57 protein-coding genes (2 of these 57 cut by a window edge) are annotated in these 57671 nt (G+C 40.3%); all 57 read left to right on the forward strand.

Annotation, left to right across the window (positions count from 1 at the left end; translation table 11 throughout):
* On the forward strand, positions 1-771 hold the 3' portion of the coding sequence (locus tag A0128_RS07425) for an N-acetylneuraminate synthase family protein (protein ID WP_069606924.1). 264 nt of this gene lie to the left of the window's left edge; the window shows 771 of its 1035 coding nt (coding positions 265-1035); its start codon lies off the left edge, out of view; its stop codon occupies positions 769-771.
* A 15-nt stretch (positions 772-786) separates the two neighbouring features.
* Complete coding sequence (locus A0128_RS07430; RefSeq protein WP_162274100.1) at positions 787-1977, forward strand: ATP-grasp domain-containing protein; 1191 nt, start codon at positions 787-789, stop codon at positions 1975-1977.
* A 27-nt stretch (positions 1978-2004) separates the two neighbouring features.
* On the forward strand, positions 2005-2667 hold the full coding sequence (locus A0128_RS07435) for a class I SAM-dependent methyltransferase (protein ID WP_069606926.1): 663 nt from the start codon (positions 2005-2007) through the stop codon (positions 2665-2667).
* Positions 2664-3458 (forward strand): amidohydrolase family protein, encoded by a 795-nt coding sequence (locus A0128_RS07440; RefSeq protein WP_069606927.1) that lies wholly within the window; start codon positions 2664-2666, stop codon positions 3456-3458. Before A0128_RS07435 ends, A0128_RS07440 begins: the two co-directional genes overlap by 4 nt.
* Positions 3455-4486, forward strand: a complete 1032-nt coding sequence (locus A0128_RS07445) for a beta/alpha barrel domain-containing protein (protein ID WP_069606928.1) — start codon at positions 3455-3457, stop codon at positions 4484-4486. The genes A0128_RS07440 and A0128_RS07445 overlap by 4 nt, the downstream gene beginning before the upstream one ends.
* 220 nt (positions 4487-4706) lie before the next feature.
* On the forward strand, positions 4707-5516 hold the full coding sequence (locus A0128_RS07450) for a glycosyltransferase (protein ID WP_162274101.1): 810 nt from the start codon (positions 4707-4709) through the stop codon (positions 5514-5516).
* A gap of 47 nt (positions 5517-5563) precedes the next feature.
* Positions 5564-7336 (forward strand): LIC12162 family transferase, encoded by a 1773-nt coding sequence (locus A0128_RS07455; RefSeq protein WP_069606930.1) that lies wholly within the window; start codon positions 5564-5566, stop codon positions 7334-7336.
* A 43-nt stretch (positions 7337-7379) separates the two neighbouring features.
* Positions 7380-8090, forward strand: a complete 711-nt coding sequence (locus A0128_RS07460) for a class I SAM-dependent methyltransferase (protein WP_069606931.1) — start codon at positions 7380-7382, stop codon at positions 8088-8090.
* Positions 8091-8161: 71 nt separating this feature from the next.
* Positions 8162-9340, forward strand: a complete 1179-nt coding sequence (locus A0128_RS07465) for a glycosyltransferase (RefSeq protein ID WP_245667213.1) — start codon at positions 8162-8164, stop codon at positions 9338-9340.
* Between the two features lie 9 nt (positions 9341-9349).
* Positions 9350-10117 (forward strand): glucose-1-phosphate cytidylyltransferase, encoded by a 768-nt coding sequence (gene rfbF, locus A0128_RS07470; protein ID WP_069606933.1) that lies wholly within the window; start codon positions 9350-9352, stop codon positions 10115-10117.
* Positions 10118-10119: 2 nt separating this feature from the next.
* The gene (gene rfbG / locus A0128_RS07475; RefSeq protein ID WP_069606934.1) at positions 10120-11211 is read left to right on the forward strand and encodes a CDP-glucose 4,6-dehydratase; all 1092 of its coding nucleotides are present in this window, start codon (positions 10120-10122) and stop codon (positions 11209-11211) included.
* Position 11212: 1 nt separating this feature from the next.
* Positions 11213-11668, forward strand: a complete 456-nt coding sequence (locus A0128_RS07480; RefSeq protein ID WP_069606935.1) for a dTDP-4-dehydrorhamnose 3,5-epimerase family protein — start codon at positions 11213-11215, stop codon at positions 11666-11668.
* On the forward strand, positions 11665-12618 hold the full coding sequence (locus tag A0128_RS07485) for an SDR family oxidoreductase (RefSeq protein ID WP_069609186.1): 954 nt from the start codon (positions 11665-11667) through the stop codon (positions 12616-12618). The genes A0128_RS07480 and A0128_RS07485 overlap by 4 nt, the downstream gene beginning before the upstream one ends.
* Positions 12619-12629: 11 nt before the next feature.
* Positions 12630-13535, forward strand: coding sequence for a glycosyltransferase family 2 protein (locus A0128_RS07490; RefSeq protein WP_069606936.1), 906 nt, complete (start codon positions 12630-12632; stop codon positions 13533-13535).
* Between the two features lie 19 nt (positions 13536-13554).
* A complete protein-coding gene (locus A0128_RS07495) occupies positions 13555-14394 on the forward strand; it encodes a class I SAM-dependent methyltransferase (RefSeq protein WP_069606937.1) in 840 nt (279 codons plus the stop codon).
* A gap of 5 nt (positions 14395-14399) precedes the next feature.
* Entirely contained in the window at positions 14400-15260 is an 861-nt protein-coding gene (locus tag A0128_RS07500) for a polysaccharide deacetylase family protein (RefSeq protein WP_069606938.1), read from the forward strand.
* The gene (locus A0128_RS07505) at positions 15257-17350 is read left to right on the forward strand and encodes a lipid II:glycine glycyltransferase FemX (RefSeq protein ID WP_069606939.1); all 2094 of its coding nucleotides are present in this window, start codon (positions 15257-15259) and stop codon (positions 17348-17350) included. Before A0128_RS07500 ends, A0128_RS07505 begins: the two co-directional genes overlap by 4 nt.
* Before the next feature lie 7 nt (positions 17351-17357).
* Entirely contained in the window at positions 17358-18500 is a 1143-nt protein-coding gene (locus tag A0128_RS07510; protein WP_069606940.1) for a glycosyltransferase family 4 protein, read from the forward strand.
* Positions 18501-18511: 11 nt separating this feature from the next.
* The gene (locus tag A0128_RS07515) at positions 18512-19333 is read left to right on the forward strand and encodes a 2OG-Fe(II) oxygenase (RefSeq protein WP_245667214.1); all 822 of its coding nucleotides are present in this window, start codon (positions 18512-18514) and stop codon (positions 19331-19333) included.
* A gap of 11 nt (positions 19334-19344) precedes the next feature.
* Complete coding sequence (locus A0128_RS07520; RefSeq protein ID WP_083244085.1) at positions 19345-20244, forward strand: dTDP-4-dehydrorhamnose reductase family protein; 900 nt, start codon at positions 19345-19347, stop codon at positions 20242-20244.
* The gene (locus A0128_RS07525) at positions 20234-21244 is read left to right on the forward strand and encodes a polysaccharide biosynthesis protein (protein ID WP_069606942.1); all 1011 of its coding nucleotides are present in this window, start codon (positions 20234-20236) and stop codon (positions 21242-21244) included. Before A0128_RS07520 ends, A0128_RS07525 begins: the two co-directional genes overlap by 11 nt.
* Positions 21237-22364 (forward strand): non-hydrolyzing UDP-N-acetylglucosamine 2-epimerase, encoded by a 1128-nt coding sequence (wecB, locus tag A0128_RS07530; protein WP_069606943.1) that lies wholly within the window; start codon positions 21237-21239, stop codon positions 22362-22364. Before A0128_RS07525 ends, wecB begins: the two co-directional genes overlap by 8 nt.
* 9 nt (positions 22365-22373) lie before the next feature.
* A complete protein-coding gene (locus tag A0128_RS07535) occupies positions 22374-23570 on the forward strand; it encodes a glycosyltransferase family 4 protein (RefSeq protein ID WP_069606944.1) in 1197 nt (398 codons plus the stop codon).
* Between the two features lie 36 nt (positions 23571-23606).
* Positions 23607-24884, forward strand: a complete 1278-nt coding sequence (locus A0128_RS07540) for a sugar transferase (RefSeq protein ID WP_069606945.1) — start codon at positions 23607-23609, stop codon at positions 24882-24884.
* 46 nt (positions 24885-24930) lie between these two features.
* Complete coding sequence (locus A0128_RS07545; RefSeq protein WP_069606946.1) at positions 24931-26238, forward strand: O-antigen polymerase; 1308 nt, start codon at positions 24931-24933, stop codon at positions 26236-26238.
* Positions 26239-26384: 146 nt separating this feature from the next.
* Positions 26385-27716: a flippase gene (locus A0128_RS07550; protein WP_069609188.1), complete on the forward strand. Its 1332-nt coding sequence runs from the start codon at positions 26385-26387 to the stop codon at positions 27714-27716.
* Positions 27717-27722: 6 nt separating this feature from the next.
* Entirely contained in the window at positions 27723-28895 is a 1173-nt protein-coding gene (locus A0128_RS07555; protein WP_069606947.1) for a glycosyltransferase family 4 protein, read from the forward strand.
* 12 nt (positions 28896-28907) lie between these two features.
* On the forward strand, positions 28908-29849 hold the full coding sequence (locus A0128_RS07560) for a glycosyl transferase (RefSeq protein ID WP_069606948.1): 942 nt from the start codon (positions 28908-28910) through the stop codon (positions 29847-29849).
* Entirely contained in the window at positions 29836-30708 is an 873-nt protein-coding gene (locus tag A0128_RS07565) for a class I SAM-dependent methyltransferase (RefSeq protein ID WP_069606949.1), read from the forward strand. Before A0128_RS07560 ends, A0128_RS07565 begins: the two co-directional genes overlap by 14 nt.
* 16 nt (positions 30709-30724) lie before the next feature.
* The gene (locus A0128_RS07570; RefSeq protein ID WP_245667215.1) at positions 30725-31672 is read left to right on the forward strand and encodes a glycosyltransferase family 2 protein; all 948 of its coding nucleotides are present in this window, start codon (positions 30725-30727) and stop codon (positions 31670-31672) included.
* Positions 31669-32454 (forward strand): class I SAM-dependent methyltransferase, encoded by a 786-nt coding sequence (locus tag A0128_RS07575; protein ID WP_069606950.1) that lies wholly within the window; start codon positions 31669-31671, stop codon positions 32452-32454. Before A0128_RS07570 ends, A0128_RS07575 begins: the two co-directional genes overlap by 4 nt.
* A 59-nt stretch (positions 32455-32513) precedes the next feature.
* A complete protein-coding gene (locus A0128_RS07580; protein WP_156781791.1) occupies positions 32514-34103 on the forward strand; it encodes a hypothetical protein in 1590 nt (529 codons plus the stop codon).
* Between the two features lie 123 nt (positions 34104-34226).
* Complete coding sequence (locus A0128_RS07585; protein WP_069606952.1) at positions 34227-35060, forward strand: glycosyltransferase family 2 protein; 834 nt, start codon at positions 34227-34229, stop codon at positions 35058-35060.
* Positions 35061-35069: 9 nt separating this feature from the next.
* Complete coding sequence (locus tag A0128_RS07590) at positions 35070-35897, forward strand: hypothetical protein (RefSeq protein WP_069606953.1); 828 nt, start codon at positions 35070-35072, stop codon at positions 35895-35897.
* A gap of 79 nt (positions 35898-35976) precedes the next feature.
* Entirely contained in the window at positions 35977-37734 is a 1758-nt protein-coding gene (locus A0128_RS07595; protein ID WP_427854346.1) for a glycosyltransferase family 2 protein, read from the forward strand.
* Positions 37735-37888: 154 nt separating this feature from the next.
* Positions 37889-38449, forward strand: a complete 561-nt coding sequence (gene rfbC, locus A0128_RS07600; protein WP_069606955.1) for a dTDP-4-dehydrorhamnose 3,5-epimerase — start codon at positions 37889-37891, stop codon at positions 38447-38449.
* Positions 38450-38452: 3 nt separating this feature from the next.
* A complete protein-coding gene (gene rfbD / locus A0128_RS07605) occupies positions 38453-39373 on the forward strand; it encodes a dTDP-4-dehydrorhamnose reductase (RefSeq protein WP_069606956.1) in 921 nt (306 codons plus the stop codon).
* Positions 39370-40419: a dTDP-glucose 4,6-dehydratase gene (rfbB, locus tag A0128_RS07610; protein WP_069606957.1), complete on the forward strand. Its 1050-nt coding sequence runs from the start codon at positions 39370-39372 to the stop codon at positions 40417-40419. The genes rfbD and rfbB overlap by 4 nt, the downstream gene beginning before the upstream one ends.
* Positions 40420-41304 carry a glucose-1-phosphate thymidylyltransferase RfbA gene (gene rfbA, locus A0128_RS07615; RefSeq protein ID WP_069606958.1) on the forward strand — a complete coding sequence of 295 codons (885 nt, stop codon included), beginning with the start codon at positions 40420-40422 and terminating at the stop codon, positions 41302-41304. It begins immediately after the preceding gene.
* Positions 41305-41408: 104 nt separating this feature from the next.
* Positions 41409-42377, forward strand: a complete 969-nt coding sequence (locus A0128_RS07620) for a glycosyltransferase family 2 protein (RefSeq protein WP_069606959.1) — start codon at positions 41409-41411, stop codon at positions 42375-42377.
* 1 nt (position 42378) lies between these two features.
* Positions 42379-43275, forward strand: a complete 897-nt coding sequence (locus A0128_RS07625) for a glycosyltransferase family 2 protein (protein WP_069606960.1) — start codon at positions 42379-42381, stop codon at positions 43273-43275.
* 21 nt (positions 43276-43296) lie between these two features.
* Positions 43297-44154: a glycosyltransferase gene (locus A0128_RS07630; protein WP_069606961.1), complete on the forward strand. Its 858-nt coding sequence runs from the start codon at positions 43297-43299 to the stop codon at positions 44152-44154.
* A gap of 46 nt (positions 44155-44200) precedes the next feature.
* Positions 44201-45595: a DASS family sodium-coupled anion symporter gene (locus A0128_RS07635; protein WP_069606962.1), complete on the forward strand. Its 1395-nt coding sequence runs from the start codon at positions 44201-44203 to the stop codon at positions 45593-45595.
* Between the two features lie 161 nt (positions 45596-45756).
* Positions 45757-46011, forward strand: coding sequence for an antitoxin (locus A0128_RS07640; protein WP_069606963.1), 255 nt, complete (start codon positions 45757-45759; stop codon positions 46009-46011).
* Between the two features lie 2 nt (positions 46012-46013).
* The gene (locus A0128_RS07645) at positions 46014-46448 is read left to right on the forward strand and encodes a TA system VapC family ribonuclease toxin (protein WP_069606964.1); all 435 of its coding nucleotides are present in this window, start codon (positions 46014-46016) and stop codon (positions 46446-46448) included.
* 6 nt (positions 46449-46454) lie between these two features.
* Complete coding sequence (locus tag A0128_RS07650; protein WP_069606965.1) at positions 46455-47051, forward strand: YdeI/OmpD-associated family protein; 597 nt, start codon at positions 46455-46457, stop codon at positions 47049-47051.
* A 295-nt stretch (positions 47052-47346) separates the two neighbouring features.
* A complete protein-coding gene (locus A0128_RS07655; RefSeq protein WP_069606966.1) occupies positions 47347-48546 on the forward strand; it encodes a CapA family protein in 1200 nt (399 codons plus the stop codon).
* A 64-nt stretch (positions 48547-48610) separates the two neighbouring features.
* Positions 48611-48886: a 30S ribosomal protein S6 gene (gene rpsF / locus A0128_RS07660; protein ID WP_069606967.1), complete on the forward strand. Its 276-nt coding sequence runs from the start codon at positions 48611-48613 to the stop codon at positions 48884-48886.
* On the forward strand, positions 48879-49322 hold the full coding sequence (locus tag A0128_RS07665) for a single-stranded DNA-binding protein (RefSeq protein WP_069606968.1): 444 nt from the start codon (positions 48879-48881) through the stop codon (positions 49320-49322). The genes rpsF and A0128_RS07665 overlap by 8 nt, the downstream gene beginning before the upstream one ends.
* 12 nt (positions 49323-49334) lie before the next feature.
* Positions 49335-49649: a 30S ribosomal protein S18 gene (rpsR, locus tag A0128_RS07670; protein ID WP_069606969.1), complete on the forward strand. Its 315-nt coding sequence runs from the start codon at positions 49335-49337 to the stop codon at positions 49647-49649.
* A gap of 9 nt (positions 49650-49658) precedes the next feature.
* A complete protein-coding gene (gene rplI, locus A0128_RS07675; protein WP_069606970.1) occupies positions 49659-50108 on the forward strand; it encodes a 50S ribosomal protein L9 in 450 nt (149 codons plus the stop codon).
* Positions 50109-50127: 19 nt separating this feature from the next.
* On the forward strand, positions 50128-51456 hold the full coding sequence (gene dnaB / locus A0128_RS07680) for a replicative DNA helicase (RefSeq protein ID WP_069606971.1): 1329 nt from the start codon (positions 50128-50130) through the stop codon (positions 51454-51456).
* A 41-nt stretch (positions 51457-51497) separates the two neighbouring features.
* Positions 51498-53303, forward strand: a complete 1806-nt coding sequence (aspS, locus tag A0128_RS07685; RefSeq protein WP_069606972.1) for an aspartate--tRNA ligase — start codon at positions 51498-51500, stop codon at positions 53301-53303.
* A 109-nt stretch (positions 53304-53412) separates the two neighbouring features.
* The gene (locus A0128_RS07690) at positions 53413-54294 is read left to right on the forward strand and encodes a PhoH family protein (RefSeq protein ID WP_173662786.1); all 882 of its coding nucleotides are present in this window, start codon (positions 53413-53415) and stop codon (positions 54292-54294) included.
* 4 nt (positions 54295-54298) lie between these two features.
* Positions 54299-56725, forward strand: a complete 2427-nt coding sequence (locus A0128_RS07695) for an HD family phosphohydrolase (RefSeq protein WP_069606974.1) — start codon at positions 54299-54301, stop codon at positions 56723-56725.
* A 38-nt stretch (positions 56726-56763) separates the two neighbouring features.
* Positions 56764-57219, forward strand: a complete 456-nt coding sequence (gene ybeY, locus A0128_RS07700) for an rRNA maturation RNase YbeY (RefSeq protein WP_083244087.1) — start codon at positions 56764-56766, stop codon at positions 57217-57219.
* Positions 57192-57671, forward strand: the 5' portion of a protein-coding gene (recO, locus tag A0128_RS07705) for a DNA repair protein RecO (RefSeq protein ID WP_069606975.1). Its footprint extends 306 nt past the window's final position; 480 of the gene's 786 nt are visible here — the first part of the coding sequence; its start codon is at positions 57192-57194; its stop codon lies off the right edge, out of view. The genes ybeY and recO overlap by 28 nt, the downstream gene beginning before the upstream one ends.

Raw genomic sequence — 57671 nt, forward strand, 5'->3', positions numbered from 1 at the left:
AAACGTTGCGCGCAGGAAGGTATTGATTTTTTGTCTTCTCCAACGTATGAGTCTGCGATCGGGTTATTGGAAAAAGTCAACGTTCCCGCGTATAAATTAGCGTCTCCGCAGGTTCAGGCAAATCTGAAAGTAGTGGAACGCGCGGCGAAAACTATGAAGCCCTTGATTCTTTCCGTCGGCTATTGCGGATACGGAGATATTGTCAGAGCCGTAAACCTTTGTAAATCGGTGGGGAATGATTCTCTGATTCTTCTTCACTGTAATTCAAAATATCCGGTCAAAGCCGAAGAGTCCAACTTAATGTTCATTCAGACTCTCGCTGCGATGACGAATGAATTGACGGGCTACTCAGATCACTCTATGGGAACTCATTTTGGAGTTGCGGCTGTTAGTTTAGGCGCTTGTATTATAGAAAAGCACGTAACTACTGATAGAAATCAAAAGGGGCCGGATCATCCTTTTGCACTTACGTTTAAAGAATTTAAGGATATGACGGAGCAGATACGAGAAGTTCAACTCGGTTTGGGCTCGGGAGCCCGTCTCCATCTATTACCGGAAGAATTAGAAAGTCGTAGGAAAGTTGAGCTGAAAGCGATTTCTAAAAAGCCGATTAAAGCGGGCGAAACGATCTCCGATGAAAATATGATCTTTTACCGTTCCGCACAGAGCGGTGTATCCATTGATTATATTGAACTTTTAAAAAATACTAGATCCAAACAAGACATTGAAGGTGGATCACTCATTCAATGGAAAATGCTGGAACACATTTAAATGGGAGAAACTAACTTGAAAAAATTAATGATCATCGGAGCCACTTGGGAACAACTTCCTCTCATTCAAACGGCTAAGAGCAAAGGTTACTACGTTGTTGCAACCGATTCAAATCCAGAAGCGATCGGTTTACAGTATGCGGATGTAACCGAAAGTCTGGATCCGAGAGACTTAAGTAAAGCTCTCACAATCGCAAAAAAACACAAAGTAGAAGGTGTTGTCGCGGACGAGTGTGATTATTCCCACTATGCAGCCACCTATGTAAACGAGACTTTGGGATTTCCGACGGACGGAATTGCGGCGGCCCAGTTTACTACCAATAAAAGATGGATGAGAGAAAGATGCAGAGAACATCATATTCTTCAACCAAGATTTGTCGCTTGTCGAACTTTAGAAGAGGTTGAAGCGGCGGCTGAGTTAATCGGCCTTCCGGTCATTGTGAAACCGACTGATAATAGAGGAAGTTTCGGAGTTCATAAGGTTGAGAAAAATAACGATTTGAAAGCGGCCTACCTTGATTCTTTATTGAATGCTCATTCCAGAGAGGTTCTTGTGGAAGCGTTTATTGAAGGTACTCATTTAACCGTAGACGGTTGTATGGATCAAAATGGGGAACACCACAATCTCGCTATCGCTTCCAAGAAGGTTACCCCCGGCGATAAACCGATCATTACGGAAGTTCTTTATCCGGCTGCGATTTCCGCTGAGTCTATTGAACACGTTCTTAAAACTAATTCTGCGGTCATCGAAGCTCTACAAATTAAAAAGGGAGCGACTCATTCCGAATACGTCTTGGATGATAAAGGGCGTTGTTTTCTTTTAGAAACTGCGACTCGCGGAGGCGGCGTTTTAACTTCCGCAAAAATTATCCCCGAAGTCAGTAACGTAAATATTTCGGAGCTTATCATCGCAAATGCGATGAATGAAAAGTATTCAGTCAATCTTAGCTTTAATAAAAAGGCAGCGATGCTGACATTCTTTATTTTTGCTCCCGGCAAAGTCAAAACAATCGGAGGCTTGGATAAGGCAAATGAAGTGCCTGGACTTTTGCATATTCAGCTTTCGATCAAGCAAGGGGATGTTTTGCAACCGATGCAATCCGGCGCCGATCGACACGGTTTTGCGATCATTTCGGCAGAGAACGTAGATTCTCTTGAAAAAACTCGCGAATTGATTTTTAATACGATAAAAATTCAATATGAATAATGATTCTTTCTTTAGGTTGAGAATTTTATGATAAATCTTAACGAATTAAAAAATATAGATAAAAAATTGATCGAAAGATATTCGAATCGATATCAAAAATTCGGTCAGGATCCGAAAACTCTTGGCTGGGATAATAAAACCAATCAAGAAACTCGATTTAGGAATGCTGTCAGAGGAATTGATATCTCCGATAAGAAAGTATTGGATATCGGTTGTGGATTCGCCGATTTTCATCAATTTCTTTTGGAGAATTTCCCGAACAAACGTTGCGAATACTCGGGCGTCGATATCAATCCGGATTTGATAGGGGAATGCGTGAAACGTTTTCCAAAGAGTAAATTCGAAATCGTGAATATTCTTTCTCAACCGGAAAAAATTCAAACCGAGTATTTTGATATAGTCGCTATGTTTGGCGTGTTGAATTTTCGTTTTTCCGAAATTCAGAATATGGATTTTGCAAAAAGTATGATAACTCAGGCTTTTCATTATTCCAAGGGCGTGCTCGTTGTGGATATGTTGAGCTCTGTTCTTGATTTTAAATATCCTCCCGACGATTTTGTTTATTATTATGATCCCGTTGAAATGTTGAAATTTGCCTTAACCTTGACTCCTCACGTTAATTTGTTGCAAGATTATAGCTCCATTCCTCAAAGAGAGTTTGTTTTGCAATTAAGGAAGAATCCATTATGATTATAGATATGTTTATTCACCCCGTTTTAAAACCGAGTGAAGCCGACTTATTCAATATAGCTCCGAATAGTTTATCGAATGTTCATTCCCATCTATCCGAAAGTTTCGGAAGAAATCAGATTGCGCACGGTGTGATTTGTTTTTTTGATATTCAATTCTTAAAGAGTAGTTCTCATCTAAATGTTTTTCGCGAGAATAAGAACGATAAACTTTTTTCCTATTCTTACCTTGTTGATTTTAGAGACAAGGATTGGATGGATTCTTTGAATCTCGCGGCTAAGGAAGGATTTAAGTCGATAACTTTTCATTCTTATCTGCAAGAAATTAAGGAATCTGACTTTGATAAAATTAGAAGTATTTGTATCGAAGCGGAAAGGCTCGGTCTTTATATCAATGTTTGCTCCGCGTTTGGAAGTAAGAAGATATACAAATACTATAGTCTTCCCCTGGCGGTTCATATTTTGGACGCGGTATCCTGTCCGGTATTGCTCGTTCATGCGGGTGGGGGAAAGTTGATAGAAGCGCTCTTGATTGCTGAGATGTATCCGAATGCTTATTTAGAGACTTCGTTTTCCGTGACGTTTTGGAAAAATAGCAGCGTAGAAATGGATCTGGCGTACGGGATCCGAAAGTTCGGAGCGGATCGTTTTATGTTCGGTTCCGATTTTCCATTTGTTACCTTGGAAACCGCCATCGAAGATCATAATATCTTTTTTAAAAAGTTTAACCTGGATTTCGAACAAATCGATCAGATTCTATTTAAGACTTCCAAAAAATTATTAAAGTTATGAAAGAATTTTTAAAAACACATCAGTCGCCGATTCTTTTGGATTGTACGATTCGTGACGGTGGTTATGCGATAAATTTCCAGTTCTCGGCAAGAGATACTCGTAATATTTGTTCCAATCTGGATAAGGCAGGAATCCGGTTGATCGAAGTGGGTCACGGACTTGGATTGGGCGCGTCCAATCCTTCCAACGGAATCGCTTTCGAAGCTGATGAAGATTATATCAGCACTGCCAAGTCTGTGACAAAGAATTCTTTTGTGGGTGCTTTTTTTATTCCCGGTATTGGCAAAAAGGAAGATATTAAAAGAGCAAAAGAGGCCGGGCTCGATTTTATCCGAATCGGGAAGGACGTAACGGATTTAGAGGCAACAAGAAGTTTTATCGATTATGCTCAAGAGCTGGGTTTGCACGTCAGCATAAATATGATGAAATCTTATGCGGTCAATTCATTAGAATTAGGTAATATTATAAAAAATATGAACGGTTGGGGCGCTGACTTGATTTGTCTAGTGGATTCCGCGGGTTGCATGATGCCGGAGCAAATTAGGGAGTACGTAAGCGTAATTAAGGATAATTCGGATTTGCCCGCCGGCTTTCACGGTCACAATAACCTTGGAATGGCGAACGCAAATTCTCTGGCGGCTTTGAAAGGAGGCGCTCAATTTGTCGACGCGACTCTGAGAGGGATGGGGAGAAGCGCAGGGAATGCCCAGACCGAGGCGATGGCTTTTATTTTTCAAGAATACGGTTATGATTCTAATTTAGATCCGTTTCTGCTCTTAGAAATGTCTGAAAATATCATCGAACCTTTGATGTTGTTTCCTCAAGGACTAAGTTCTATGGATATTGTAATTGGAATATCTAAGTTTCATTCCGGACATCTGCCTCGATTCAAACGTATATTAAAAAAATATGATATTGATCTTCGTAAGCTGATTATTGGAGTTTCGAAAGTGAACTGTATAAATCCAAGCGACGAACTTATTGAATCCGTAGCCAAGGATTTGGCGAGAATCGACGAATTTAGTTGAAATCCTGTTTTAACGTTTCGAGAAAATAAAGTAGTAAAAGAATATGAAGGCAATATTTTTTACAGAAACCGGAAATGGAATCGGGTACGGGCACCTGATTCGATGTGAAGCGTTAAGGACCGCATTGGAATCAAGTGGAGTAGCTACAGATATCTGCATTTATGTTAAAGAATGGCAAGACTTCAAATATGAAAAATCTACTTTCGTAAATTGGATGGATATGAATCAGCAAATACCTTCGGGAGATATTGCGATCGTCGATTCCTACATATCTAATGATGAAGCTCTTGAACGTATATCTCGAAATTTCGCATTCACTGCGGTCATCGACGATTTTAACAGAATCTACTATCCTTTTGATCTCATCGTAAATCCAAACGTGCACGGCGCCGAAATCGAATATTCAAATCAGAAGGCGGATATCATTTCAGGAAATCTTTATACGATTTTAAGACCAGAATTTAAGAATCGTCGTAACGATTATTCTGTAAGAGATCAAATTCAAAAAGTAATACTTACGAGCGGTGGTAGCGATTATCGACATTTAATTCCCAAATTTTCGAAGTTTGTCGAACGTTATCCTTTGATTGAATTTATAGCTTTGGCGGGAACCGATGAATACGCTGACGAGTTGAATAAGAAATACCAGATTTCAAACTTTAAAATACTCAGGAAGTTAGACGCTAAATCTATGATTGATTTATTATGTTCGTCCGACTTGGTCATTACGGCGGCTGGTCAGACGATGAATGAATTGGCTTTCTTGGGAATTCCGTTTATCGCCATTTGTATCGATTATGATCAAGTAAATAATATTAAATCCTTCTTTGAAAGGGGAAGTGTCGATGAAATTTTAAACTGGGATGACTCGAACCTTTTGGAAAAAGTGGCGAAGCGAATTTCCGTTTTAGAATCGAAAGTAGTCCGAATGAACAAATATGAAATTGGGCGAGCCCTGATCGATGGAAAAGGGGCCGATAATTTAGCCGGAAAAATTATAGAACTTTCAACTCGAAAAATTCCTACATAGTTTTAAATTTTAAAACAAATCTTATTAATCGTCTTTCACGTTTACAATTGAAACGCTTTCTGATCACCACAGCTGATGAACGTTCCTGGAATCAGGAGGAATCGGTTTTATTTTTAGGCGAATGGTGTCTCCGGTACGATAGACGACACGTCTGGTCAGCATTGAACGCTGAAATCGCAATTCCTTACGGGGTCGATCCTAATGTAAAAAAGCAGGATCTAGGATATTTAAGGAATTTAAATGAAGTTTTTTTAGAAGAACTTACCGTTTTTTTAAATCGTCTTCACGGGGTTTCGAATTCGACGCGGTATTGGAATTTAATTTTGGGTCATTGGATCCTGAGATATCTTCGAATTCTTTACAATCGCTACAGAACGATAGAACAAGTTTTGGATCGTTATGAGATTTCAGGAACTATTTCCTTAGATTATAAAGAATTTGATTTGGCTCCGAATGATTCGATTCTCTTTATTTTGAATGCGAATGAGAATTTTTGGAATCATATTCTCAATGTAGAAATCTTAAAGTATTTTGGTCTGAAAGAGATCGTAAAAAAGAATGAGCCGGCTTTTTTAAATAAAGTGATCCCGCTTCCTAGCAAACAGTCTGCTTGGAAGAGGATTCTTCATTATTTCATTGACCAGGTGGTTCCTTTGTTTTCGAGAGAGAAGGACGCCTTTATCATCAATTCGTATTTGCCATTTATCTATGAGTTGAAATTACAAGTAGGCTTAAAGCAGATTCCACAAATCTGGAAGAGTCAAAAATTATCGGAATGGGAAATCGATCCAAATCTAAGAAAAGAATTCCAAATCGCGGTTTCAGGGGAACAAAGTTTCGAATCGTTTGCGCGAAACATGATCGGTAGATGTTTGCCTCTTTGTTATGTAGAAGGGTTTTCTGAACTTTTGCAAAAGTCGAAAAAAGTCAATTGGCCGAGCAAGCCTCGTTTTATCTTTACTTCAAATAACTTTGATACGGACGAACTTTTTAAAGTCTGGTCCGCGGAACGTGTAAACGAAGGAGTACCTTACTTTGTAGGACAGCACGGTAATAATTATGGAACCTTGTATGGACTCGAAAAGTTACCCGAACTCATTAGCACTGATGGTTTTGTAAGTTGGGGTTGGTCTTATGACGAACAAAAGCAACTTCCTGCTTTTGTAATCACTAAGTGCAACGAAGAGAACGGGATTTATGATCCAAGTGGTGGGCTTTTGCTAATTGAACTTCCTCCACCTCTTCGTTTAGGTCCCGAGGACGTATGGCAGGACTTTACTCAATATTTCGAAGAACAACTTGATTTTTATGAAAGTCTACCTGACGACATTCGCAATATGGTGATTGTTAGACTTCACAACTCATCAAAACATTTTGAATGGTTTGATAAGGAGCGATGGAAAGAAAAGTTTCCGACAGTTCAAATTGATCCAAATCATTTGAAATTACAGGATCTAATTGCTAAATCCAGGTTAGTCGTTCATTCTTACGATTCCACCGGAATATTAGAAACATTGAGTCTGAATATTCCAACTCTTTGTTTTTGGAGAAATGATTTGAGTCACTTGGTCGAGGAAGCGATTCCATATTATGAAAGGCTAAAGGAAGTGGGAATCTTTCATTCTTCGCATGCGTCTACCGCAGAATTTATCACTTCACAATGGGACTCAATCGAAGTTTGGTGGCAGAGTGAGGAAGTTCAGTCTGTACGAAGTCTTTTTTGCAATCGTTATGCAAGAAAGGTTCCGAATTCAATTTCGACTTTAAAAAAAATACTCGTGGATGCTTCCAAGAAAACAATCAATTCGGTTCACCCTTAAAGGTGTTTTTTTTTCAGATTTGTTATAAAGGAATTAAACTAAAATGTTTAGAAAAAAAGAGAATTTTGTATGGGGTAGGGAATACAAAGGTTTGCCTATTAAGGCGGATTACCGCGTCCATGAACTTTGCTTTGATATCATTCGTAAAAATCTTGGAGATTCTAAAAAGCTGAAGGTGCTTGATATCGCAACCGGAACAGGATCATTTGCTCAAAGATTGATGGATTCTTTTCCATCTTGGAGTGTAGATATCAATGACTTTGAAAAGCAGGCTTTGATTAAGGCTAACAGGAAGTTTTCTCTCGATTTAAACGATTCGTTCAGCAAAAAAATTCCGGATACGAAATACGATTTGATCGTTGCGATTGAAATACTGGAGCATCTGGAGAATCCTTGGAATTTTATTCGAAATATTCGTAAGTTGTTGAAGCCGAACGGATTAATGATCATTACAACTCCGAACGGAGATTCGATGTTGGACCGCGTCTTTTATATCACCGAAGGTCATTCCATTTATTTCGGAGAAAGTGGTTACGAGAATTCGGTCGGTCATATCACGGAGGTTCCTGATTGGTTGTTTCGAAAAATCGCTCTGACGAATGGTTTTCAAAAGATCAAGTTGTTTGATTCGGTCGATACCAAACCGCTTCTCGGTATTAGAACGAGAGTTAAAATCTGGTTAATTAATCTTTTGTTCGGGCTATCGATGAAGAATAAAAATTCTCGTTCCATTAACGTCTATCTTTGTAACTAAATCATTCTTTCTTCTCCTTCTTCATGAATATTTTATTTTTTTCCGATGAATACATTAAATCTACAAAAGGTATGTATCGAGTCTGGAGCTGTCAGGCTTTAGAGGCAAGTAAAGACAATAAAGTAACTATTCTACTTAATAAAGAACACTGGGCCGTTGGTGAGACTTTCGATTTTTTTCGCGAGGAAAAGAGCGTTTCCGTAGAAACTCTTTTTTTTCCTCTCCCGGAAGAATATGTTAATAACGCTTTAGAGGCTTATTCTTCGAATTTAATCGTGAAAATTCTTAGGAAAGTAATTTATAATTTTCTTTCGTTTATTTCCGCACCTTTCTTTATTCTTCAATTTGTTGTAAGGCTTAGGAAAATTAAACCGGATGTTATTTATTGTCATAGTGGAGGCTGGCCGGGGGGTCGTCTCAGTCGACTACTGATGATAACCTCAAAAATTCTAAGAATTAGAAATAGAATTTTGATCCTTCATAATTTTCCAGCTAAACAAAATCGATTCATTAAATTCTTATATTCCTTCTCGCGTTTTATTCAAAGAAGAACGATGGAGTTCTCCGCAACGGAGATCGTCGCGGTTTCGGATTCTCTAAAAAAAGAATTGGAAGAGGAAGTTTTTTCTCGTTCCTTGAAAAGAGTGTATAATGGAATTCCGATCGATTACAAAAAAGACGAAGCAAAGCACACAATACAGGAGTTGAAATGGATTCCGAAAGCAAAAAAGGTCGTCGGTTTTATTGGATCTCTAGCTCCTCCGAAAGCTCCGCATACTTTAGTAGAAGCGTTTCAATTTGTTACCGCAAAAAGTGAGCTCGCTCTCTTAGGTCCCGGCGATCCGAATTACATTCAATATCTAAAAAATATTTCATTCGGTTATAAAAATCCAGTTACCTTCCTGGGATTTCACGACGACGTGAATCAATTTTTAAAACAAATCGACTTATTGGTCGTTCCATCAGCACATTTTGAAAGTTTCGGAATGGCGATTATAGAAAGTATGAGAATGAAAAAACCGGTAATCTGCACCGACTTTGGTGGGATGAAAGAAGTCGTCGTAAACGGCAAGACAGGGATTGTTGTTCCTGCGGGTGATGCGCATACATTAGGGAAAGCTATCGATTCTCTATTAATGAACCCTAAACTGAGTAAGGAAATGGGTCTCGCAGGTTATGATAGATTTATCCAAGAGTTTACTTCGTCTAAAATGAATTCTGAATATGAAAAACTTTGTACAATTCTTTAAGGAAATTTAATGAAAACTGTAATACTTTGCGGAGGCTTGGGGACTCGTTTGAGCGAGGAAACTACCGTAAAACCGAAACCTATGGTAGAGATTGCCGGGAAACCGATCCTTTGGCATATAATGAAAATCTACGAACACTACGGGTTTGGTGATTTTGTTTTAGCTCTCGGGTATAAGGGAGAAGTGATCAAAGATTACTTTTTAAATTATCACGCTAGAATGAGTGACCTTACGGTAAGTCTTAAGTCAGGCTCCGTTGAATATTCCAATCCGACTGCGGAAGATTGGAAAGTTCAACTCATCGATACCGGAGCGCTTACGATGACCGGAGGAAGATTGCTTCGTCTTCGAGATCAGCTTTCAAAGGAAAGGTTTATGGTCACTTATGGCGATGGAGTTTCCAACGTGGACATTCAAAAACTCGTAACTTTCCATAAGTCTCATGGAAAGTTAGCTACCGTAACCGCAGTTAGGCCACCCGTAAGATTCGGTGAATTGTCTATCGTCGGAAATCAAGTCACCCAATTTCAGGAAAAACCTCAAGCTGAAGAGGGTTGGATCAATGGAGGTTTTTTTATTTTTGAACCTGAGATTCTAAATTATATTCCGGATGAGTCTACGATGTTAGAAAGAGCCCCCTTAGAAGCCCTTGCGAGAGCCGGCGAATTGATGGCTTATCATCATCCCGGATATTGGCAGTGTATGGATACTCTTCGAGATAAGCAAACCTTAGAAGAATTATGGATTCAGAATAAGGCGCCTTGGAAATTTAGCTAACTATGTTTCAGAATATTTATCAGAACAAAAAAGTCCTGATTACTGGTCACACTGGGTTTAAAGGTTCGTGGCTTGCAGTTTGGCTTCAATCTTTGGGAGCGGAAGTCGCGGGATTTTCTCTCGATATACCGACTTCACCGAATCACTTTCAATTATTGGGCCTTAGCGATAAGACTAAAGATTATCGAGGAGATATCCGGGATCAAAAGTGCTTAGCCCAAGCAATTGACGATTTTCGTCCACAGATAATCTTTCATATGGCCGCACAAGCTTTGGTCAGGAAGTCGTATCAAGATCCGGTTTCTACGTTTGAAACCAATGTGATGGGGATGGTCAATCTTCTCGATTTGGTAAGAACGAGAGAATGGATCGAGGTTGCCGTTCTGATAACGAGCGATAAAGCGTATCGTAACGACGAATGGTGTTGGGGTTACAGAGAGACGGACGCACTCGGCGGTCACGATCCTTATAGCGGTTCAAAAAGTTGCGCCGATTTGGTCGCCTATTCATTCTATCATTCTTTTTTAAAAAATTGCAAAACGAGAGTGGCCATAACAAGAGCAGGCAACGTGATCGGCGGCGGAGACTGGGCGGCGGATCGAATTGTTCCGGATTGTATTCGTGCATGGAACTCCGGAGAATCCGTATCAATCAGAAGTCCTTTAGCAACTCGACCTTGGCAGCACGTATTAGAACCGCTTAGCGGTTACCTATTATTAGGTGCAAAGTTATATTTGGGACAGGAAGGATTGAACGGGGAAGCGTTTAACTTTGGACCCGATGCAAACGTAAACCAAACGGTTTCGGAATTATTGGACGCAATGGTTGAAAGATGGCCTGGAGTAGGATGGTCGGTGCCAAAAGGATTTGAAGGAGGCGGAAAGGAAGCTAATCTTCTGAAGCTTTCCTGCGATAAGGTTTTATTTCATTTAAAATGGCAGGCGGTGCTTGGTTTTTCTGAAACCGTAGATTTCACAGTAGATTGGTATCGAAACTGGATTGATAGAAAAACGGGAATCTATGATTTCACCGTTTCTCAAATCAATCGATACTGTGAATTGGCTTCTAAGAAGAAATATATTTGGGCCAAATAAGATGAGCGAAGAGACGCTGGAAGGAGTAATCATAACTCCTCTAAAAGAGATATTTGATCCGAAAGGATCTGTGCTACATATGATTCGTTCCGACGATCCGGAATATATAAGCTTTGGAGAATGTTATTTTTCGGAAGTTAATCCAGGATCTATCAAAGCCTGGAAAATTCATAAACGGCAAACTCAGAATTTTACCGTTCCTAAGGGAAAGATAAAATTAGTTTTGTATGATACCAGAAACGAATCCAAAACAAAGGGAAAAATTCAGGAGCTAATTTTAGGAAGACCTGATCAATATCAAAGAGTAAAAATTCCGCCAATGCTATGGTATGGTTTTACTTGCATTTCCGAAGAAAAAGCTTTGATTGTAAATTTTACGGATATTCCTCATGATCCAACTGAATCCGAAAGACTACCGGATCAGGATTCTTCGATTCCTTTTCAATGGAATTCATGAATAGAAAAAAGATTTTGATCACTGGTTCCTCCGGATTTTTAGGCGGAAGGATCGCAAAGTATTTAGCCGAATCGGATAAAAATGAAATCCGTCTCGGAACTACAAAAGATATTTTTTTACCGACTTATATTCGAAGCGGGAAAGTTGTCTCTATGGTTTGGGATTCGCAGTCGTCTCTGGATTCAGCCTGCCAAAATACTGAAATTATAATTCATTGTGCCGGGATGAATGCCTCGGATTGTACAAAGGATCCACGAAGAGCGCTGGAATTTAATGGGCATATAACCGGTCGTCTTCTTGATGCAGCTATAAAGAATGGAGTATCTCGCTTTTTGTTTTTATCCACGGCGCACGTCTATAGCAATTCGTTTGAAGGAATCATATCAGAATCCTCTTTAGTCACGAATATTCATCCTTACGCGACGAGTAATTTTGCCGGAGAGACCGAAGTTAACAAACGCACATTGGATGGAAAAATTTCGGGCATCAATATCAGGTTATCGAACGCGTACGGAGCGCCGGTCGATCCCAAAGTTGATTGCTGGATGCTGCTGGTAAATGATCTTTGTAGACAAGCAGTAACTACTAAACGGATGGTTTTGAAATCTACTGGAATTCAAAAGCGAGATTTTATTCCGATTCACGAAGTGTGTCGCGCGATAGAACATTTGATCACATTTTCTCTTGAAAAAACCGAGAACACTTTTAACGTTGGAGGCGGGCTTTCAATCTCCGTTTGGGAAATGGCAAAACTTATTCAAGAAAGATGTAGATTGGTTTTAGGTTTTTCACCCGAATTAGAGAGGGTTCAGCCTAAGGACGAGGAATATTCTTCCGACTTTAGATATGACGTAACAAAACTGCTTTCAAGCGGATTTGAATATTCCAACTTTGGCACGTCAGAGATCGATCAATTATTAAATTTCTGTAAACTGAATTTCAAAAACTAAAATAATTCCCGATGAAACCTTTGATAACGGTAGTGATTCCTACTTACAATCACGCGCATTTTTTAAAAAAATCTCTCGCCTCCGTGATCAATCAAACCTATTTGCATTGGGAAGCGATCATAGTCGATAATCATTCCACGGATAATACGGACGAAGTAGTCGACTCCTTTCGTGATTCTCGAATTTATTTAAAAAAAATAAATAATAACGGAATCATCGCCGCTTCTCGAAATGTAGGAATCAAAGAATCCAACGGCGATTGGATTTCTTTTTTAGATTCTGACGATTTATGGTTTCTAACAAAATTGGAAAAAATAGTCCATGAAATTCAAAGACAAAACAATGAGGTCGACGTAATCTGCAACGATGAACATATAGTTCGAATCGATTCGGAAGAAAAGGGGGTCTTAAACTACGGTCCTTTTGAAACGGACTTTTATCGTAAGATGTTGTTTTACGGAAACCGCCTTTCTACTTCGGCGACGACGGTTCGTCGGAAATTCTTAGAGGAAAAAAAACTTTTGTTTAGCGAAAGACAAGAATTTGTTACGGTAGAGGATTACGATCTCTGGCTTCGATTGGCGAAGGAAAATGCAAGATTCTTTTTTATTCCCGAGGTTCTTGGCGAGTATACTATTCACGGATCCAATCAATCCGGATCTTTGGAAAGACATTTAAATCATCTTGAAAATCTAATTCAGGAACATGTGTTTCATATTCAAGAATTCGAGAAGGACAAATTGAAACTTTGGAGAAAATTTAAGATTCGCTTGAAATTCGATAAGGGTTTTGTTTATTTACGCGAAGGAATCTTTCTACGTGCTTTATCTCTTTTGATACAATCTTTCTTTCAGTCTCCTATCGTTTCTATATCTTTGTTTGCCGCGAAATTCAAAAATAAGTTAAGCAATTCTTAATCTATCTTTATCAAATAAAATGAAAACAATATTAAATTCTTTGAAACTTTCCAAGGATGGAATTTTCTCCGCCGAAATTCCGACCTCATCTCAGGATGTGGAGTTAAAGCTTAGGAGCGAAGTCGCATCCAAAGACTATTCGGATTATTTCGAAGCGATCGCAAAGAATCATTCTATACCTGTAATGGATCGAGAAATTAAAAGATTTCTAAAAAATATCGGAACTACTGGGCTCATCTTGGATATCGGCGGCTGTTGGGGTTGGCACTGGAGAAATATTTCAAAGGATCGACCCGATGTAAAAATTATAATCGTGGATTTTCTACGCGAAAATTTAACCCACGCCCAAAAGCTTTTAGGAAATGCCGTTGGAGAATCGGTTTATTTAGTTCACGCCGACGCAACTTCCCTTCCTTTTTCCAATGAGGTTTTTGACGGAGTGTGGACGGTTCAGACATTTCAGCACATTCCTGATTTTAAAAAGGCTTGTAGCGAAGCATATCGAGTTTTGAAAAAGAACGGTGTGTTTGTTAATTATTCATTGAATATAACTCCGTTTAATCGAATGATTTATTTTCTCCTTGGTAAAAAATATCATCTTGAGGGTAGGTTGGAAGGAAGTTTTCTTTTGAACAAAGCAAACAAAGTTCAAAAGGAAGATTTGATCAGCCTCTACGGTGAAGGAAACGTAAAAGAAGGTTATTCAGAATGCTTTTTTCATCCGGATCTGCGACTGACTTTTGGCGGAAGAAAAAATAATTTCTTAGGCGTTTTAGATTATTACTTTTCCAAAATTCTCGGACTGAATTCACTTTTTGCACGTCAAAAAAGTTTTGAAGCGATTCGCCGTTCTTCTTGAGTTAGATGTCCATTCTACATAATATCTTAGCATCCACTTATCTTCCTTGGAAGACATACAACGCGTTGGGAAAAGCGTTGAGATTTAAGAAGAATTCTGAACTTAGAGTTTTACTTTATCATGATATTCCCATACAAGAGCAGTCCTTATTTCGTTCTCAATTGGTAAGAATTTCGAAAGACTGGAATTTTGTTTCACCTGAAATTTTTTCTCTTATGATTAAGGGCAAAAGGGAAATCGTCGGCCGTAATATTCTGCTGACCTTTGACGACGGTTACTTATCAAATAGAAGAGTTGCGGAAGAAGTTTTAAAACCTTTAGGAATTCAAGCCCTCTTTTTTATCATAGCTGATTTTGTAGATGTTCAAAATGAAAAGGAGAGGAAAATTTTTATCTCTCAGAATGTTTATCCGAACTTCTCTCCCGAACAAGTGCCGGATTCTTGGATTCCGATGAACTGGGGTGATCTTAAAAGTTTGTTATACGACGGCCATTTTATTGGAAGTCATACAAGGACACACGCCAGATTGTCAAAAATTCTCGATCCAATTCGATTGAATGATGAGATTGCCGTATCAAAAAGAATTCTTGAAGAGAAATTAAAAGTAAAGATTCATCATTTTGCATATACTTTCGGTGATTTAGCGAGTTTTAGTCCTGAAGCTCTTAGGATTGCCAAAAGCCATTACGAATTTGTATATACGGGACTACGGGGTGATAATAGAAATTCCCCCCCTTGGTCGATTCGAAGGGATGCAATTTCGCCATTGGATTCTCATTTTTTGACGGGGGCCTTACTTGAGGGCGGAGCGGATCTTTTATATAGAAAAAAAAATCAGATCTATGAATCCTGGGGAAGATATTGAAATTTTTACTTGCTCCCTTACCAAGTTTAAAAAGTTTACTGGTTTCTTTGTCTTTTAAAAAAATTGATGAAGAGTATTTATCGAAACCTTGGTTAAGAACGTCCGATACTTCGATTTGGTTTTCAAAATCGGCTTGGTCTTTGGCGGCGATCGCTATTTGGCAAAGAATCCGTTTAAACAAAAAGGAAATTTATTTCTGGATTCCTGATTATTTCTGTAATACCTCTTTGTCCTTGCTTCGTTACTTAGATGTAAGACTGGTATTCTATCCGATTCAGGAGGATAGAGAGCCGAATTATTCTGCCTGTAAAGAATTACAAAAAGCGAATCCTATCGATGTCTTTGTCTTGGTTCACTACTTCGGAAAGGCGAGTAACGCTAATCGAGCCTTTGAATTCTGCAGCGGGAAAAATGCAATTCTTGTGGAAGATGCCGCTCATGTTCTCAAGCCGATAAAAGGAATCGGAGAAAAGGGTGATTTTATTCTTTATAGTCCTCATAAACATCTACCGATTCCGGACGGGGCTGTCCTTGTGATTCGAAATTCCGGTCCTTCTAAAATTGAGTGGGGGACTAAAGATGGAAATTCTATCCTTGAACATTGCGATGCGCTTGGTTCCGATATTAAGACAGAAAAAATGGTTGCTACAAAATGGATTTTAAAGAGGTCGCTTCAAAAATTTGGACTTCGTAATGTTAGAAAATTTAATCCTGAATTTTTAGAAGATGTTTCGATCGCTGTGCGCACGCAACGGACAATGTCCAATCTTTCAAAGCGTTTGTTAAACGATATCGTTCCAGAAATGAATCAGGTCGCGCGGAAAAAGTCTGAGATTCAAAAAATTTGGGATCAAGTTCTATTAGAAAAATATAAAATTATTTCAGATCGCGATTCGGATTGGACTCCGTATTTATCCGAATATTCTTTTGATAATATAGAATCTGCAAATTCTCTCTTTGCGAAATTGGCTCAAGACGAGCTTCCCGTTTCTACGTGGCCGGATTTGCCGCCTGAAGTTTTAACGGCTGAGAAGGAACACTCCACAGCTATTCGACTGAGAAAAACTTCTTTTTTTCTTCCACTGCATTCTTCTGTATCCGAATCAGAAATCTCAAAGATTGCGTTTAAAGATTCAAAGAAATCTTTTTTAAAAATTATAGAATCCACTCTCAATCAAACCCAATGGGATAACGAATTGGAATCGATCGTAAGGACAAATTTGTTACAGTCCTGGTCCTATGGGGACGCTAAGTATCAAATCGAAGGCTGGAAACCGAAAAGAATTCTTCTGATGATAGAAGGGAAGAAAGTTGCCTTAGTTCAAATCTTATCCAAAACATATTTTTATTTTTTTAGGGTGATACGAATCAACAGAGGCCCTCTCTATTTTCGAGATGTGAACTTGGAAGAAAAGTCTTTGGTCTTGGATTATCTTACTAAATTCGCTTCGATTTGGAAGGGTTCCGTTTTGTTTTTTAATCCGGAGATGGATTTAGAAGGGCGCAATCTATTGACGCTTTATCAAAAAGGATTTAAAAAACGAAATCAATTACCATGGTCTTCTTCTTACGTCGATCTAACTCAAAGTATCGATGAACTTAGAAAAAACTTGGATAGCAAATGGCGGAATATGTTAAACGTTTCTGAAAAAAACGATCTTACCATTGAAGTATCCGAGGATGATGAAAGTTTTCGGTGGATGTTGGAAAAATATTCCGAGCTTATGTCAGAGAAAAAATTTAACGGTATATCCATTCCTTTATTAAAACGACTTCGAGAATGTTTTTCAGATCGAGAAAAACCGTTGATTCTCATTGCAAAACACAAGGAAGAGCGAGTCGCGTGCATTTGCGTTACAGTTTCAAATCAAACCGGTATGTATTTGGTAGGATGGAATGGGGAAGAGGGACGAAAATTAAAGGCGAATCAATTTCTTCTTTGGAACGCGATTGTTGCTTTGAAGGAAAGAAATTATATCCAATTTGATCTGGGCGGAATCGACGAAGTGAATACTCCGTCCGTCGCTGAATTTAAACTAGGAATCAACGGCGAGAGATATACCTTAGCCGGGGAATTTATCCGATTCTAAGGTTCGAATGATTTTAGGAATTGACGCTTCAAATATACGAGGCGGCGGGGGCGTTACACATTTAGTGGAGATGTTAGGAGCCGGTGAGCCGAAAGAATACGGCTTTGATAAAGTTTTTATCTGGGGCGGGAGTCCGACCTTAGATAAAATCGAAGCTCGTTCTTGGTTGGTAAAAATTTACGAACCCTTATTAGATCGCTCTCTTTTTCATCGATTCTTTTGGAGTCGTTTTTTATTAAGCAAAAGAATGAAAGAATCGAAGTCCGATATTTTGTTTGTTCCCGGTGGTTCTTATTCCGGTTCATTTCGACCATTTGTAACGATGAGCCAAAACTTGCTTCCTTTCGAATGGTCGGAAATCAGGCGATACGGATTTTCGATAAGCGCATTGCGGTTGATTTTACTTTTCTTTTCTCAATCTTTTACCTTTCGTAAAGCTAAAGGAGTCATTTTTCTGACGAATTATGCCAAGAAGATAGTTTTAAAGAAAGTTAAAATATCACTTGATCGTGTCGCCATAGTCAACCATGGAATCAATCAAAAATTCTTTCATGCAGTAAAGATTCAGAAAGATATCGGCGAATATTCGAATGAGAAACCCTATCGTATTCTTTACGTTTCTTTTATCGGAGAATATAAACATCAGTGGAACGTAGTTCGCGCCGTGTCAAATTTGAAAAAACAAGGATTTCCGGTGACGCTGGATCTGGTTGGAAGTCCGGATGATCCTCTTGCGGTAAAAAAACTCAAAGACGTTCTGGATCAGGAAGATGCAGAACGTCTTTTTATCCGATATCACAGTTTGATTCCTTATTCCGAAATCGAGAAGAAGTATATAGAGGCGGATCTTTTTGCATTTGCATCTTCCTGCGAAACCTTTGGACAGATTGTGACAGAAGCGATGGCTGCCGGACTTCCGATTGCATGTTCCAATCTTTCGGCTATGCCTGAGATTTTACAAGACGCGGGAAAATACTTCGATCCTCTAAACGTAGATTCTATAGAAGAAACTATAAAATCAATGATCAATTCTAAAGAAACTCGAAAGGAAGTTTCGGAAAAAGCCTTTCAACTTGCGAAAAGTTTCTCTTGGAAAAAGGCAGCCAATGAAACTTTCGAATTTTTGCAAAAAGCGACGGTTACTAAGTAATGACAGAAGAAATGAATAGAGAGAAATTAGTTTCTCTAATTCTATCCAAACTTTCATCAAAGAAAGAAGAATTAAAAAGAGACTTTCAAGAATCGATTCACGAAGTCGGAGTCCGATATTGTTTTTTGGAAAATCTACTTCCGGAAGAGATTGCCAATCGAATTCAGACAGTTTTTCCTAAAAAACATGAAATGAGACTGATGGATAGTTTTCGGGAAAAGAAATATACTTCGAAAAATTTTGATCAATTTGATCCAATTTTAAAAGATATCACTTTTGCGATTCAAGATAAAAGAGTGATTCAACTTGTGGAAGAGATAACGGGAATTATCGCACAAAGACCGGACCCATCGCTCTACGCGGGCGGTTTAAGTCTTATGGTAAAAGGGAACTTTTTAAATCCTCACATAGATAATTCCCATGAGATGACGAGGACGATGTATAGAACTCTCAACCTTCTTTACTACGTAAATCCAAACTGGTCTTTGGAGAAAGGTGGAAATTTAGAGCTGTGGGATCCGCGCGTCAAACGAAGTGTCACCGTCGAAAGTAAATTTAATCGTTTGGTAATGATGGAAACCAATCCGTGGTCTTGGCATTCAGTAAGTCCGATTAAGGTAAACGAAAATCGAATCTGTGTCTCTAATTATTATTTTTCGGAGATTTCTCCGATCGGAAAAGAATACTTTAATGTAACGAGTTTCAATGGGCGACCGGAACAAAAGTTAAGACGTCTTTATTCCAGTGTCGACAATATGCTAAGAAATTTCCTGAGATTAATGAAGCGTGACGGACTTGGTAAAAAAGACGTTTATCAAAATAGCAAAGTATAGAGATAAATCAAGTGAATCCATCGCATAAAATATTGGTTCTCGGTGCTTCGGGCATGTTGGGTAGCGCCATCTATAAAATATTCTCCAATCAATTCAATTTTGAAGTTTGGGGAACCGTGAGAAGTCCGGAACATATAAGATTCTTTCAAGAGAAAGAAAGAAAAAATTTAATCACAAATTTTGACGTGACGAATCAAGATGATTTAACGCGAATTTTTTATGAGATCAAACCGGACGTCGTCATCAATTGTATCGGAATTATCAAACAACAAAAGATCGCAAATTATCCGCTTACGGTATTACCGATCAATTCTTTACTACCTCATAGATTATCGAATTTATGTAAACTGATCGATGCTAGACTTGTTCTGATAAGCACCGACTGTGTTTTTAATGGAAAACAGGGAATGTATTTGGAGACGGATATACCAAATGCAGAAGACCTTTATGGAAAATCAAAAGAGATAGGAGAGGTCATGGATGAAAAAAACGTTTTTACGCTTAGAACCTCGATCATCGGGCATGAATTAAATTCCGCATATTCATTAGTAAATTGGTTTCTATCGCAAGAGGAACAGGTAAAAGGTTTTTCTAAGGCGATCTTTTCCGGTTTTCCGGCGTCCGAACTTGCGGAAATAATAGGAACCTACGTAATTCCAAATCCGAATTTATTCGGGGTCTATCACATTTCTTCCGAACCCATTTCTAAATACAAATTGTTGGAACTAATTCGCAAGACTTACAATAAAGATATTCAAATTATTGAAAGTGAAGAACTAACAATAGACCGATCTCTGAACTCGCAAAAATTTCGAAAAGAAACGGGTTTTTCTCCAAAGGGATGGGAGCGTTTAGTACAAGATATGAAAGAATATAAAGAAAAATATTTGGATTCAACTCATGTTTCATAATAAAGTTTTAATGATTACCGGCGGCACTGGGTCGTTTGGAAATACCGTGCTCAAACGATTTCTCAACACAGAGGTTCGTGAGATTCGTGTTTTTAGTCGCGACGAAAAGAAACAAGAGGATATGCGAATTTCCCTCGCGAACGATAAGGTTAAATTCTTTATAGGCGATGTGCGAGATTATGACAGCGTATCCGAGGCGATGGTAGGCGTGGATTACATCTTTCACGCAGCCGCTCTAAAACAGGTTCCTTCCTGTGAGTTTTATCCGATGGAGGCGATTAAAACCAACGTATTGGGTACGGAGAATGTGATCAAGGCTGCGATTGCTAATAAGGTAAAACGAGCTGTGGTTTTGAGTACGGATAAAGCCGTCTACCCGATCAATGCAATGGGAATCTCAAAGGCGATGGCCGAGAAATTGCTTGTTGCTAAGTCGAGGTTTATACCAGAAGGAGGAACCGTTTTATGCGCGACTCGATACGGAAATGTAATGGCTTCCAGAGGGTCTGTAATTCCGCTTTTTGTGGAACAATTAAAATTGAACGAACAACTTACAATCACGGATCCGAATATGACAAGATTTCTCATGTCCTTGGAGGATTCTTTGGATCTGGTTTTGCATGCGTTTGAGAATGCAAGACAAGGAGACATTTTTGTTCAAAAGGCACCGGCCTCCACGATTCTTGATTTAGCAACGGCGCTAAAGGAATTATTCAAAAAGCAAAATGAGATTAAAATTATCGGTACTCGTCATGGAGAAAAACTCTATGAATCCTTGGTTTCAAGAGAAGAGATTGCAAAGGCGGAGGATATGGGAAGGTATTTTCGTATTCCAGCTGATAACAGAGATTTGAATTATAATAAATACTTTATCGAAGGTGAAGTAAATGTTTCCGAGTTTGGGGATTATACTTCGCATAATACAGACAGGTTGAATGTATCTCAAGTAAAAGAACTTTTGCTCAAACTGGATTATATCCAAGAGACACTCAATGCTTAAAGTGATGACAATCGTAGGCACCCGGCCCGAACTGATCAAGATGAGTAGGGTGATCGCCGAGCTGGACCGAAGTTTTCAGCACATTCTGGTTCATTCGGGACAGAATTACGATTACGAATTAAACCAAGTATTTTTTGAGGACTTGGAGATTCGCAAACCGGATTATTTTTTAAACGTCGCCGGCGAGACCGCGACTACGACGATCGCTCAGGTTTTAATCAAAGCGGACGAGATTTTTGAAATCGAAAAACCGGACGCTCTTCTTTTATATGGAGACACGAACACTTGCCTTTCTATTATCTCGGCGAAGAGAAGAAAGATTCCGGTCTTTCATATGGAAGCGGGGAATCGTTGTTTCGATCAAAGGGTTCCTGAAGAATTGAATCGAAAGGTGGTGGATCACCTGAGCGATATCAATCTCGTTTTAACGGAACACGCCAGACGTTATCTGTTGGCAGAAGGGATTCGACCCGAAACGATTATAAAAACCGGATCTCACATGGACGAGGTTTTACAGTATTATCGAGAAAAAATCGATCGATCCATGATTCTTAAGGAACTGAAATTAGAAGATCAGAAATATTTTATCGTAAGCTCCCACAGAGAAGAGAACGTGGACACGGCTGAAAATTTGCAAAATCTATTAGAATCTTTGAATGCGATTTGTGAAGAATATAAACTCCCGGTCATCGTCTCTACTCATCCTAGAACTCGAAAAAGATTGGAAGGTTTTAAGGAATTGAAGATGAATCCTTTGATAACTTTCTTAAAACCCTTCGGATTTTTGGACTATATACGTTTGCAAATGTCGGCGTTTTGTATTCTTTCCGATAGCGGAACCATTACGGAAGAGGCTTCTTTACTGGAACTTCCCGCGATTACGATTCGAAACGCTCACGAGCGTCCCGAGGGCATGGATGTAGGAACTCTCATTATGAGCGGTCTTAAGAAGGAAAGAATCCTGGATTCGATCCGGATTGTAACGAATCAGAATAAATCGGGAACCGGTAAAAAGAGAGTCGTAGAAGATTATACCGCTGGTGAAGTTTCAAAGAAGATTGTGAGTATTGTTCAGAGCTATACCGATTATATCAATCGAACCGTCTGGCATAAAAGCTAATCGATTCCTATGAGGATTTGTATCATCGTTGACGACTATCTTCCGGAAAGCACAAAAGTCGCCGCGAAGATGATGCATGAACTTGCAGTAGGATTTCGCCGGAAGGGTTACGAAGTTATGGTTGTTACGCCAGGGCCGAACTTGTCTCGTTCGTTTGAAGTTACGGTTCTTGATGGGATTCGAATCTATAAATTTCGATCAGGACAGATTAAAAACGTTCATAAAATCAAAAGAGCGGTCAATGAAATTTTATTATCTTATCGCGCTTGGAAATATTTGCGTAATGAATTCCTTGAAAACGAAAACGATCTGATTCTCTATTATTCACCGAGTATTTTTTGGGGAACGCTTGTCAAAAAATTGAAAAAACTTTGGCGAGCGCAAAGTTTTTTGATCTTAAGAGATCTCTTTCCTCAGTGGGCGATAGACAACGGAATCTTAAGGGAAAGTTCGCTCATCACAAAATTCTTTCAATATTTTGAGAGGATCAATTACAACGCAGCCGATACGATAGGCATTCAGTCGTATAAAAACAAAGAATGGTTTGAAAAGCAATATCCTATATACAAAAACCTTCGGGTCCTATTCAATTGGGTCGAGAATGCACCGATAAAATTAGAGACAACCCCCTATCGAGAGCAACTCGGCTTGAAAGAGAAAGTCGTTTTTTTTTACGGAGGAAACATCGGACATGCGCAGGATATGGGTAACATTCTAAGATTGGCAAAAAATTTGAGAGAATTTCCGGTTGCCCATTTTGTATTGATCGGCGCCGGAGACGAGGTGGATCTTGTCAAAGAAACCGTGATAAAAGAATCGCTTCCAAATCTTACGCTATTAGAACCGGTCTCTCAGAATGAATTTAAAAATCTATTGGCCGAGTTTGATGTCGGTCTTTTCTGTTTAAATCGGAATCATCAAACTCATAATTTTCCGGGAAAGGTGTTGGGTTATATGGTTCAATCGATGCCTATTTTAGGCTGTGCGAATCCAGGAAACGATCTAAAGGAAGTGGTTGAAGAAGCTAACGCAGGTTTTGTTAGCATTTCTGGAGACGATTTGCTTTTTAAAGAGAATGCAATCAAACTCTTGGACAAAGCGTCCAGAGTAAGAATGGGTTCAAACGCAAAAAAATTAATGGACGAAACGTTTTCCGTGGAAGCTGCAGTCCATCAATTGGATCAATTCATTGATACAAGAAATTGATCCATTAAAATATTACACTTTATTAAAATAATATCTATGAATTATGAGCGCCGACATTCTAAAATTTACGAGCAATTCTTTCTCAGTCTATCCTTTCAGATTTTTATCGGATGGTTGCTTTTAATTTTGGGAATTTATATCACATTGGGATTTGTCGTAGGCTGGAATAAAGAAATTCTCTTTTATGAAAACAATTTTAATACGCTCGTCGCTAGCATATTTTCATTTTCTTTTTCGGTGATTTCTCTCCGGAAAATTTTCAAATTTCCGGTTGCTCAGTCCTCTGCGTATATTCTTCCGATCGTTACTTTTGCATACGCGTTGATTATCGCTTATTTTTTCTTCAATCGCAAGTCGTATAGCAGTCAGGTTCTCACCTCAGCCTATATGATTACTTTGGCCTGGTGTTTTTCCGGATATTTTATCGGACATCGTTATCGAATTCTCAAGATTGCGTTCATACCTTTGGGTTCGGCAAAGACGATGGAAAATACTCACGGCGCGGAGTTCTATCCTTTGGATGAGCCGTCGTTAAAGAATCAAGAATACGACGCAGTGGTCGCAGATCTTACTTCAGACGAGCTGACTCCTGAATACGAAAAATTCTTAGCAAAATGTACACTTTCCGGAATTCCGGTTTACCATACAAAACAGATCAAAGAAGCGCTGACGGGAAGAGTGAAAATTCATCATCTTTCGGAGAACGATTTCGGTTCTCTTCTGCCTTCACAGTTTTATGGATTTCTGAAAAGAACAATCGATCTGTTTGCGTGTTTGATTTTAATTCCGCTGATCTTTCCTTTTTTGGCGATCACCGCGTTGATCATTAAGATTGAAAGTTCGGGACCTGCGATCTTTCGTCAGAAAAGAATGGGTTACAGAGGTAAAATTTTTACCATGTATAAGTTCAGAAGTATGTATTCCGATATAAGAGGTCAGAAATTTACGGAAGGTCCCTCCGATCCAAGAATCACAAGATTCGGAAAGCTAATTCGAAAGTATAGAATTGATGAGTTGCCGCAGCTGTTCAATGTGTTCTTTGGTTCTATGAGTTTTATTGGGCCAAGACCGGAATCTTACGAACTTTCTCAGTGGTATGAAAAAGAAGTCCCGTTCTTTAGCTATCGACACATTGTACGTCCCGGTATCACCGGTTGGGCGCAAGTGGAACAAGGATACGCCGCGGAAGTCGAAGGGATGAACGTAAAGCTAGAATATGATTTTTATTATATTAAGAATTTTTCATTCTGGTTGGATATGCTTATTACTTTTAAGACGATCAAGACGATTGTAACGGGCTTTGGCTCTCGATGAATTTTAGAAAAATAAACAAATGGATTAGAAATACGGTTTGGAATCTATGTCGCTAATAATTATCGCATTCGGAATTTTAAATATAACCCTTTCATACTTCTTACTAAAGAAGACCAGTTGGATTTTAATATTGATTCAATCCTATTGGTTTTTTTGGATGTTTATTTCCTCGCTTTCTTTGACGGGATTGTTTGTTCCTTCGGATTTTACGTATTATCTTTATATAATGCTTTTATCCTCGCTGACGATTGGAGCGGGCTTGTATAGAGTCTATTTTACTTTCAAAGAAAAAAAACAGAATGTTGATGAGAAATCCTTTTCTGTTTTCGGAATCTTAGACGACCAAAAGGAATTTTATTATTTTGTATTTATTCTGATTTTCGTTTTTCCGATCGTTTTGTTTTTCCTTTTGAAATCCCTTTATCTCAATCTCTCGCCGGACGCTATGCCACCCTCTCTCTTTAGAGCTCACGCATTTGGGGTTTATGGCGATTCTATTTTATTTGGGAAAAACAAATATTTATACTACTACTCCTTGGCGATCAATCCACTGATACTTGCGACATTGTTTTTAGGAGTCGGCTTTTATCTTCGATTGGAGAAGAAGAGAGTTTTGATACTTGGTTCGGCGCTTGTTGCAATGGATACCCTCATGATGCTGGGTAGATTTGGGTTTTATTATATTCTTATTATGCTTTTCTTGATCCTATTGATTAAGTTTCTAAGGGATCGGCAAAACATTCTAAAATCCTTCACTCTTCCTCGTGTAATTGGAGTTGGGTTGGTTTTTATTTTGATTTTTTCCATAGGGACATTGAGAAGTTCTGGGAAAAAAATTGATTTAAAAGAATTTATCAATGTATTCATAATAGACTATCATACTGAGTCTTTTTCCATGTTCGATCACGAACTAAAAGATAAGGATTCGCTTTTACACGAAAGGACATACGGTAGATCTTCGCTCGGCGGTATAGAGAGAGGTTTTTCGTTTCTATTAGGCTTGTTTCGAATTCCATTTCAGTTTCAAGTGCAGAGTGATTTGATTGGGGGTTACTTGCATAAGAATCGTCTGTTGGGTTATACCTCGGATGGTCAGCCGAAAGAATACAACGCGTTCGGATCCGTGCTGTTTAGTTTATACAAAGATGGAGGGATTCCTTTTACCTTGTTGCTCGGGACATTATTCGGTTTTCTTTTATCCAAATATTCCCAGTCCATGATCTCCTTGAAACCATTTCAGCTTTCTATTTTGGCTTCTTTATTGTTTATCGGAATCTTCGGTCTTTTTCAGCCGGTCCTTGGCGGTCCGATCTTGTTGACCATTCTCTTTATCGCTGTGTTTTCGATTCTCTAAGCAATCTTTAGCCATTTAGAGAATGAAATTGAAAACATATTCTGATGTAAGAAAAATCTTTTTTTTCAATCTGCTTTCATTAGAAAGATTACATCCGCTGTGCTGATGCGAGTAAACGTTCTTTCATTTATAAAACATTGCCTTCCATCTTAAATAAAATCTACCTCCGCTATCCAAATCTAAAAAGAATTCTCCATAACAGCGGTTGGCTTTTCTTTGATAAGCTTTTTCGAATGGGAATGGGGATGTTTCTGGGAGTCTGGATCGCTCGCTATCTCGGTCCGGATAGTTACGGCAAGCTTAATTACGTAATCGCCTATATCGCGTTAGTTGGAAGTTTTACCAATCTCGGCCTGGATGGGATAGCGGTTCGAGAGTTGATCAAAGATAAGACGTATAAGGAAGAAATCCTTTCAACCTCCTTCTTTTTGCAATTTGTTGCGGGTCTCATCGCATATATTATTAGTCTGGGCCTCATATTCGCGCTTAGACCTGGAGAAGATGACGTCTTCTGGATGGTCTGTTTGATCGGATTCACTTTGAGCTTCCGAGCGATCGGAGTTGTGAAATATTGGTATGAAGCACAGGTTCTATCAAAGTATTTCGTTTGGCTCGAAAATGGTCTCTTTGTAATATTTTCCGGAATAAGAATTTTTCTCATCTTAAGAGGGTTTACGGTCTTTGCATTTGTATGGGTCGGACTTGTCGAATCGATCCTCAATCTTTTCGGTTATTATCTGATCTATAAATTTCATGAAGGTAGGCTTTCCATCCGACATGCAAATTGGAAGAGGGCAGTCGATCTTTTACGAGACAGTTGGATGCTTTTACTCTCAGGTCTTGCGATTATCATATATATGAGAATCGATCAAATTATGATCGGTCAGATGTTAGGCGACGAAGCGGTTGGGGTCTATACGGCCGCAGTAAAGATCAGCGAAGTTTGGTATTTTATTCCGATGGCGATCGCGTCTTCTCTTTTTCCTTCGATTTTGAAAGCGAAGGAATTCAATCAAGAACTCTATTTGAGCAGATTAAAACTTCTTCATTCTGCTATGCTCTTAATTGCGCTTTTGATAGCAATTCCGATGAGTTTTTTATCGGATCCGATTATTCGTCTTCTATTTGGAACTCGATTTTTCGAAGCGGGAGTTATTTTAGCGATCCATATTTGGGCCGGTACATTTGTTTTCGTGGGAGTGGCGAGTAGTCGTTATTATCTTACTGAAAATTTACAAAAAGTTGAACTTTATAAAAGTATCGTGGGTTGTTTATCAAATGTAGTTCTAAATTTTATTTTGATTCCGATTTACGGAGTGAAAGGCGCAGCGATAGCTACCGTTATCTCTCAGTTTTTGGCGAGCGTGTTGTTTAACGTTTTCCTCAAGAGGACAAGGGAGATATTTTTTATTCAATTGGGGTCCATTAATTTTATATCCTTCTTTCGCCAGATAAATCAGCTTAGAAGATCATTTTGAGAATCAATGAGAGTTCTCTATGATCATCAAATTTTTTCGATGCAAAATTTCGGAGGTATTTCTCGTTATTTTTACGAAAGTATAATCCGACTTAGAAAAAATCATAACGTGGAGATCGATCATTCTATTTTATATTCTTCTAATGAATATCTAATAGATCGAACGATTTTCCCTTTAGAAAAGCCTTATACGTTTCAAGATTGGATCCCATGGATTCAGTTTCGAGGGAAGTATAGAATCTTTCGATTGATGCAGGTCTTAGGTTTGCTCCCTGATCCGAAATCACGGATGAACAAAGAAATTCTCCGTAAGATTGAACGTTCAGACTTTGATCTATTTCATCCAACTTATTATTCTTCGTATTTTTTAAATACTCTTAGAAAGATTCGAAAGCCCTTTGTATTAACGGTCTACGATTTGATTCACGAAAAATTTCCAAGTTATTTCCCCGATGCGGAGGAAGTGATTAGGAATAAAAAAATTTTGATTGAGAATGCAACCGGCATCATCGCAATTTCCGAAAGTACAAAATCAGACCTCATCCAATTTTACAATTTGCCGGCAGTTAAAATTAAGGTAGTTTATCTCGGCTCGTCTTTCGCTTCCGATCTGAAGGCGAATAAGAATTCAAATCTTCCTAAAAAGGATTATTTACTCTTCACTGGAAATCGTTCTTATTATAAGAATTTTTCTTATTTTCTTGAGAGTATTCGAACCCTATTTGAAGAATTTCCTAAACTTCAACTCTATTGCGTCGGAGGCGGAAATTTTCAAAAAGAAGAAATCGCTCTGATTAAAGAATTAGGCCTTACGGGTAGAGTCGAACAGTTTCATTTTGAAAGCGACGAAGAACTATCGGAGTATTATAAAAATGCGTTGCTCTTTGTTTTTCCTTCGCGTTACGAAGGATTCGGAATTCCTCTCTTAGAGGCCTTTAGTTGCGGAGCGCCCGTCGTTTGCAGCAATACTTCTAGTTTTCAAGAGGTTGCGGGTGACGCAGCCTTTTATTTTGATCCGGATTCGAAAGAGTCAATTTACGATTCTGTAAGAGAAGGAATTATCAATCCCGAAAAAAGAAAAGAAAAGATTCAAAATGGAAATAGACAAATTAGTAAGTTTTCTTGGGATAAGTCTGCCAAAGAAACGTTCGAATTTTATCAGAGTATTCTCAAAGGATAAATCGATTTAAGGATGAAAGCCCCTGTTCTTTTAATAGCATTCAATCGACCGGATTTTACCTCGATCGTTTTTGAAACGATAAGACAATATAAGCCAAACAAATTTTACTTAGCCGTAAATGCGCCTCGGGCCGACAAAGAAGGTGAAATACAGAGATGTGCTGATGTCCGAAGTATTTTAAAAAAAGTAGATTGGGACTGTGAAATCCATACGCTCTTTCGCGAAGAACATCTACAGCTAAAAATATCAGTGAGTTCGGCGATCACCTGGTTTTTTGAGAATGAAGAAATGGGGATCGTTTTAGAAGATGATATAGTTCCAGACCCGACCTTTTACATTTACTGCGAGCAATTATTAGAATATTATAAAGATGACTCCCGTATCGGAATGATCAGCGGAGATAACTTTGGGTTTGGTTATCGAAGAAATCAGGATAGTTACTATTATTCTTTATACACTCATATTTGGGGATGGGCTTCGTGGAGAAGGGCTTGGCAAGGTTATGACGTTTATATGAAGGATTACGTCGAATTCTTTAAAGACGGATGGTTAAGGGATCTTTTTCCCGATCCGATAGAGTTTCAATTTTGGAAAAAGAATTTTGATGCTGTTGCTTATGAAAATTTTGAGACCTGGGATTTTCAATGGGTTTATCATAACTTAAAAAACGGTCGATTGAATATAATGCCGGTAATAAATCTTATAAAAAATATCGGCTTTGGAGAAGGCGCTGCCCATACAATCCATCCAAGTCCTTATGCAAATATGAAGACTGAATCGGTTTCCTTTCCGCTAAGTCATCCGAAATTCGTGGTTCGAGATTTGGAAAGTGATGCTTTTTCAAAAAAAACGTTTATAAATCCTGATAAAAAGATGAAAGATCGTATTTTCAATTTATTGAATCCGCTTCGTATTGTAATTCGACTAAGGAGTTATCTACTTGGAGCCAACTAAGGATGAAATTGAATGTCGACTTTGCGGCTCAGTTGCGAAGAAAGAATTTCAGACAAAAGTATTAAATCAGTATAAAGTCGTATATTACAAATGTCGCGATTGTGAACTTCTTCAATCCGAGTTTCCTTTTTGGTTGGAAGAAGCGTATAATAAAGCGATCTCGATTTTGGATACTGGTATTTTTTTACGAAACAATGAGAACGTAAAAAAACTAACACTTCTTCTCACCGAAGTGCAAACCCAGTGGAACGAAAAAAGTTTTTGGAAGTCTTTGTTTCACAAACCAGCGCCCTATCAAGGCAAGGTTCTCGATTACGGAGGGGGTCATGGGATTCTTGTTCGCCTAATGCGGGACGTAGGGTTTAATTGTTTTTGGTACGATAAATATGCAAAGAATGATTTTTCAGAAGGCTTTGGTTTTGAACCAACTGAAAATTACGACGTTGTTCTTGCTTTCGAGTTATTCGAACATTTTGACAAGCCGAAAGAAAATATCATAGAGATACTTCATTTTCAAAAACCCAAATTGCTGATATTTTCAACCCTTCTTTACGGAGCAGAAACTCCCGATATGAATTGGTGGTATTATGCATTTGAGGCCGGGCAACATATTGCCTTCTTTAACGAAAAAACGTTGGCGAAACTGGAGACCTTAACAGATTACCTTGTATGTTCTTTAGCACCCGATTTTCATCTATTGATCAGAAAGGATCTTAAATTGGACTTTCGAAGATTACGGAAGAGTATCCGCAATGTGGAAAGTCGTTTTCCGTCTTTTCGAAAATTATATAAAACGAAAACTTTTGAGGACCATCTTCTCCTGAAAAATAAAACAAGTTCGGCTGAAGAAAAAATCTAAGGAAGAAGTTGCCAAATTGAATAAGAAATTGATTAAAAAGAAAAAAAAGATCATCGATATCGTAATTCCTTCCTTCAATGAAGAAGGCAATGTAGTTGCACTTCATGATCGTTTAAAGGCGGTAATTCCGGAGAGATACGATTATAAAATAATCTTTGTGGATGATGGAAGTTCGGACGGAACTTTGAGAGAAATAAGAAAACTATCGATACAAAATTCAAAGATTCGATTCCTATCATTTTCCAAAAACTTCGGTCACCAGATCGCTCTGAAGGCTGGTCTTGATCATTCCGACGCCGATTGTGTAATTTCTTTGGACGCAGATCTGCAACACCCCCCGGAATTAATTCCGGCCCTAATTCAAAAATGGGAAGAAGGGAATGATATCGTTTATACAAAACGCTTAGACAATGAGAACGTAGGCCTTTTTAAAAAGGTAACGGCAAGAATATTTTATTCTTTATTGAACGGTCTTTCTGGGTTAAACATCGATCAAGGTGCGGCAGACTTTCGACTTCTCGATAAAAAAGTCGTGAATGTCTTAAAGACGTTTGAAGAAAGAAATCTTTTTATTCGAGGAATGGTTACTGGAATTGGTTTTCAAAAAAGTTTTCTTGAATATCAACCTGAAAAAAGAGTATGGGGAAAAAGTAAATACAGTCTAAAACGTATGTTTTTATTTGCGTTAGACGGAATCACCTCCTTTAGCGTAAAACCATTACATCTGGCGACGATCGCGGGTGTGGTTTTTTCCTTATTTTCGGGTATTTATGCACTTTATGCAATTATAATATTCTTCACTTCTGATAAAGCGGTTTCGGGCTGGACTTCCGTTTTGGTAAGTGTTTTGTTTATGGGTGGAGTTCAATTGATTGTCCTCGGAATTTTAGGGGAATACATTGGTAAAATGTTTCTTCAAACAAAAAACCGCCCCAATTATATCATTAAGGATTCGAATTTATGAAATCGAGTTTAGATAAATCCGAGATTCAACGAGAACATTTTAATAAAATTAAAGATAATTATAATAAGGCTCGGTCCGGCGCAAACCATTTGGCTTACAAGAAGGTTTGGTGGGATCGTTTGCTTACCTCTCTTTCGAATAAAATCGATAAAGATAAGAAATTATCCGGACTCGAGGCAATGTGCGGACTCGGCGAGGGATCTACTTTTCTAAAAGGAAAATTTCCTTTGATTCAGTTTGAAGGCTTTGATTATTCGGATGAAATGGTTATCGCTTGTAAAAAAGAAAATGGTGCCATGACTCGGGTATTTCACCAAGATATCTTAAAGTTTAACGAGAAAGAAAAATATGATATCGTAGTTCTTCTTGGAGGCCTTCACCACGTTCCGGATAGCGTCGATGTTGCGCTTACGAAAATTTATGCGAGCCTAAAAAAGGGCGGGCTTTTTATCAATTTAGAACCAACGCATAATAATTTTCTATTTAAGTGGGTGAGGGAAAGGATTTATAAAAAGAACGCATTGTTTGAAGAAAGCTCGGAAAGAGGATTTGAGTTAAAGGAATACAATCGACTTTTGAAACAATCAGGATTTCAAATTTTGGATCAGTTCTACCCTGGATTATTAGGATATGTACTTTATTATAATCCGGATGCATTTCCATTCTTAGATAGGGGCTCCGTAAAGATTGCTCGAGGTCTTTCAAACTTGGATTGGATACTCGGTAAGACGATCCTCGGAGAATATTTTTCCTTTGCCACTTGGTCGGTTTGTAAAAAGTGAATCTATTAATGAAAGAATTTCTCTGGAGTCCTTACCAGTTTGTATTTCTTGGATCTTTCTTGCTGCTTTACTTAGCTGAGAATCAGTTTAAATGGAATCGAAAGACGGTTCTTGGCGCTTCCGCTTTTGTCGCACTTAGCCTCTCGATCTATTTGTTCGGACCGAATCTGAAAGCTAAATGGTGGTTGATTGACGATCACGAAATTTTTTATTTTCTAAAATCAAAGGATTCACAATCAAGCTGGCTGCAATACTTCTATATACTCCTGAATCAAACGGAAGTGGGAAACTTCGGCAACAGCCAGAGGTATCGTTCGTCCTATTATTTTCTTCGCGTCTTTGAAACTTTACTCTGGAAAGATAACCCACTTTTATGGTATTCTTTTCGATTAGGCATCGCCGCTTTATTTAGTTTTTCTATCTTAAAACTTTTAACAAAATATTTTTCTTTTTCTCTCTCCTTTCTATTTTTGCTTTCAGTTTTTTCTTTACGCTATTGGTCCGATATCTTTTCCCGAATGGCGACGAGTGAAACTTATGCGGTACTCGGTATAAGTTTGATTCTAATCGGAATTTCAAATTTTCGGAATCAATCTTCTAATTCTTTGTGGACTTATGTTTCGATTGCAGTCGGTGTAATGATTGCGGAAGGTGCTAAGGAGAATTTCCTAATTTTCATTTGTATTCCTCTCTTGATTTTATTTTTGGAAAGAAAGACGTTGAAGACTTGGAGTTCAAAGGTTGTTTTGACGGTCCCGATTGTTTATGGAGGAAGTATTTTGCTTTCTCTGTATTTATTCTTTAGAAAGGTTCAAGTCGATATTTACGGAAATAGTACAAAAGCCTCGGATAGGCTGTCTGTTTTTCTCAATTATTTAAACAATGAGTTAGTCATCGGTTGTATGATTTTGATTGGTATTTTGATCATACTGATTGTTTTTTATTCGATAAAATTTAGAAAGTACTCTGTTTCTTTTCCGGAATTGATTCCATTCTTCTTTTTCGGGCTCTTACTTATCAATATCCTTTTTTACAACGGGAGTTGGCCGACAAATTCTAGATATGATTTTCCTGGACTTTTGGGATATCAATGTGTGATAGCTTTTACGGTTTATTTGATTGTTTCGAAAATTTTAGACCTTGCAAAGGTAACTCTTCCCGAAAAGAATTTTGTTGCGAACCTAATTTTAATTTTCTTTCTATGTTCGTTTACTCCGTTGAGCAGTATAACAAATCTGCAAAGAGATTCACGAATCAATATGAAGAGAACGCAAGAGTTTACTTCTTTTTTGAATGTCTTTCTCGCTGATAAATCGGATCGTTTTATTATTTTTTATGTAAACCAGGCATTCGACTTTGAACCCGTTGACTCTTTTTTGAGATTCTTAAATTACTATGAAGATGCACGGCATCGGATGCTCATCGTGACAAAGTCGGAAGCCGAATCCAAATTTAAAAACGGTCTTTTGAATTATTTAAGAACGGTTTCAAAAGATGGATCTGTCGAAAGGAAAATTTTACCCTTCGACTCGAAGGCTTTAAAGGGGAAGCCGTGTATTCTTTTACTCTTTCCTCCAGCCTCCTTACAAGACGCGCCTAATATTCCGGAGTGTAAGGATGTAGATATTAAACTTGTTCCGTTTCAATAAAGGGTTGATAAGATCTTTATAGGATCTCCTTGATTTGTGCGCGCTGTTATCTCTAAAGATATTCTTTCTATATTACGGTTTAATAATGAGTAATTACCGTCTGAAATTCTTCTTTTGAAAGCTATGAAAACACCAAAAGTATCCATCATCACAATCAATTACAATGATCGAGAGGGTCTCGAAAAGACAATCCTTTCCGTTCGAAATCAAAACTTCGATCAGTATGAGCATGTTATCATAGACGCAGGTTCCAAGGACGGAAGTGTCGACGTTATTAAGAAATATAAGGATAAAATTTCTCATTGGGTAAGCGAGAAGGATAAAGGGATTTACGACGGCCAAAATAAAGGAATCTCAGCTGCGAGGGGAGAATATTGTCTATTTCTCAATTCAGGCGATTTTCTTGTCGACTCGAATGTTCTAAAAGATGTGTTCTCAAAAGATCACAAAGAAGATTTTCTCTACGGGGATATGCTAATTGATTCCGGAATTGGAAAGGTCGTTTACGGAAAGAGTCCCGAAGACTTGGATCTATACTTTCTATCTTACGGAGTGCTTTGGCACTGCGTAACCTTTATTCGCAGATCCTTATTTAAGAAATTTGGAATGTATGATACATCTTATAAAATCGCCGCAGATGTGGATTTTTTTCTAAAGGCGATCGGAGTTGGCGCTTCTTCTTGGCGATACATTTCCGAAAGGCCGATTAGTCAATTTAATACTTTCGGTTTTGGTTCGAATCCGAAGAATGAAAAACTTCTGGAGGACGAAAGGGCTCGTATGAGAAACGATTATTTGTCGCCTGCCACCTTGAATCTTTTAGCACAATATCATAAAATGAAGAAGGATTATACAATCTTTTCCTACTTTTATTTGCCCCAGATTCTAAACCTCTTTCGTAATCTTTCTTTTCTGAGAACTCTAAATCGAAAGATTTTTCAATTTCTTAATAGGTGACCGATTAAATTGAAAATACTCGTTTTTATAAATCACTTTTACGGCAAAAATCCTTTTTTTAAAGGAAGATCGACGGTTGATACGGAAAAACTTTCTCCGAAACTTCTTAAAAAAACGGAAGAGAGAAAACTACATTTACAAACAACGATTCGTTCCTTAAAAACTTTAGGCGACTCGGTCGATATAAAAATCTGCGGGTATCAGGGGAAGTCTTTGGTGGACTTGGATTTTGATTTTGAGAATACGATTGATAAACCGACGGACATTATGTATGCCAGTTTGTTGAAGATGGGTGAGTTCATTGAAGAATATGATTACTTCATCAATATCGAAGATGATATTCTCTTAGAAAAAGAGGCCTTTGATAGAATCGTTTCGTTTGATGAAAATTCTGAAATCAATGAGATCTTACATCCAAATCGCTTGGAAAGGGATCAGCGGGGAAAACTTTTTTGCATCGATTTGAAATGTGTTCCCGGTTGGACTTATAATCAGAAAACATTTTTTGGTAAAAAATTTCGACAAGCTATCAATCCCCATTCCGGCCTTGCAATTTTTAGAAAAGATAAATTTAAATACGCCCTTGATAAATCGGATATTCAGTCTCGGACTATTCAACTTTACCTTGGGATGGATTCCGCTTTTGCGAGTATCCATTCTCCGTTTTTATTGTGGAGGTCTTTCGAAGAGGAAAGGTTTCATTCGGTTTTTCATCAAGACAAGTGGGTTCAACCAAAACAAGATCTTATTACTTCCATCAATTGGAGGGATTTTGTTCCTCTTGTGATTCCTAAAATTCTCAAATACTTGGCTTTGTCCGTCGGCATTAAGTTTTAATTTACCTTTTTCATCTTGAGTTCAAGATGATCTAAAGAATTTTTTAGATTCTTTCTCTATTCATTTTACAATGCAAAAAATCAATTTTCTTTTTCCCAGAGTCTCTCTTTTTCTTCAGAAGCTCCGTTATTTATTCAGACAATACCAGTATTTCTTTTTTAGATATACAACGAAGAATGTCGATACCGACTCGCTTCACTATCGACCTTTGATCAGCATTTTGGTTCCGGTTTACAATACACAGCTAAAACACTTGAAGGCGATGCTTCAATCGGTGAAATGCCAGACTTACGAAAATTGGGAATTGATCTTGCTCGATGATGCGTCTCCCGATGAAAAACCTGGGATCTATTTGAAAGAGGAAGCAAAGAGAAATTCCAAAATTCGCTATTATCGTTCTGAAAAAAACGGAGGGATCAGCATTGCGACGAGACGCGCGTTAGGATATGCTTCCGGAGAATACATCGCGTTTCTGGATCACGACGATCGGTTGTCAAAGGATGCGTTATGGACCATTGTCGATGCTCTTCAAGAGAAGACGAATCGTCCTGAGTTTTTATATTCCGACGAAATTTTTCAGTCTAAAAACTTAGGAGTTTTTTCCGTGTCCGCTAAACCGGATTTTTCTCCGGAGAAATTGATTTCGCATAATTATATCTGTCACTTTGTAGTAGTTGCAAAAAATCTAATAGAAAAAATGGGCGGGATACGAGAAGGATACGACGGAAGCCAGGATCATGAGTTTGCGCTTCGGGCTTCTCGCCATACGGATCGAATTCGAAGGCTTCCATTTTTCTTATATATTTGGCGTTTGCATGGGGAAAGTTTCTCGAGAAAGAAGGCCGAAGTCTGCGAAAGAAGTTCACAGAAAGCGATTGCCGAATACTATGCGGAAAAAAACGAAATCGTAGAACGCATCGATCCCGGTCACTATCCGTTTACATATCACGCGCTGCGTAAACCCAAGACAAAACGTTCGATGCTTATAGTCGTTCTGAAATCCGACTTAGAACTCGATAGCCTATATTCAAGAATTTTAAAACTTACCAAAACGACTTCGAACGTAACTTTTGAAATTGCGATCGGAGTGGATGAGATGGAAGAAGCTCAAGTTTCGAAATGGACTTTTCCGGAGAATATAAAGATTCATTTGCGAAAATCTTCGAGTCGAAATCTGAACTCCAAAGAAATCAATCGTCTTGTCTCCGATACAAAAGGAGATTTTATTTTTCTCTGGAATCCAATCCTAAGTCCTCTAAAAGAAGACTGGCTCTATGAGTTATTGCAGCACGGAGAATCGAATGGGATCGGCGCTGTTTCACCGGTTGTCACAAATCCTAAGAGAGAGCTTCTTTATTCTTCTTTGATCTTTGGAAAAGAGGGTTTTATTGGAATTTCCGGAAACGGACTTTCAGCAAAGAAGGCAAAAATTTGGTCCGGAGAATGGATCGAAAAAAACGTTTCAGCCCTTTCAAAAAATATTCTTCTGATCTCTCGTAATAACTGGGAAATGCTGCAAGGGATAGATGAGGCATTGAGTGATTCTTATTGGGACGTGGATCTTTCGATTCGTCTCAGAGAAAAAGGGCTGAGACTCGTAAGTAATCCTTTTTCAGAATTCTTAAACGAATCAGAGCTTGATTGTTTTTCGGAATTTCATCCGGGAAATTCTAAAGTAAAAACGGATCGAAAGATTCTTCTTAAGAAATGGGGAGATCGTCTGGAAACGGATCCTTTTTATTCTCCTCATTTGGACTTAGTAGGAGCGGATCGTCTCCCGAAAGGATTGCTTCACGGTTTTTGTGAATGGTTTTGGAAACGCAGGTGGAAGTCCTAAATGCTTTTTAAGCACATGAGGTTTTTATTTTTTCAGCCTCCCTTTCTTTCCTTATTGATAAATAAATTTTGATCGCGAAGTGCGAAATCTAAAATTCTTTGGTATTCTTATGCTGGATTTTAGAATTTTTTAGCTTTCGATCCAGTAAAGGTATATGCAATTTAAAAGATTTCCTATAGAAGGCCCTGTCCTTATCGAACCGAAAGTTTATGGAGACGAACGAGGTTTTTTCTTTGAATCCTTCAAGACATCGACCTTCGTGAACGAAAACATTCCCGTTGATTTTCATCAAGATAATCACTCCCGATCATCGCGCGGAGTTCTGCGAGGGATGCACTTTCAGATTCCTCCTTATGAACAAGGGAAACTTGTGCGTGTCGTTCGAGGCAGAGTAATAGACGTGATCATTGATATTCGCAAGGGATCGCCTACGTTTGGTCAATGGATTTCCGCGGATCTATCAGAGGAGAATAAGAATATTTTCTGGGTTCCTCCTGGTTTTGCGCACGGATTCATAACTTTAGAAGATAATACCGACTTTCTCTACAAAGTAACGCAAGAATACAATCCCCAGAAAGAGATCGGAATCCGATGGGAAGATCCTGCTATCGGAATTCCTTGGAAGACTTGGTTGCCTGATTTCGATTTTATCATTTCCAAAAGAGATCATGAAACTCCGTTCCTTTCCGATTTTCAAACTCCATTCGTATATTAGAATATGATATTTTACTCAGGTAAAAACGGTCAGTTGGGCTGGGAATTGTCGAAAAGATTCGAATCCAGCGGTTTTTCTTCGAAAGGATTCGGTAGAGAAGAATGGGATCTTTCGAATCTGGATGTTATCGATTCGATTCTTTCTCAGAATCCAAAGTTTCTCGTTCATTGCGGGGCTTACACCGCGGTGGACAAAGCCGAGACGGAAAAAGAAGCCGCGTTTCAAATCAATTCTTTAGCGGTTAAAAAAATTGCAGAAGAATGTCTTAAAAGAAAAATTCATCTGATCCATGTTTCCACCGATTTCGTTTTTGATGCGTCCTCGGAAACAATAGGAGGTACAATTCGATTTTGGAAGACCAACTCTCCGCTTTCCCCGAAGGGCGTCTACGGAACTTCAAAGGCGGAAGGCGAAACTTGGGTCCGTAAGACGTTTCAAAATTCTTCCCAAGCGAATATCATTCGTACGAGTTGGGTTTACTCCGCGCACGGCGGTAATTTTCCAAAAACCATTTTACGACTTCTGGGAGATCCAAATCGAGCCGAATTAAAAGTGATCGAAGATCAACTGGGTAGGCCGACCTGGGCGGGGAGACTTGCGGACTTTATAATATTCTTAATTCAGGAAACTCTTAAGGGACAAACCTTTCCGCAGACGATGCATTTTTCAAATTCCGGAATTGCGAGCTGGTTTGATTTTGCCGTTTCCGTTAGAGACTTAGCTCATTCCCATTCTCTTATAAATAAAGCAAAACCGATTTTCCCGATCCCTACGGAAAGTTATCCTACCCCGGCGCCTAGGCCGCGTTATTCGATTTTAGATTTGGAAGAAACAAGAAATATATTCGGCCCGATTCCTCATTGGAGAGAAGACTTAGAACTTTGTCTCAAAGAGATCGCGGCGAGTTCTGGAAATAAAGCATGAAAAACATTTTAGTCACCGGAGGGGCCGGCTTTATCGGCTCCAACTTCGTTCATCAGATTTTGGAAGATACGAAGGAATATCACGTTTTTGTTTTGGATAAACTTACATATGCTGGAAATTTGAAAAGTTTGGACCGTTGGAAAAACGACCCGCGGTTTACCTTTATCAAAGCGGATATTGCGGTGAAAGACGATGTCTTCTCCATCTTTCAAAAACATTCCTTTGATTACGTGGCTCATTTCGCCGCGGAAAGTCACGTGGATCGTTCGATCTTAGGGCCTGAAGAGTTTATCAAAACGAATGTCCTTGGAACATTCTACCTCTTGGACGCGGCACGTTTGCAGTGGAAAGATGAGTATAAAGGAAAGAAGTTTCTTCACGTTTCTACGGATGAAGTTTTCGGGACGTTAGGCGAAACTGGATTCTTTACGGAAGAAACTCCTTATGCGCCGAATTCTCCTTATTCGGCTTCGAAAGCGGGTTCGGATCATATCGTTCGATCCTACTTTCATACATACCACATGCCGGTCGTTACCACCAATTGTTCCAATAATTACGGGCCTTATCATTTTCCGGAAAAATTAATTCCGCTTATGATCTTAAATTGTCTTCACGCAAAACCTCTGCCCGTTTACGGGGATGGGAAGAATATTCGAGATTGGTTATATGTTAAGGATCACTGCACCGCACTCAGCGCTGCGCTCTTTCAAGGGGTTCCGGGTGAAACTTACAATATCGGAACTCGAAACGAGAAAAAAAATATCGATATCGTTCATTCCATTTGTTCGATCATGGACGAGTTGCATCCTTCGGGGGCTCCTCATTCTCAATTGATCCAGTATGTCAAGGACAGACCGGGGCACGATTTTCGATACGCGATCGATCCTTCGAAAATTGAAAAAGAACTCGGGTGGAAGCCGAAGTCCAGTTTTGAATCGGCGCTTCGAGAGACGATCGAATGGTATTTGGCTAACGAATCCTGGTGGAAAGAAATTCTTTCCGGCGAGTATAAAGAATATTATCAAAATCAATACGAGACACGTTAAATGAAATCTAGAAAAGGGATCATTCTCGCGGGCGGATCCGGCACAAGACTCTACCCGGTTACTCACGTAATTTCAAAACAGCTTCTTCCGGTTTATGATAAACCGATGATATACTATCCTCTTACCACTTTGATGTTGGCGGGTATTAGAGAAATCTTAATCATCTCGACGCCGCAAGCAACTCCGATGTATCAGGAACTTCTTGGAGATGGGAAACGTTGGGGACTTGAAATCGAATACGAAGTGCAACCGGATCCGGGCGGGCTCGCGCAAGCGTATCTCATCGGAGAAAAATTTGTCAACGGTCATCCGTCCGTTTTGATTTTAGGAGATAATATCTATTTCGGTCACGAGCTCTCCGAACTTTTAAGCGATGCTTCCGAGAAAGAATCCGGTTCGACCGTTTTTGCTTATCCTGTTCACGATCCCGAACGCTACGGGGTCGTAGAATTTGATTCCAATCGGCGAGCGATTTCTATCGAGGAAAAACCTGTAAAACCTAAGTCGAGTTATGCGGTAACGGGTTTGTATTTTTATGACGAACAAGTCGTCGAGATCGCAAAAGCGATTAAACCTTCACCGAGGGGAGAATTGGAAATCACAGACGTAAATCGTGTCTACCTGGAAAGAGGGGAGTTGAACGTTCAAGTGATGGGGCGCGGATACGCGTGGCTTGATACGGGAACTCACGAATCGCTTTTAGAGGCTTCCGTTTTTATCGAGACGATTGAAAAACGTCAGGGGCTTAAAGTGGCCTGTCCGGAAGAAATTGCGTTTCGAAAAGGATTTATAAGCGCGTCTCAACTGGAAGAATTGATCGAACCCTTGAAGAAGAACGGCTACGGACAATACCTCATCAAAATCCTCAACGAAAAGTTTTACTAAAAAGAAACTTATTGATCTCTTAAGAAAATGATTTCGAGCAAAGAGAACGTTTTGAATGTCAGAACTCAGACCTTAAATTCTTGCTGTTCTAACGTTTTGTTTCTATGATATATTATAATATTCTAACAATCACATATAATTCCGAAAAATTCATTCAGGCTCTGGACGGGTCTATGGATCTCCCGCCAAATTGGAATTGGGTAATTTGGGATAATCATTCTCAGGATAATACGGCCTCGATTCTTTCCGATATCTCAAAGAAAACACAGAGGATCGTTCATATACACGATCGAAATCTCGGATTTGCCGGCGGAAATAACGAAGCGAGTAAGATTGCTCCGCAATCGGATTGGATTCTTCTCATCAACCCGGACGCGAGATTGAACTCCGATTTTTTCAAACAGTGCGAAACCACTTTGGAATCGAGAGGGAAAGAATATTCTATTTTTTCCTTTTTGATGTTAAAAGAAAATCAAGGTGAGATTGTCGACGGAGCGGGGGACGTCTATCACGTTTCGGGCGCCGCTTGGAGAAGGGGTTACAAACAAAAACTTTCGAAAGAATATTTAACGGAAGAAGAAATCTTTTCCGCGTGCGGCGGAGCGATGGCGATCAAAACGGATCTCTGGAAAAAACTCGGAGGATTTGATTCCGATTTTTTTTGTTACATGGAAGACGTTGACCTAAGTTTTAGAGCGAGGCTTCTCGGTGAAAGAGTTCTTTTTGCGCCGAATATAAAAGTCTTTCATCACGGATTTGGTTCCACAAAGGAAAGAAGTTCTTTTTCTTTGTATTACGGTTTACGAAACGCTTTGATCGTTTATTGGAAGAATATGCCCTTATGGTTTGTGTTCCGATTTATGTTTCATCATTTTCTTTTTTTCTCGATCAGTATTTTCTTTCATTCCTTGTTTACGAGCCCTAAGATTCTACTCGTTCCTTTTGCTTTTTTACGATATCTTCCCGGGCTCATCGTTAAACGAATTCGTTTTCGTAAGAATCGAATCGTTAAGTCGAGTAAACTTCTTCGCTGGATGAGCCGAGGTCCATTGGCTCCTTTCCGCAAAAAATAATATGCAAAAATCGTTTTCTCCGATTGCAATCATCGTAACTTTTAATCCGGAACTTCTATCCACTCTTGAGAATATTCAAAACTTAAACGCAAAGAATGTTCCCGTTCTCGTCGTAGACAATCAATCGAAAAATATCGAGAAGATTCGCTCACAAATTCAAAAGCCGAATCTTCTGATTGAAAACGAAAACAATCTTGGGCTCGGATACGCTCTCAACAGAGGAATTGAATACGCAAAGAAGAATTCTTATTCGCACGTTTGGCTATTTGATCAGGATAGCCTTCTACAAATCGAAGCGATCGAAACGTTTCTACAAATCGTAAGTAGGGATGAAAATCGAAGGATCCGTGGAAAAAAAATCGGATCCTATGGACCGAACATTTTTGATACAATCAAAAATCGTAATATTTATGGAATTGAGAATGGAAACGGCCTTTTAGAAAATTCGTTTCTCATTACGTCGGGGAGCTTTTATTCGATTGCGGTTTTGGAAGACGTAGGACTTATTAACGAAGACTTTTTTATCGATTACCTGGATTACGAATGGTGCTTTCGAGCGGCTCACAAAGGTTATGTTCACTGCGTAGTGTGTGAAGCACGAATGAAACATTCGATCGGGAATCAGTCCAGAAGAATCCTATGTTTATTTTCTATTTCGATCCATTCTCCCTTTCGTTGGTATTTTTTATTTCGAAACGGTTTTCTCATTTGTAAGATGTCGCATATTCCATTTCGGTTTAAATTGGAGGTGCTTTTTAAAACGGGTCTTCGTTTTTGGATTCTCCCTTTTTTATCCGCCTCCATCTTACAAACGTATCGCCATATTTTTTGGGGAATCTTTGACGGAATCACCGGCAAGGAATCTTCATTCTTTAAAAAACTAGTATTAAAAAAATAGAATCTGTTTAAGGATCGTATTTTGATTTCCGGACTTACCGTTTCCCTCGTCATTTATAAGCCGAACTTGGAAGTGCTAAAAGAATCGTTAGATTCTCTTTTGCAGTCCGTTCTATATCAAAGCCAAAATGGGACCGAAAGATTGGAATTCGTTGTGGATCTCATAGACAATTCTCCCGAACGCAGCGAAGGCGCCGACAAAATTTTAGAGGAACTTCAAGCGAGAAAGGATTTAAAAAAGACGAAAATTGATTTTAGATATTTTCATTTTCCGGAGAATCTTGGTTACGGCGCCGCAAACAATCGATCTATCTTAGAATCGAAAAAAAAATTTCATCTTGTATTGAACCCAGATATCAAAATGATTCCGGAGACGATCGAGCTTTGTGTTCGTTATCTAAAGGAAAATCCGACGTGCGACGCGGTGGTTCCGAGCGTTCTAAATTGGGAAAGTTTTGGGAAGGAAGCCGATTTCAACGATCTGCAATTTCTTGTAAAATCGTATCCTTCGGTTTTTGTTTTATTTCTGAGATCGTTTGCGCCCCGCTTTCTAAAACGAATCTTTCATAAACGATTGGACTCTTATGATCTGAGAGAAAAGGACTGGCAATTGACCCAAAAATCCGTTCCTCTGGTCAGCGGTTGTTTTATCTTTGCAAGAACGGAATCCCTTCAGAAAATTCGAGGTTTTGACGAATCGTTCTTTTTGTATTTCGAGGATTTCGATTTATCCATGCGTTTAAACCGCAAAGATTATTTTCCGGAAGTTAGGATCTATCACAAGGGTGGAAATTCTTCTAAAAAAGGTTTTTTGCATATTCGACTTTTTGCAATTTCTGCGTTTCGTTTTTTTAGAAAGTTTGGTTGGAAGTGGATTTGAGTTTTTCTTTTACGAACGTAAAGACCGTATTCATCAGGAAACCATTATGAAACAAAAACCGCTTACAATTCTTATCATGTTACTTTGTTTGGGCGGTTTATTTTTCGTTCAACTCTGGCTCGGAATTCCGTTTTCCGTTTCCGTGATGATCAGTATTTTTACTCTCGCAGCCGTCTTTTGGGTAACGGAGCCGATTCCCGGTTACGCGACTTCCATCCTAATCATATTTTTAGAAATCCTATTCTTTGCAAATCCGTTAGGCCTTCCTCTACTTAAAGTTGCACAAGGTAAGAATCCGGCGGCTTCCGTCTTTCTTTCTTCGATCGCAGATTCTTCGATCCTTTTGTTTTTAGGCGGTTTCGTATTAGCAAAAGCCAGTGTAAAAACCGGATTGGATCGTTTTCTTGCAAATCGAGTGATTCGTAAGTTCGGAACAAAGAGCCATCAGGTTCTTCTGGGTTTTATGTTCACTACCGGTTTTATTTCCATGTGGATGAGTAATACCGCGACGACTTCTCTAATGATTGCGTTATCTTATCCTCTGTTTCAAATTCTCCCAGAAAAGGAACCGTTTCGTAAAGCCCTTCTTTTGGGAATCCCATTTGCCGCAAACATAGGCGGAGTGGGAACTCCGATCGGTTCTCCGCCGAATATCATCGCCATGAGCCTTTTAAAACAGCAAGGGATTTCTGTTTCCTTTGGCACGTGGATCCTGTTCGCATTGCCGTTAGTCGTCATTCTGATTATTTCTACTTGGTTTTTACTTTTGAAATTGTTTCCGGAAGACGGGTCTCTGGAGTTAGTCGTTGAGTTTCCGGAGGTAGAGGGTGGAACCGGTTCGTATTCGTTTCAAGTTGCGGCATTCATCTTTTTGGGAACTGTCCTACTTTGGTTTACTGAAAATCTACACGGGATTCCGGCGGGAGTGATCGCGCTTTTGCCTCTCATTCTTTTTCCTGCGTTTGGAATTTTGAACGAGAAAGATATCAATTCTCTGGAATGGTCCGTTCTTTTGTTGATCGCCGGTGGGATTGCGATAGGAGTTGGTTTGCAACAGAGCGGGATGAGTCTTTGGTTTTCGGATATCCTAAAACCCATTACGAAACCGGAATATGCGGTTAGCGTGTTATTTCTTCTTTGTATTTTGGCTCTTCTTTTAAGCACCTTTATGTCGAACACGGCGGCCACCAATCTTCTTGTTCCATTTGCGTTTCCGCTTTCCGTCATCATCCTTCCCGGATCGCAAGTCTATCTTTTGGAAGTTTGTCTAGGAATCGCGTTGTCCGCTTCTCTTGCGATGTCCCTGCCTGTGAGCACTCCTCCGAACGCAATTGCCTACGCGGTGGGAGGTTTTGAAATCAGAGATATGATCAAGGCCGGATTGCCGGTAGGGCTTTTCGGTTTGCTTTTGACTTTGATCGGTTATTTTATATTTCTCTAATGTATCTATTTCCTCCTTAAAGTTTCTCTCACCAATCGCGACGTCCGTCGCATTCCTCATCACCCGTCTCGACTATTTGATTTTAATTTCAAAATAAATTTTTCGGAATACTTTGGTAAAATTTTGCTTGTGGAAAACCATATTTATGGCACCATAAATATGTGAAAACTACCTTGGAAATCCCGGACACTCTCTACAAACAGGCCAAAATCAAGGCCGCGGAACGAGGCGTTTCGATGAGGGTCTTAATCATTACTGCGTTAGAGCACAACTTGAAAATGGAAGAAGAATACGCCAGAATCAAGGCTGCGGAAAAATTTGAATCCAATCGATACGGATGGCCGGTGCTTCCAAAACAAAAGGGGATTAAGGTCACAAACGAATTGATCAACCGACTCAAAGAGGAGGAAGGTTAGAGATGGCTTATCTTTTGGACGTGAACGTTTTGATCGCGCTCAGCGATGCAAATCATACCTTTCACGAGACGGCTTGGAGTTGGTTTGATCAGAAGTCGAGAAGGGGTTGGGCTACTTGTCCCATTACTCAGAACGCGCTTGTAAGAATTCTGAGCAACACGTCTTATCCCGGGAGTCCGGGCGGAGTCGAAGTTGTTTCTGAAATTCTTCATTCTCTCTTAAAGGTAAAAGGCCATAAGTTTGTTCCCGATAATATCTCCATCAATTCTCCTTCTTTGTTTTTGAAATTCGGGTTCGTAAGTTCGAAACAACTAACGGACGTTTATCTTTTGGCTTTGAGCGTTCATCATAAACTCAAATTTGCAACCTTTGATTCTAAGATTCCGTTTCGAGCCGTTGAAAGTGGAAAGGATCACCTCGAGCTCATTGTCGCTTAATCATTTATGGAAGAATTATTTAAGAATCTACCCGTTTTATTTTTTAAGGATCCGAAAGAATGGGAACGCTGGTTAAAGAAAAATCATTCCGAAGCTGCTCCGATTTGGATCAAGTTTGCAAAGAAAGAATCTAAAATCGTTTCTTTGACTTATGCGGAGGCTCTGGACGTCGCGCTTTGTTACGGTTGGATCGATAGTCAAAAGCAAAAATTCGACGATTCTTTCTGGTTACAGAAGTTTAGCGTTCGAGGCCCGAAAAGTATTTGGTCCAAGATCAATCAAGAAAAAACGAAAGCTCTGATAAAAGACGGAAAGATGAAACCGGCCGGACTCAAAGCAATCGAGGCCGCAAAGAAGGACGGTCGTTGGGATGCGGCCTATGAGTCCCAGAGTAAGGCGGAGATTCCAAAAGATTTTGCAAAACTTTTAAAACAGAATCCGGATGCGAAGGAATTCTTCGAGAGCCTAAATTCGGCGAATCGATATGCGATTTTGTTTCGCCTTCATCATACAAAAAAAGAAGAAACCAGGATAAAGAAGATGGATCAGTTGATCGAGATGTTGAAGCGGAAGGAAAAGTTTCACGATAACTCGAAAAAATAATTTTTCAGTTAGAATAGAATTCTCCGTAGAAATCGCGGATTGTATTTAAGTTGGAACCCGTTTTCGAACAGGATCCATTGAATTCTTAAAAATGTGGATTGAGGAAGATGTTCTTTCGCTTACTTTAGCAAACGTTCAGTCGGCTCGGAAAAATTCTTTCCTACGAAGGAACGTTTGATTCTCGCCGCTTCATCCGATGGATTGGAAGTTTGTGGTCCCTCTCTGATTTTTTACTTCGTCGCGATTCTCAAAAAAGATCTTTCCAAACTCGGGCAAAAGGAATAATTTACCTTCAGTGTCTTTTTTCATTCTTCAGATTCGGAAATTTTTTATTTTTAGCATCTCATTCATTTTGTTTTCCTGTCTTCTTCCGGAAACGATGGATTCCATCTCTAAAGAGGAAACTTCGGAATCTCCTTCCGCGCTCGCAATTCTCCAAGACAAGTTAGATTCCGTTTTGCATCCGGAACACAACCGAGATCCGGAACTTCTCAAGGTCCTCGCGGGTGGAGACGTTATGTTCAATTGGGGAATTCGAGATACGATTCAGAAACACGGAGAGATCGCACCCGTGGAAGGTCTAAAGACTCTTTTCGGAGAAGCCGATTTCAGAATGGTCAATCTGGAAACTCCGGTGGTTGCTTCCAAAACTGAAGAATCCAAAAAGGCTTACATCTTTACGGCCCATGAAAAAGATATGGAGTCCCTCAAGTTTTTGGGTGTGGATCTCGTCTTCTTGGGAAACAATCATTCCTTCGATCACGGGCCAAAGGGTATGGTTGAAACCTTATCTATATTAAAGAAAATTAATATTCTAAACGTCGGCGCCGGAAAAAAAATGCCCGAAGTTTTCGGACCCTTGAGTCTGAGCCTAAAAGGAACCGATCTTAGAATCCATTCCGTCACTTCGATCGCCGAGTCCGCGCACTACGCAACCGCCGTTAAGGCCGGGGTCGCTCCCTTTTTACTTCCTTCTCTCCAAGCCTCCTTTTTTGAAAGAAGGGGACGGTCGAATTCCGCCCCTCCCGTTAGGATGGTTTCGCTTCACTGGGGAGTGGAATATTCTCCTTTTCCCACCGTCGATCAGAGAAAGATCGCCCACGCGCTCATCGATTCGGGGGTGAAGGTCGTGATCGGTCATCATCCTCATATTCCACAAGGAATCGAGCTCTACAGAGGAGGGGTGATTCTCTATTCTCTGGGCAATCTCATTTTTGGAAGTAGGAACTCTTACCTAAACCACAATCTGATCGCGATTCTTCATATCCGAAAGAATGTTTTGGAAATGGTCGAACTCGTCCCGATATTCGGGAAATTCCAAAAAGAAGATCATAAAATTCGTCCCGTAATCGGAAAAGAGGCGAGGGAGTTCCTACAAGAGATCGCGGTCCTCTCCGGTGAACTCGGGACGGAACTCCGCGTGGAAGAAGAAAGAGCATTTCTCGACCTTCGACCCAATTCTCCCTTGACCCCGGGCTCTAAACGCAAAAAATAGGATAAATTATCGGTTCTTCTGCTCGTCGCGTTCCGCAGGCGGGCTTTAACCATAGGGGAAACAATTGAGAAACTACGAACTCACCACCATCACACGTGTGAGCTCTCGGGAAGTTGCAAAAACTGAGGTTCAAGAAACCTTAGGTAAGCATTCCGTTAGCATCACTTCCGACGAAGATTGGGGCCAAAGAAAACTCTGGCATCCGATCAAACACGAAGAGCAGGGCATCTTCCATCACTACAAGTGTAGCGCTTCTCCAGAAGCGATCGCAAAAGTGGAAAAGGATTTTCTAATCAACCAGAACATTCTTCGTTCCATGGTTGTCCGTCTCAATGGCTAATGATATCAATAGAGTGACTCTGGTCGGCCGCCTAACGCGGGACCCTGAGTTCAAATCGATCAACGGGACTTCTCTTGTAAACTTCTCACTGGCCAACGGCCGGACCTATGTGTCTAACGGTGAGAAGAGAGAAGAGTCTCATTTCTTCGATTGTGAAGTCTGGGGAAAACCGGCCGATATCATTCAACAGTATTGCAAAAAAGGCAAACAGATAGCGATTGAAGGACGACTGAAGCAGGACACTTGGGAAACTCCCGAAGGAAAGAAAGCGTCTCGTATCCGGATCGTAGTGGAGAATTTCCAACTACTCGGTTCGAGAGACGATTCTTCTTCCTCTCCAAGGGAATCATCCTCTTCTTCCGGAGGAAATTCTTATCCATCCTCTCCGGAATACTACAGCCCTGCACCGGATGGTGACGACGACATACCGTTTTAATGAGGAACACTTATGAGTGAGAATGAAGTAAAAGAAGAACGATCTGAAAGATCGGAACACAGTAGCGAAACTTCCAGTGAAATGGAAGGAAAGCCACAGAGAAAACAGAATAAATACAAGAAGAAGGTTTGCCGTTTTACTGCGGACCCGGAACTTGCAAAACAAATCAATTATAAGAATATTGAACTCTTAGAAAGATTTATCACGAACCGTGGTAAAATCATTCCAAGAAGAATCACAGGAACCAGCGCTCGTTACCAAAGAGTTCTCGCGCGTGAAATCCGCAAAGCAAGAAGCATCGGTCTTCTTCCTTACAAGGTTAACTGAGGTACCAACATGAGAGTGATCTTACAAAAAGACGTTATCAATCTCGGGGACGCAGGCGACCTGAAAGAAGTTGCGGACGGTTACGCAAGAAATTTCCTTTTCCCGAAAAAACTCGCGGTTCGCGCGAACGAAGGAAACACAAAAGCGGCTCTTCACCAAAAGAAACTGGGCGAGCTCAAACGTGAAAAACGCAAAAAAGCGATGGAAGGTTTTTCCTCTAACTTAGTCGGAAAAGAATACGAGATTCTCGTAAAAACCGGCGGCGGGGATAAACTCTTCGGAGCGGTAACTCCTATGGACGTAGCTTCCATTCTAAAAAAAGATGGAATCGAACTCGATAAGAGAAAAATCGAGATCGCGGAGCCTATCCGCAGTCTGGGATCTTACAAGATCAAAATTCGCCTTGCAGAAGGAATCCAGCCTGTCATTACGCTTCACGTAAAAAAAGAAGAAGAGTAATCCTTCTTTAAAAGGGACGATGCAGTCCGACTCTTTATACGAACCGGAATCCGAAAGAGCCTTCTTAGGATTCCTTCTTCTCAAAGGAGCGGACAACCTCATTGATGTTCCCGTTGCTCCGGAAGACTTTTATGTGGATCTCCACAGACGAGTCTACCGGGCGATTACGGATCTCGTTGATAAACGAATCACGATCGATCCGGTTTCGGTCCTCAACTTTCTCAAAGAAAATTCACTTCTCAAAGACGAAGAAAAAGAATTCAATTATATCTATTCCCTCTATCGGGATACGGTCGTTACACAACCGCTTCCATACTACGCGACTCGGATCAAACGATTCTCGGAGCGGAGAATGTATGCGAAGATTCTCCAGGATTCTCTCGAACTCATTCGAAAAGAACCCGGGGACAACGAATCCGTCTTCAACACGGTAGAAAAAAATCTCACCGAAATTTCCAGAAGTATAGACGCTAAGGGTCTGTTGCCCGTGTCCTCGGACAAGGTTGCCCTTTCCGATTACATTATGGAAATCATGAAGAATCGGGGGCAGATCACCGGTCTTCGAACCAACTTTACGAAGTTAGACGAGGCGACCTCCGGCTTAAAGGAACACGAGCTTATGATTCTCGCTGCTCGTCCCGGTAACGGTAAAACGACGTTCGCCCTGAACATCGCGTCTAACGTGGCTCTCGTTTACAACCAACCCGTGGTCATCTTTTCTTTGGAGATGAGCCGGATCGAACTCCTTCTCAAAATGGTCTGCGCGGATTCTCAAGTGGAATCCATGAAGCTCAAAAAATCCGAACTCACCCGGGCTGACGCTCCCAAACTTTTGGAATCGATCGTTCGTGTCACTTCGGCGCCGATCTATATTGACGACTCGGGCGGTTTGACCATCGACGACTTTAAAGGTCGAGTGCGGAAACTTCTGACCACCGAAAAGATCGGTCTGATCGTCGTGGATTATCTCCAGCTCATGAGCGATCCGAAAAGTAAGGACGGAGGTCGTCAACAAGAGGTCTCCTCGATTTCTCGTTCCCTCAAACAGATGGCGAAAGAAGCGAGATGTCCGATCATCGCGCTTTCTCAGATGTCTCGGGCGGTGGAGCAGAGATCCAAGGATCAAAAACCGCAACTTTCCGACTTACGGGAGTCGGGCGCGATCGAGCAGGATGCCGACATCGTCTCCTTTATCTACCGAGAAGAGAAGGTAAAGGCCGACGACGAGATCACTCCCGAGATGCGAGGAAAGGCCGAGATCATCATCGCAAAGAATCGTTCGGGGCCTATCGGTTCTTTTCATCTTGCCTTCCGGCCCGAGCTTAGCAGATTTGATAATATAGATTAGTTCTTATCTCATTCGATCAATACAACAGGAAATAGAAATCATTGGAACACTGGATTCAGGAAAATTATAACAAACGCTCTTGGGCGGGAGAATTGAACGAGTCTCTGGAAGGTAAAAAAATCGTTCTCTACGGTTGGTCGTTTCGATTCCGCGATCAGGGCGGCGTGATCTTCATCGATCTTCGGGACAGAACCGGGATCATTCAAGTTGTAGCTCGCAAAGAACTCTTAGGAGACGCCTTCACACTTGCGGAAAAGGTTCGTTCCGAATACGTGATCGCGGTGGAAGGAACTCTCAAAAAAAGAGACGCAGAATCCATCAATCCAAGGATGCCTACCGGAACGATCGAAGTCGTTTTGGATAAATTATCGATTTTGAATGCAGCCAAAACTCCTCCATTTTCCTTGGATGAGTTTGACGATATCTCCGAAGAACTCAGACTCAAATACAGATATCTGGATTTCCGAAGGGAAGAATTGAAGAATCGAATGCTCAAACGTCACGAGTTCGTATTCGCAATTCGTAATTATCTCAACAAACGCAAGTTTGTCGAAATCGAAACTCCGATCCTAAACAAATCCACTCCGGAAGGCGCGAGAGACTTTCTTGTTCCTTCTCGTCTCAATCCGAATCAGTTCTACGCGCTTCCTCAGTCTCCTCAGATCTTCAAACAGATCCTGATGGTCGGCGGAATGGAACGTTACTTTCAGATCGTGAAATGTTTTCGAGACGAAGACTTGCGCGCCGATAGACAACCCGAGTTCACTCAGCTCGATATGGAATTCTCATTCGTGAGTCAGGAAGAAATTCTCGCGGAGATGGAAGGTCTGATCTCGAACGTTTATAAAGAAGTTTTTAATATTCAGCTTTCGACTCCTTTCCCAAGAATGACCTACAAAACCGCGATGGAAGAATACGGATCCGATAAGCCCGATCTTCGTTTTGGTATGAAGCTCGTAAACGTTTCTGAGATCGTAAAGGACTGCGACTTCAACGTATTCTCCGGAGCCGTAAAAGGTGGAGGAACCGTAAAGGTCGTTTGTGTTCCGGGCGGTTCTACGATCTCCAGAAAAGAAATCGAAGACTACACCGCGTGGTTGAACCGAGACTACAAAGCCAAGGGCCTCGCCTACATGAAACACGGCGCGGAAGGTTTGGAATCTACGATCACAAAACGTTTTAAAAAGGAAGAATTGGAAGCGATTTCCAAAGCCTGCGCTTCGAAAGAAGGGGACATGCTTTTTTTTGGCGCGGACGAATCCGATATCGTCAATCATTCGTTAGGCGCTCTTCGTTTGAAACTTTCCGAAAGATTTGAAACTCCCAAAGAAGGGGATACCAATATCACCTGGATCGTGGATTTTCCTATGTTCGAATGGAACAAGGACCACAAACGTTGGGACGCTCTGCATCACCCGTTTACTTCTCCCTCGGACGAAAGTATTCCTTATTTTGAATCTATGGAATCGCTTCAGAAGAATGCGGGCAACGCGACCGCAAAGGCTTACGACCTTGTGATGAACGGCGTCGAAATCGGAGGCGGTTCGATCCGGATCCATTCTCGAGACGTTCAAAATCAGGTGTTCCGAGTTCTCGGAATCGAAGAGGAAGAGGCTAAGGAAAAATTCGGATTTTTACTCGAAGCCCTCGAATACGGAGCTCCACCTCACGGCGGTTTGGCGTTCGGAGTCGATCGGATTCTAATGCTTCTCACCGGCGGAAAATCGATCCGGGACGTGATCGCATTCCCGAAAACCCAAAAAGGACTTTGTTTGATGAGCGAATGCCCTTCTCCTGTGGAAGAAAAACAACTCCAGGAATTGAAGATCAAACTGGTTAAGGTATAAACTTATTTCCTTGCGCAAAGAACAGTTCAACTTCGAAAACCAAGACCTCTATCGGAAGATCTGCGGGATCAACGACGAAGGGGTCAAGATTCTTGAAAAACAACTCGAGATGGATATCCTCCCCAGAGGGAACGGTTTTCAGATCGAAGGTGAGTCTGCAAAGGTGGACTTCGCACTCGACTTTTTTAGAAAACTCGAAGCGAACTACCGCGAACGTCCTGACCGGGACTTTACAGATTCATTCGACTTTGCTTATATTCTAAAAGACGCAGGTAAGGAACTCCGCAAAAAAAAGGTATGGGAGACCGAGACGGATCGGACCATGCCTTGGAAACCATCGGAAAAAATTCTCACCACCTATCGTGGAAAACATATCTTCCCGAGAACTCGAAATCAGGAAAATTATTTCCGATCCTTTCAAGACAATCTGATCACGTTCGCACTCGGTCCTGCGGGAACCGGGAAAACGTTTTTGTCCGTGGCAACCGCCTGTAGATTTTTACAAGCCGGAACGATCGATAAAATCATTCTTACAAGACCCGCGGTCGAAGCGGGGGAGAATCTCGGATTTTTACCCGGAGATCTCAATCAGAAAGTGGACCCTTATCTTCGTCCGGTTTATGACGCCTTGAACGAATGTATCGGCGCCGAAAAAACTCAAGAGTACATTTCTCTTACAAAGATCGAAATCGCTCCCGTCGCTTTTATGCGTGGAAGAACTCTTTCTAATGCGTTTATCATTTTGGACGAGGCTCAGAACTGTACGCTCGCACAGCTCAAGATGATTATGACCCGTTTGGGCCGAAATTCCCGCATGTGTATTTCCGGAGATTCGACTCAAATCGACTTGGATCACGGTCGTTCGGGACTCGAAAAAGTAGTGACTTTATTCAAAAACACGGATCAAATTGGAATGGTGTTTTTCGGGAAAGAAGATATTACCAGACACCCGCTCGTGGAAGTAATCGTTCGCAAGTTCGAGGAGTTGTAATCGTATGCCCAGTCCGGGAGAACAAATTGAGTCCGCGATGGCTTGGATTACGGACACCTTAACCCGGGTCCGGCCGATTCTTTTTGTTCGAAGGCTTCAGGTCGTTTTGGTTGTTATCACCTTGTTTATGGTGACCTGGATGCTCGCGATTCCGTTCTTTGGTCAGGACAAAATGGATCTTTCTCCGGACGGTCTTTATTCGGAAGGAAAAACCGCTCCTGAAAAAATCGTCTCCGCAAAAGATATCGTCTATGAAGACGAAGACAAGACCAAGGCTAAAAAACTCACGGCGTATCAGTCAGCTCCTTTTGTTTTCGATCGTGACTACGTCGTCCTCCAAGATTTTATCAACAAAGCCATCCAAGAGGATATGGAGAATTTTCGTTCCTTCAAGCCGAGTGTAGAAGGAAAAGCCTATCCCGAACTTTTGAACGTAGTTCCCAGATGGAAGAATCGTTCCAAGGAAGAAATCGAACTTCTTTACAAAACTCCCGGAAAAGGGAAACTCAAAGATCTCGTTCAACAGTATTCTAATTTAGTATTTTCTTCTTTTTGCATATTGAGGGATCTGCCTCCGGATTACGCGACTCTGAAATCTTCCGGCGCAAGGGTTCGTAACCAGGGAATCAAAGAACAGATCTCGAACTTGGAAGGGGCTTATATCATTCCGAGGTCGTTTTTATATAGGGACCCGGATACGGTAAACATTCTGACTCGTATGGCTCAGGAAAAACTTTCTCGTATGGATCCGGCTGTCCTTCCGGTCGTTCAGAAAATTTCCCTGAGTTATATCTATTCCAGTCCTTCTTGTTCGTATAACGAAGAAGAGACGCTTTCTCTTAAAAAATTTGCGTCCGATCGTGCGGAACCGGTCAATTCCAGGATCCTCGCGGGGGACGTGATCGTAAAATCCGGGGAGATTATCACTCCGGAAATATTCAAAAAACTGCAAATTGTAAACACATACGCGACAAGAGCGAACATCGCTTCGATCATTTCCATTCTTCTGATTCAAACTGTTTTTGTCGTTATCATCTATATTTTCCTTAAAAAATACAATCCGAAACGACTCAACGACGTTTCGAGTAACGTGATCGTGTTTTCTTTGATTTGGTTTTTGGTTTTGAGTTGTACGATCGCTTCCAGAATTTTCTTTAACTTCGAGACCAAATACGATACGATCTTTTATTTCGCTCTCTTTGTTCCAGTGGGAATGGTTTGTCTGATCATAAGTTTTATCTACGACGAACAACTTTCGATCGCGATCGGATTCTATCTTTCCTTCTTTGTTTTTATGGCTTCGCATTACAATCCGACTTCGTTTATGCTCGGATTTGTTTCCTGCATCGTTTCCGCGAGTTATGGAAGAAATCTCAAAAAACGAATCGATTTTATCAAGGCCGGTTTATACATCGCAGGAGTTCAGATCATCATCGCTTCGAGCGGTTATCTTTTTGATTCCAGAAATTATTGGGTTGCGATCCCGAGCGGTTCTTGGCTCAAAGATTTGATAGAATCCAATATCTTTAAGTTGTATGTCCTCTGTCTGATCAACGGGTTTGCTTGTTCGACCGCGGCGCAGTTTTTACTTCCGATCTACGAATATCTTTTTAACGTACCGACCCGTTTTAAATTGCTGGAATTGGCCGATACGGGGCATCCGTTGTTGCAAGACCTTCTTACAAAAGCTCCTTCGACTTATACTCATACTTTTTTGGTCGCGGCTCTTTCCGAACGAGCTTGTCAGAATCTAGGGCTCGACTGGCTTCTTACGAGAGTGGGAGTTTACTTTCACGATATCGGCAAGATTCCAAACGCCGGATTTTTTGTGGAGAATCAGCATTTGATTCCCAAAAAAGAAAACATCGATAAGAACAATCCGGCGCTCGCAGCTAAGATCGTCATCGATCACGTGTTAGACGGGATTGAAATGGCGAAGAAGGCGAGACTTCCAAGGGAAGTAATCGACTTTATTCCGGAACACCACGGAACTTCTACGATGGCTTTCTTTTATCACAAAGCTCTTTCGGAACTTTCTCCCACTCAGAAGAAAAAGCTTAAGAAGGAAGACTTTCAATATCCCGGTCCGAAGCCCCAGAGAAAGGAAACCGCCATCGTGATGATCGCGGATTCCTTGGAGGCGGCTTCGCGTTCTCTGGAAGAAATCACTACGGAGTCCTTGGACAATCTGATCACAAAGATCATCAGCATCAAACTCGCGGAAAACCAATTGGACGAATGCGGATTGACCCTCGGAGATCTCGAGGTGATCAAAGCTTCCTTCAAAGAAGTGTTATTATCCAGTCTTCATTCCAGACCTAAGTATCCAAGTATGGAAGCGACCAAGGCTCTTGAAAAAAAGAATCCGCTGAGCTCGTCTTCCAACGGTCATAAGAATTCAAAAACCACGGTTTCGGGGAAAGGAAACTGACCACCGACTTCATTTCCATTTCGAACGACTACGGAAGAATCCCTTGGTGGAATGAAGAAGAAGTCCTTCGGAACTGTAAGATCCTATTTCGAAAAGAACTCGGAAATTCTTCCTGCGAACTGAGTCTTTTGCTCATAAGAGATTCCGATATGAAAGAGATCAATCTTCTTAGAAGAGGAAAGGACAAAACCACGGACGTTCTTTCCTTTCCCTTGGAATTTGATGCTTCTCCTTTGAGTGCAATTCTCCAACAAAGAGCAGGGAAACCGCATTCTACCTTACCTCCGATCGCGTTAGGCGAAATTGTGATCTCGATCGATACTCTTAAAAAACAAGCTCTCGAAATCGAACATTCCGAGAAGGACGAATTCTATCGACTGTTAGTTCATGGCTTTTTACATCTCCTCGGTTACGATCACGAACGCGGCGAGGAAGAAGAAAAAATTATGAAGGCAAAGGAAGACGAATGTCTGGAAATTCTCCAGGATCTTTAAGAAAGATGCGCGGGATCGTCTTGGAGTCCAGAGAGATTCCGGGAGGAGACGCGGTCATTCGTTTGTTACCGGAAGAGGGGATCGTAGAAAACTTTCGAGTTCGAGGAATTCGAAAAAGTAAAACGAGACCGATCGCTTCGGTGGAACCGGGTTCTCTCACGAGCGTGGACTATTACAACGCGAGAAATCAGCAAGAGATACATAACGTGAAAGAGATCGCTCTCCTCAATCGTTTTGACCGCGCGAAAGCCGGTTATCTTGGGATGGTTCTCGTTTCCTATCTCGTCGAACTCGCTTCTTCTTTTACTCCGGACGGCGCGGAACATCCCGGAGAATTTAGACTTCTTTCCGGGGCTCTGGAAGAACTGGAGGAGAACGGTCCTTCGATCCTGATTCTTCCCTTTGTAAAACTTCGTCTTCTTGTCTCAGGAGGATTTCTTTCAAAGGAACTT

The organism is Leptospira tipperaryensis (genome assembly GCF_001729245.1).
Taxonomy (GTDB): domain Bacteria; phylum Spirochaetota; class Leptospiria; order Leptospirales; family Leptospiraceae; genus Leptospira; species Leptospira tipperaryensis.

Bases quoted from the DNA above. Each gene is read 5' to 3' on its own strand.
- A0128_RS07435 (WP_069606926.1), top strand. From the start codon at position 2,005: ATGATAAATCTTAACGAATTAAAAAATATAGATAAAAAATTGATCGAA.
- A0128_RS07440 (WP_069606927.1), top strand. From the start codon at position 2,664: ATGATTATAGATATGTTTATTCACCCCGTTTTAAAACCGAGTGAAGCC.
- A0128_RS07445 (WP_069606928.1), top strand. From the start codon at position 3,455: ATGAAAGAATTTTTAAAAACACATCAGTCGCCGATTCTTTTGGATTGT.
- A0128_RS07450 (WP_162274101.1), top strand. From the start codon at position 4,707: ATGAATCAGCAAATACCTTCGGGAGATATTGCGATCGTCGATTCCTAC.
- A0128_RS07460 (WP_069606931.1), top strand. From the start codon at position 7,380: ATGTTTAGAAAAAAAGAGAATTTTGTATGGGGTAGGGAATACAAAGGT.
- A0128_RS07465 (WP_245667213.1), top strand. From the start codon at position 8,162: ATGTATCGAGTCTGGAGCTGTCAGGCTTTAGAGGCAAGTAAAGACAAT.
- rfbF (WP_069606933.1), top strand. From the start codon at position 9,350: ATGAAAACTGTAATACTTTGCGGAGGCTTGGGGACTCGTTTGAGCGAG.
- rfbG (WP_069606934.1), top strand. From the start codon at position 10,120: ATGTTTCAGAATATTTATCAGAACAAAAAAGTCCTGATTACTGGTCAC.
- A0128_RS07480 (WP_069606935.1), top strand. From the start codon at position 11,213: ATGAGCGAAGAGACGCTGGAAGGAGTAATCATAACTCCTCTAAAAGAG.
- A0128_RS07485 (WP_069609186.1), top strand. From the start codon at position 11,665: ATGAATAGAAAAAAGATTTTGATCACTGGTTCCTCCGGATTTTTAGGC.
- A0128_RS07490 (WP_069606936.1), top strand. From the start codon at position 12,630: ATGAAACCTTTGATAACGGTAGTGATTCCTACTTACAATCACGCGCAT.
- A0128_RS07495 (WP_069606937.1), top strand. From the start codon at position 13,555: ATGAAAACAATATTAAATTCTTTGAAACTTTCCAAGGATGGAATTTTC.
- A0128_RS07500 (WP_069606938.1), top strand. From the start codon at position 14,400: ATGTCCATTCTACATAATATCTTAGCATCCACTTATCTTCCTTGGAAG.
- A0128_RS07510 (WP_069606940.1), top strand. From the start codon at position 17,358: ATGATTTTAGGAATTGACGCTTCAAATATACGAGGCGGCGGGGGCGTT.
- A0128_RS07515 (WP_245667214.1), top strand. From the start codon at position 18,512: ATGAATAGAGAGAAATTAGTTTCTCTAATTCTATCCAAACTTTCATCA.
- A0128_RS07525 (WP_069606942.1), top strand. From the start codon at position 20,234: ATGTTTCATAATAAAGTTTTAATGATTACCGGCGGCACTGGGTCGTTT.
- wecB (WP_069606943.1), top strand. From the start codon at position 21,237: ATGCTTAAAGTGATGACAATCGTAGGCACCCGGCCCGAACTGATCAAG.
- A0128_RS07535 (WP_069606944.1), top strand. From the start codon at position 22,374: ATGAGGATTTGTATCATCGTTGACGACTATCTTCCGGAAAGCACAAAA.
- A0128_RS07540 (WP_069606945.1), top strand. From the start codon at position 23,607: ATGAATTATGAGCGCCGACATTCTAAAATTTACGAGCAATTCTTTCTC.
- A0128_RS07545 (WP_069606946.1), top strand. From the start codon at position 24,931: ATGTCGCTAATAATTATCGCATTCGGAATTTTAAATATAACCCTTTCA.
- A0128_RS07555 (WP_069606947.1), top strand. From the start codon at position 27,723: ATGAGAGTTCTCTATGATCATCAAATTTTTTCGATGCAAAATTTCGGA.
- A0128_RS07560 (WP_069606948.1), top strand. From the start codon at position 28,908: ATGAAAGCCCCTGTTCTTTTAATAGCATTCAATCGACCGGATTTTACC.
- A0128_RS07575 (WP_069606950.1), top strand. From the start codon at position 31,669: ATGAAATCGAGTTTAGATAAATCCGAGATTCAACGAGAACATTTTAAT.
- A0128_RS07585 (WP_069606952.1), top strand. From the start codon at position 34,227: ATGAAAACACCAAAAGTATCCATCATCACAATCAATTACAATGATCGA.
- rfbC (WP_069606955.1), top strand. From the start codon at position 37,889: ATGCAATTTAAAAGATTTCCTATAGAAGGCCCTGTCCTTATCGAACCG.
- rfbD (WP_069606956.1), top strand. From the start codon at position 38,453: ATGATATTTTACTCAGGTAAAAACGGTCAGTTGGGCTGGGAATTGTCG.
- rfbB (WP_069606957.1), top strand. From the start codon at position 39,370: ATGAAAAACATTTTAGTCACCGGAGGGGCCGGCTTTATCGGCTCCAAC.
- rfbA (WP_069606958.1), top strand. From the start codon at position 40,420: ATGAAATCTAGAAAAGGGATCATTCTCGCGGGCGGATCCGGCACAAGA.
- A0128_RS07620 (WP_069606959.1), top strand. From the start codon at position 41,409: ATGATATATTATAATATTCTAACAATCACATATAATTCCGAAAAATTC.
- A0128_RS07625 (WP_069606960.1), top strand. From the start codon at position 42,379: ATGCAAAAATCGTTTTCTCCGATTGCAATCATCGTAACTTTTAATCCG.
- A0128_RS07635 (WP_069606962.1), top strand. From the start codon at position 44,201: ATGAAACAAAAACCGCTTACAATTCTTATCATGTTACTTTGTTTGGGC.
- A0128_RS07645 (WP_069606964.1), top strand. From the start codon at position 46,014: ATGGCTTATCTTTTGGACGTGAACGTTTTGATCGCGCTCAGCGATGCA.
- A0128_RS07650 (WP_069606965.1), top strand. From the start codon at position 46,455: ATGGAAGAATTATTTAAGAATCTACCCGTTTTATTTTTTAAGGATCCG.
- A0128_RS07665 (WP_069606968.1), top strand. From the start codon at position 48,879: ATGGCTAATGATATCAATAGAGTGACTCTGGTCGGCCGCCTAACGCGG.
- rpsR (WP_069606969.1), top strand. From the start codon at position 49,335: ATGAGTGAGAATGAAGTAAAAGAAGAACGATCTGAAAGATCGGAACAC.
- rplI (WP_069606970.1), top strand. From the start codon at position 49,659: ATGAGAGTGATCTTACAAAAAGACGTTATCAATCTCGGGGACGCAGGC.
- dnaB (WP_069606971.1), top strand. From the start codon at position 50,128: ATGCAGTCCGACTCTTTATACGAACCGGAATCCGAAAGAGCCTTCTTA.
- A0128_RS07690 (WP_173662786.1), top strand. From the start codon at position 53,413: ATGGATATCCTCCCCAGAGGGAACGGTTTTCAGATCGAAGGTGAGTCT.
- A0128_RS07695 (WP_069606974.1), top strand. From the start codon at position 54,299: ATGCCCAGTCCGGGAGAACAAATTGAGTCCGCGATGGCTTGGATTACG.